43 protein-coding genes and 4 pseudogenes are annotated in these 51,679 nt (G+C 65.6%); 21 read left to right on the plus strand and 26 right to left on the minus strand.

The window, feature by feature from the left end; all coding sequences use genetic code 11:
• Positions 1-1,454, minus strand: a 1,454-nt coding sequence (locus tag GQS65_RS10915) for a sulfatase (RefSeq protein ID WP_158204684.1), incomplete at its 3' end; no start/stop codon positions are given.
• Positions 1,455-1,555: 101 nt separating this feature from the next.
• On the opposite strand from GQS65_RS10915, the gene GQS65_RS10920 reads away from it, so the two are divergent.
• The gene (locus GQS65_RS10920) at positions 1,556-2,647 is read left to right on the plus strand and encodes a GNAT family N-acetyltransferase (protein ID WP_158204685.1); all 1,092 of its coding nucleotides are present in this window, start codon (positions 1,556-1,558) and stop codon (positions 2,645-2,647) included.
• Positions 2,648-2,719: 72 nt separating this feature from the next.
• The gene (locus GQS65_RS10925) at positions 2,720-4,210 is read left to right on the plus strand and encodes an arylsulfatase (RefSeq protein ID WP_158204686.1); all 1,491 of its coding nucleotides are present in this window, start codon (positions 2,720-2,722) and stop codon (positions 4,208-4,210) included.
• A 44-nt stretch (positions 4,211-4,254) separates the two neighbouring features.
• Here GQS65_RS10925 and GQS65_RS10930 read toward each other — a convergent pair whose 3' ends face one another.
• Complete coding sequence (locus tag GQS65_RS10930; RefSeq protein WP_158204687.1) at positions 4,255-5,109, minus strand: PIG-L deacetylase family protein; 855 nt, start codon at positions 5,107-5,109, stop codon at positions 4,255-4,257.
• A gap of 127 nt (positions 5,110-5,236) precedes the next feature.
• Here GQS65_RS10930 and GQS65_RS10935 point away from each other — a divergent pair, with 127 nt between their 5' ends.
• Both GQS65_RS10935 and GQS65_RS10940 read left to right on the plus strand, forming a co-directional pair.
• A complete protein-coding gene (locus GQS65_RS10935; protein ID WP_158204688.1) occupies positions 5,237-6,484 on the plus strand; it encodes an MFS transporter in 1,248 nt (415 codons plus the stop codon).
• Between the two features lie 120 nt (positions 6,485-6,604).
• Entirely contained in the window at positions 6,605-7,843 is a 1,239-nt protein-coding gene (locus GQS65_RS10940; protein ID WP_158204689.1) for a C45 family autoproteolytic acyltransferase/hydolase, read from the plus strand.
• 43 nt (positions 7,844-7,886) lie between these two features.
• Here the strand turns inward: GQS65_RS10940 and GQS65_RS10945 are convergent, their stop codons facing one another.
• The 5 genes from GQS65_RS10945 to GQS65_RS10965 all read right to left on the minus strand — a co-directional run bounded on the left by GQS65_RS10945 (position 7,887) and on the right by GQS65_RS10965 (position 13,321).
• Positions 7,887-9,056 (minus strand): PrpF domain-containing protein, encoded by a 1,170-nt coding sequence (locus tag GQS65_RS10945; protein ID WP_158204690.1) that lies wholly within the window; start codon positions 9,054-9,056, stop codon positions 7,887-7,889.
• Positions 9,053-10,147 (minus strand): aryl-sulfate sulfotransferase, encoded by a 1,095-nt coding sequence (locus GQS65_RS10950; RefSeq protein WP_158204691.1) that lies wholly within the window; start codon positions 10,145-10,147, stop codon positions 9,053-9,055. The genes GQS65_RS10945 and GQS65_RS10950 overlap by 4 nt, the downstream gene beginning before the upstream one ends.
• A 180-nt stretch (positions 10,148-10,327) precedes the next feature.
• The gene (locus tag GQS65_RS10955) at positions 10,328-11,191 is read right to left on the minus strand and encodes an SDR family NAD(P)-dependent oxidoreductase (RefSeq protein WP_158204692.1); all 864 of its coding nucleotides are present in this window, start codon (positions 11,189-11,191) and stop codon (positions 10,328-10,330) included.
• A gap of 78 nt (positions 11,192-11,269) precedes the next feature.
• Positions 11,270-12,433 carry a mandelate racemase/muconate lactonizing enzyme family protein gene (locus GQS65_RS10960; RefSeq protein WP_158204693.1) on the minus strand — a complete coding sequence of 388 codons (1,164 nt, stop codon included), beginning with the start codon at positions 12,431-12,433 and terminating at the stop codon, positions 11,270-11,272.
• 87 nt (positions 12,434-12,520) lie between these two features.
• Entirely contained in the window at positions 12,521-13,321 is an 801-nt protein-coding gene (locus GQS65_RS10965) for a creatininase family protein (RefSeq protein WP_158204694.1), read from the minus strand.
• A gap of 115 nt (positions 13,322-13,436) precedes the next feature.
• On the opposite strand from GQS65_RS10965, the gene GQS65_RS10970 reads away from it, so the two are divergent.
• Complete coding sequence (locus tag GQS65_RS10970) at positions 13,437-14,615, plus strand: hypothetical protein (RefSeq protein ID WP_158204695.1); 1,179 nt, start codon at positions 13,437-13,439, stop codon at positions 14,613-14,615.
• 97 nt (positions 14,616-14,712) lie between these two features.
• On the opposite strand, the gene GQS65_RS10975 is transcribed toward GQS65_RS10970, so the two are convergent.
• The 3 genes from GQS65_RS10975 to GQS65_RS10985 all read right to left on the minus strand — a co-directional run bounded on the left by GQS65_RS10975 (position 14,713) and on the right by GQS65_RS10985 (position 19,920).
• Positions 14,713-16,626 carry an ABC transporter substrate-binding protein gene (locus GQS65_RS10975; protein WP_158204696.1) on the minus strand — a complete coding sequence of 638 codons (1,914 nt, stop codon included), beginning with the start codon at positions 16,624-16,626 and terminating at the stop codon, positions 14,713-14,715.
• A gap of 211 nt (positions 16,627-16,837) precedes the next feature.
• Positions 16,838-18,574 carry a glycoside hydrolase family 3 protein gene (locus tag GQS65_RS10980; RefSeq protein WP_158204697.1) on the minus strand — a complete coding sequence of 579 codons (1,737 nt, stop codon included), beginning with the start codon at positions 18,572-18,574 and terminating at the stop codon, positions 16,838-16,840.
• Complete coding sequence (locus GQS65_RS10985; protein ID WP_158204698.1) at positions 18,571-19,920, minus strand: aminotransferase class III-fold pyridoxal phosphate-dependent enzyme; 1,350 nt, start codon at positions 19,918-19,920, stop codon at positions 18,571-18,573. The genes GQS65_RS10980 and GQS65_RS10985 overlap by 4 nt, the downstream gene beginning before the upstream one ends.
• Positions 19,921-20,019: 99 nt before the next feature.
• Between GQS65_RS10985 and GQS65_RS10990 the strand changes: the two genes are divergently transcribed.
• Positions 20,020-20,886: a sugar phosphate isomerase/epimerase family protein gene (locus tag GQS65_RS10990; RefSeq protein ID WP_158204699.1), complete on the plus strand. Its 867-nt coding sequence runs from the start codon at positions 20,020-20,022 to the stop codon at positions 20,884-20,886.
• Positions 20,887-20,922: 36 nt separating this feature from the next.
• On the opposite strand, the gene GQS65_RS10995 is transcribed toward GQS65_RS10990, so the two are convergent.
• Positions 20,923-22,296 carry a sulfatase-like hydrolase/transferase gene (locus GQS65_RS10995; protein ID WP_158204700.1) on the minus strand — a complete coding sequence of 458 codons (1,374 nt, stop codon included), beginning with the start codon at positions 22,294-22,296 and terminating at the stop codon, positions 20,923-20,925.
• Positions 22,297-22,393: 97 nt separating this feature from the next.
• Here GQS65_RS10995 and GQS65_RS11000 point away from each other — a divergent pair, with 97 nt between their 5' ends.
• The 6 genes from GQS65_RS11000 to GQS65_RS11025 all read left to right on the plus strand — a co-directional run bounded on the left by GQS65_RS11000 (position 22,394) and on the right by GQS65_RS11025 (position 28,411).
• Positions 22,394-23,395: a carbon-nitrogen hydrolase family protein gene (locus GQS65_RS11000; protein ID WP_158204701.1), complete on the plus strand. Its 1,002-nt coding sequence runs from the start codon at positions 22,394-22,396 to the stop codon at positions 23,393-23,395.
• 63 nt (positions 23,396-23,458) lie between these two features.
• A complete protein-coding gene (locus tag GQS65_RS11005) occupies positions 23,459-24,469 on the plus strand; it encodes a Gfo/Idh/MocA family protein (protein ID WP_158204702.1) in 1,011 nt (336 codons plus the stop codon).
• Between the two features lie 105 nt (positions 24,470-24,574).
• On the plus strand, positions 24,575-26,167 hold the full coding sequence (locus GQS65_RS11010; protein WP_158204703.1) for a lipopolysaccharide biosynthesis protein: 1,593 nt from the start codon (positions 24,575-24,577) through the stop codon (positions 26,165-26,167).
• Positions 26,168-26,237: 70 nt separating this feature from the next.
• Complete coding sequence (locus GQS65_RS11015; protein ID WP_158204704.1) at positions 26,238-27,065, plus strand: fumarylacetoacetate hydrolase family protein; 828 nt, start codon at positions 26,238-26,240, stop codon at positions 27,063-27,065.
• A gap of 63 nt (positions 27,066-27,128) precedes the next feature.
• Positions 27,129-27,296, plus strand: coding sequence for a hypothetical protein (locus GQS65_RS11020; RefSeq protein ID WP_158204705.1), 168 nt, complete (start codon positions 27,129-27,131; stop codon positions 27,294-27,296).
• Positions 27,293-28,411 carry a Gfo/Idh/MocA family protein gene (locus tag GQS65_RS11025; RefSeq protein ID WP_158204706.1) on the plus strand — a complete coding sequence of 373 codons (1,119 nt, stop codon included), beginning with the start codon at positions 27,293-27,295 and terminating at the stop codon, positions 28,409-28,411. The genes GQS65_RS11020 and GQS65_RS11025 overlap by 4 nt, the downstream gene beginning before the upstream one ends.
• Before the next feature lie 24 nt (positions 28,412-28,435).
• Here GQS65_RS11025 and GQS65_RS11030 read toward each other — a convergent pair whose 3' ends face one another.
• Entirely contained in the window at positions 28,436-29,320 is an 885-nt protein-coding gene (locus tag GQS65_RS11030) for a Gfo/Idh/MocA family protein (RefSeq protein ID WP_199268452.1), read from the minus strand.
• A 155-nt stretch (positions 29,321-29,475) separates the two neighbouring features.
• On the opposite strand from GQS65_RS11030, the gene GQS65_RS11035 reads away from it, so the two are divergent.
• Entirely contained in the window at positions 29,476-30,210 is a 735-nt protein-coding gene (locus GQS65_RS11035; protein WP_368280072.1) for an IclR family transcriptional regulator domain-containing protein, read from the plus strand.
• Between the two features lie 356 nt (positions 30,211-30,566).
• On the opposite strand, the gene GQS65_RS11040 is transcribed toward GQS65_RS11035, so the two are convergent.
• Positions 30,567-32,012, minus strand: coding sequence for an enolase C-terminal domain-like protein (locus tag GQS65_RS11040; RefSeq protein WP_158204708.1), 1,446 nt, complete (start codon positions 32,010-32,012; stop codon positions 30,567-30,569).
• A 177-nt stretch (positions 32,013-32,189) separates the two neighbouring features.
• On the opposite strand from GQS65_RS11040, the gene GQS65_RS11045 reads away from it, so the two are divergent.
• From GQS65_RS11045 to rdfA, 3 genes and pseudogenes are all read left to right on the plus strand, one after another.
• Positions 32,190-32,624: a hypothetical protein gene (locus GQS65_RS11045; RefSeq protein WP_158204709.1), complete on the plus strand. Its 435-nt coding sequence runs from the start codon at positions 32,190-32,192 to the stop codon at positions 32,622-32,624.
• Between the two features lie 90 nt (positions 32,625-32,714).
• Positions 32,715-33,071 (plus strand): hypothetical protein, encoded by a 357-nt coding sequence (locus tag GQS65_RS11050; RefSeq protein ID WP_158204710.1) that lies wholly within the window; start codon positions 32,715-32,717, stop codon positions 33,069-33,071.
• A 353-nt stretch (positions 33,072-33,424) separates the two neighbouring features.
• Positions 33,425-34,075 (plus strand): annotated as a pseudogene (gene rdfA / locus GQS65_RS11055) (rod-determining factor RdfA).
• Between the two features lie 51 nt (positions 34,076-34,126).
• On the opposite strand, the pseudogene GQS65_RS11060 reads toward rdfA, so the two are convergent.
• The 9 genes and pseudogenes from GQS65_RS11060 to GQS65_RS11095 all read right to left on the minus strand — a co-directional run bounded on the left by GQS65_RS11060 (position 34,127) and on the right by GQS65_RS11095 (position 42,780).
• Positions 34,127-35,781: pseudogene (locus GQS65_RS11060) on the minus strand (archaea-specific SMC-related protein).
• A gap of 54 nt (positions 35,782-35,835) precedes the next feature.
• Positions 35,836-37,179: a glycerate kinase type-2 family protein gene (locus GQS65_RS11065; protein WP_158204711.1), complete on the minus strand. Its 1,344-nt coding sequence runs from the start codon at positions 37,177-37,179 to the stop codon at positions 35,836-35,838.
• Positions 37,180-37,487: 308 nt separating this feature from the next.
• Positions 37,488-37,787: pseudogene (locus tag GQS65_RS21660) on the minus strand (hypothetical protein).
• A 577-nt stretch (positions 37,788-38,364) separates the two neighbouring features.
• Positions 38,365-38,853 carry a hypothetical protein gene (locus tag GQS65_RS11070; RefSeq protein ID WP_158204712.1) on the minus strand — a complete coding sequence of 163 codons (489 nt, stop codon included), beginning with the start codon at positions 38,851-38,853 and terminating at the stop codon, positions 38,365-38,367.
• Positions 38,846-39,679, minus strand: coding sequence for a UPF0175 family protein (locus tag GQS65_RS11075; RefSeq protein ID WP_158204713.1), 834 nt, complete (start codon positions 39,677-39,679; stop codon positions 38,846-38,848). The genes GQS65_RS11070 and GQS65_RS11075 overlap by 8 nt, the downstream gene beginning before the upstream one ends.
• 331 nt (positions 39,680-40,010) lie before the next feature.
• Positions 40,011-40,790 (minus strand): hypothetical protein, encoded by a 780-nt coding sequence (locus GQS65_RS11080; RefSeq protein ID WP_158204714.1) that lies wholly within the window; start codon positions 40,788-40,790, stop codon positions 40,011-40,013.
• A gap of 540 nt (positions 40,791-41,330) precedes the next feature.
• A complete protein-coding gene (locus GQS65_RS11085; RefSeq protein WP_158204715.1) occupies positions 41,331-41,711 on the minus strand; it encodes an SWIM zinc finger family protein in 381 nt (126 codons plus the stop codon).
• A 255-nt stretch (positions 41,712-41,966) separates the two neighbouring features.
• Positions 41,967-42,208: pseudogene (locus GQS65_RS11090) on the minus strand (DUF7389 domain-containing protein).
• A gap of 80 nt (positions 42,209-42,288) precedes the next feature.
• On the minus strand, positions 42,289-42,780 hold the full coding sequence (locus GQS65_RS11095; RefSeq protein ID WP_158204716.1) for a hypothetical protein: 492 nt from the start codon (positions 42,778-42,780) through the stop codon (positions 42,289-42,291).
• Positions 42,781-43,060: 280 nt separating this feature from the next.
• On the opposite strand from GQS65_RS11095, the gene GQS65_RS22300 reads away from it, so the two are divergent.
• Complete coding sequence (locus GQS65_RS22300) at positions 43,061-43,195, plus strand: DUF7503 family protein (RefSeq protein ID WP_449271793.1); 135 nt, start codon at positions 43,061-43,063, stop codon at positions 43,193-43,195.
• A 16-nt stretch (positions 43,196-43,211) separates the two neighbouring features.
• Here the strand turns inward: GQS65_RS22300 and GQS65_RS11100 are convergent, their stop codons facing one another.
• The 4 genes from GQS65_RS11100 to GQS65_RS11115 form a co-directional block, all read right to left on the minus strand.
• Positions 43,212-45,254, minus strand: a complete 2,043-nt coding sequence (locus GQS65_RS11100) for a hypothetical protein (protein WP_158204717.1) — start codon at positions 45,252-45,254, stop codon at positions 43,212-43,214.
• An 82-nt stretch (positions 45,255-45,336) separates the two neighbouring features.
• Positions 45,337-46,278 (minus strand): DUF7504 family protein, encoded by a 942-nt coding sequence (locus GQS65_RS22305; RefSeq protein WP_449271794.1) that lies wholly within the window; start codon positions 46,276-46,278, stop codon positions 45,337-45,339.
• 177 nt (positions 46,279-46,455) lie between these two features.
• Positions 46,456-46,674: a hypothetical protein gene (locus GQS65_RS11110; RefSeq protein ID WP_158204719.1), complete on the minus strand. Its 219-nt coding sequence runs from the start codon at positions 46,672-46,674 to the stop codon at positions 46,456-46,458.
• A gap of 98 nt (positions 46,675-46,772) precedes the next feature.
• Positions 46,773-47,714, minus strand: a complete 942-nt coding sequence (locus GQS65_RS11115; protein ID WP_158204720.1) for a transcription initiation factor IIB — start codon at positions 47,712-47,714, stop codon at positions 46,773-46,775.
• A 305-nt stretch (positions 47,715-48,019) separates the two neighbouring features.
• On the opposite strand from GQS65_RS11115, the gene GQS65_RS11120 reads away from it, so the two are divergent.
• The 4 genes from GQS65_RS11120 to GQS65_RS11135 all read left to right on the plus strand — a co-directional run bounded on the left by GQS65_RS11120 (position 48,020) and on the right by GQS65_RS11135 (position 51,466).
• Positions 48,020-48,697 (plus strand): helix-turn-helix domain-containing protein, encoded by a 678-nt coding sequence (locus GQS65_RS11120; RefSeq protein ID WP_368280075.1) that lies wholly within the window; start codon positions 48,020-48,022, stop codon positions 48,695-48,697.
• A gap of 52 nt (positions 48,698-48,749) precedes the next feature.
• Positions 48,750-49,601: an aldo/keto reductase gene (locus tag GQS65_RS11125; protein ID WP_158204721.1), complete on the plus strand. Its 852-nt coding sequence runs from the start codon at positions 48,750-48,752 to the stop codon at positions 49,599-49,601.
• 138 nt (positions 49,602-49,739) lie between these two features.
• A complete protein-coding gene (locus tag GQS65_RS11130; protein ID WP_158204722.1) occupies positions 49,740-50,753 on the plus strand; it encodes an aldo/keto reductase in 1,014 nt (337 codons plus the stop codon).
• 35 nt (positions 50,754-50,788) lie between these two features.
• Positions 50,789-51,466 carry a flavodoxin gene (locus GQS65_RS11135; protein ID WP_233265111.1) on the plus strand — a complete coding sequence of 226 codons (678 nt, stop codon included), beginning with the start codon at positions 50,789-50,791 and terminating at the stop codon, positions 51,464-51,466.
• Positions 51,467-51,679: the final 213 nt, after the last annotated feature.

Consider the following 51,679-nt stretch of genomic DNA (forward strand, 5'->3'; position numbering starts at 1 on the left):
GCCACCGCTCCCCGAGTCGGTCGGCGAGCCACCGGTCCATCCGGCGCGCATCTCGGCGGCCGCTCCGGCCGCTCGGCGACGAGGTTCTCGCTCCCGTGGGGGTCCTCGCGGCGACGATGGAGGAGTTCGCGCCCGTCGTTCGGGAGGTCGGGGTCGTTGTACTGGCCGGGCCAGGAGAAGACGCCGGGGTGGAGCAGGCGGATGTACGTCCACTCGTCGGTGTAGAGCGCCCGACCGAACGTGTAGATGCCGTGGCCACAGACAAGGGAGTCGCGGCCGTCGAACGTCTCGCGAGTGTCAGCTTCGAGCGCGGCCGTGAACGGTCGGGCGTCCCACCCCGCCGGTACCGGTGCGCCGAACAGCTCACAGAGCGTCGCGACGAGGTCGAACTGGTAGATGAACCCGTCGACCGATGGGGAGAGCGCCCCGTCCGTGCCGGCCTCGGACCCCGATTGCGCCCCGTCGGTCTCGCGGTTCGTGGTATCGCCGTCGCCGTCGGTTACACCCGGCCACGAGACGACCAGCGGGACGCGTTGACACGCCTGGTCGGGGAAGGCGTGTTCGGCGTAGATGCCGTGGTCGCCGAACGCCTCGCCGTGGTCGGCCGTGACGACGACTGCCGTCTCCTCGCGGACGCCGGCCGCCGCCAGCGCGTCGAGCAGCGTCTCGACCTCGGCGTCGACCTTCCGAATCGCCGCGTCGTAGCCGTCGAGGAACCGCTCGACGTCCGCCCGGTCCTCGATGCGGTCGGGAAACGGCCACTCCGACTGGCCACGCTCCTCGGGCGGAACGTCGTAGGAGTTCGGGGTCGGCCAGCAGTCGGCCGTTCGCGGCCCGACCATCCCCTGCTGAGCGTCGATGGCGTCCTCGTCGGGCCACGGGGCGGCGTCCCCCGATTCTCGGACGGCGTCGACGTACTCCGTGATGCCCTCGTATGGATGGTGGACGTCCCAGTAGTTGACGTGGAGGAGCCAGTCGTCCTCGGTCGCGTGACTGCCGAGCCACCGCAACGCGGCGTCGGTCACGTCGCTCGCGGCCTCGTCGGCACGACTGCCGGTGTTGGCCGACGGCTGTAGGTGGTCCTGGAAGCCCGCCGTGAAGTGGTAGGCGAGATGCCGCTGCGAGAAACTCGTCACCGTCGCCGTCCGAACGCCGTGTTCGAACAGATGCCGGAACGCGAGTGGTCGGTCGGGGTCCTCTGCGTGCCCATCGCCGGGGTCGTCGTACTCCTGCCCCTCGCCGAAGTGCGTGACGACGCCGGTGTCGATGCCGTGGCGACCGGTCGCCAGCGCCGTCCGCGAGGGGAGACACGGCGAGTCCGAGACGAAACAGTTCTCGAATCGGACGCCGGCGGCGGCGATACGGTCGATGGTCGGCGAGGTGTCACGGGAGTAGCCGTAACAGCCGAGATGGTCCGGGCGCAGCGAGTCGATGTCGACGAGCAACACGCGCATACTCCCCCCTGTCGCCGAGGAGGGTTATAGCTTCCAGCGTCGCGCAGGGAGGGGGCCGACGTCACGAGCGGCGAGCGAGGGGTCGCCCCGCGAGGCTAAGTGTGTCGCCGAGAAACGGCCGAGGGATGCCCGACACCGACATCCGACCGGCCCGGACCGCCGAGGAGGTCGAACGCACGGCCGTCGCCGCCGGCCGAGCGTTCGACGACGTCCCCGAAGCGGAATTCCGCCGCCGCATCGTCGACGCACCTGCACTCCCCATCGAGAACACGCTGCTCGGGTTCGACGGCGACGAACTCGTGACCTCGCTCCAGCTCTACGAGCGCCAGTGCTGGCTCCACGGCGCTCCCGTCCCCGTCGCGGGCGTCGGGAACGTCCAGACCGCCCCTGACCGACGCGGCGAGGGCCACGCCAGCGCGCTGCTCGACCACGCCAGGACGGTCGCCGTCGAGAAGGGGTACCCGCTGGTCGCGCTCGTCGGCGACCCGACGTTCTACGCTCGTCTGGGGTGGCACCCGTTGGATACTGCTGCGACGCTTGTCGGCAACCCGGAGCCGGTTGCGGACGGCGAGGGGGGGACACGAGGGCGGTGGAAGCCGTTCGACGCGACAGACCCACACGCCGTCGACGCGCTCGCCGCCGTCCACCGGGCGGAACGACGCGGCGTCGACGGGGCGCTCAACCGCTACCCGGCGCTGTGGCACGACTGGGTGTTCGAGGTGCTCGTCGCCCCCACGGACGTTCTGTGGTACTACGAGGGCGAGGCCCGTACCGGCTATCTCGTTCGGAAGCGGTCTCACGACGAGGTCGTCTGCCTCGAAGCGGGGTACCGGGGTGAGGACCGCCGCTCGTTCCTGACGGCCGCGTGGAACCGACTGTGTGCCACGCCGACCGACGGCGACGAACGGGACGCGGACGCACCGACGGCGGCGGTGACGGACGATCCGTCGTCCGACCCGCCGGCCCGCGTTCGTTGGGACCCGCCGCTCGACACGCTGGCGGCGGTGCTCGACGACGCGGGCCACGACCGCCGGACGGAGACGGTACGCGAACGAACCGGCGAGACGCCGATGGTGTGGGCCGATGCCGACCTCCTCGCCGCGGCGACCGGCGGCGCGTTCGACGACGCCGCGACGGTCGCCGACCGGATGGTCGGTGCCGAACGGTGGTTCCCCGCGCTCGACAAGTTCTGACCGTCACAGGCCCCGCGTGGTCGGGTCGGGTAGCGGCCGTAGCTATTTCACGACGACCGCCGCACTCGTGGTATGGCCGACCGACCGAACGTCCTGTTCGTCACGACCGACCAGCACCGCGGGGACTGCCTCGGCGCCGACCCGCGCTGTCCGACCGACGCCGACGGCCGCCCGCTGCTCCACACACCGAACCTCGACAGCCTCGTCGGTGAGGGGGCGTTGTTCTCCAGCGCGTACACCCCCGTTCCGTCGTGTATCCCCGCCCGGCGCTGTCTGATGACGGGCCAGACACCCTACACGAACGACTGTACTGGCTGGAAGGCCGACGAACCCTGGCAGTTCGACCACACGCTCCCCGGCGAGCTCGCGGCCGCGGGCTACCAGACCATGCTGGCCGGCAAACTCCACTCCATTCCGAACCGCACCCATTTGGGATTCGAACGGATGGAACAGCACGAGGCGCTCAACGGCGTTCCCGACGACTACACCGCGTGGCTCGACGACCACGAAGAAGGAGTTGACGAACTCGCGCACGGACTGGGGCGCAACTCTTGGGACCCTCGCCCGTGGCATCTCCCCGAACGCTACCACCCCACGAACTGGACGACCGAGCGCGCGCTCGACTTCCTCGACGAGCGCGACCCGACCCGACCGTTCTTCCTCAACGTCTCGTACGTCCGGCCGCACACGCCGCTCGACCCGCCACAGCCATACTGGGACATGTACGCCGACCGCGACCTGCCGGCCCCGGCGATGGGCGACTGGGTCGAGGAACTGTACGGCGGGAAGCTGCCCGAGTATCCCGCCGTCGACGCGTGGCTCGCGGATCTCCCGCCGACGGTCGTCCACCGGGCGCGGGCGGGGTACTACGGACTCATCACGCAGATCGACCACCAGTTCAAGCGGATCGTCGACCGCCTGCGGGTCGCCGGTGAGTGGGAGAACACGGTCGTTCTGTTCTGCTCTGACCACGGCGAGATGCTCGGCGACCACTACCACTGGCGCAAGACCTACCCGTTCGAGGGGTCGGCCCGCGTCCCGTTCGTCCTCCGGTTTCCCGATGGGTGGCAGCCCGGACTCCCTCGCGGGCGGCTCGTCGACGCGCCAGTCGGCCTCGAAGACGTCATGCCGACGCTGCTCAACGTCGCCGGCGTCGACGTCCCCGACACTGTCGAGGGACGGTCGGTCCTCCCGCTGGTGGCGGCGGCCGACCCGGACACCGTCGCCGCGCCGGACGAGGGGTGGCGCGAGTTCTACCACGGCGAGAACACCCCCGGCTCCTACCACCCGGAGAACGCCCAGCAGTACGCCGTCGACGGTCGCTGGAAGTACGTCTACTTCCCCGTCACCGGCGACGACTTGTTGTTCGACCTCGAATCGGACCCCTTGGAGACGACTGACCTGAGCGACGACCCCGAGTTCGTCGACGAGTACGAGCGCTGTCGGTCGTGGCTGACCGATCGCCTCGCCGACCGGCCCGAAGGGTTCGTCGTCGACGGCGAGTTGACGACCGTCGACGACGAAACGCTCACGCCCGACGGCGTCTCGCTCGAATCGGACTAACGTCGGGAGACGGCCGGACGCGTCGTCCTGAACGGAGGGAACTACTACCCGCCGTTCGGGAGAAACGGGAACAGCGCGTCGCGGTTCGCCTCGGTGAGCGGGCCGCCGAACTCACAGTGTTCGAACGCCTCGGCGAACTCAACGCTCTCGCCGTGTGCCTCGCCGTACGTCTCGACGAGTTCGTCGCGGAACCGGTCGGCGAGGTCACGGTTACGCGGCGCGTACCGTTTCGGCAGCCACTCGCGGCGTTCCTCCTCGTCGTCGGGCACCTCGTCGAGCATGTCGATGTTGTACGGCAGCCACTCGTACATCTGTGAGGTGTGGTTGTGGAGCATGTCGAGTTTCGTCGCCATCGTCTCGTCGATGTCGACGACGACCGCCGGATCGAGGGGGTATGGTTTCTCGAACGAATCCGGCAGGTAACAGATGACGGGGTTGTACGTGAGGTGTGGCGTCTGCGGGCAGATGTTCGGCACGGTCACCATGTACGCGGCGTCCTGCACCAGCCGCGAGGTGTAGCGGTGGTCAGGGTGGTAGTCGTTCGGGCGATGGGTGAACACGAGGTCCGGTTCGACTACACGGATGAGTTCGATGACGTCACGTCGGTTGTCGACCGACGGTTCGAGTTCGCCCTCCGGGTTGTCGAAGGCAACGTACTCCGCACCGATGACGGCGGCCGAGTCGTCGGCCTCGGCGCGCCGACGCTGGCCGAGCGTCGCTCCACCCTGTTCGTGGTGGCCGGCCTCGCCATTGGTCATGCAAACGAACGTCACGTCGTGGCCCAACTCGCGGTATTTCGTCGCAGTCCCACCGAAGCGGACCTCACAGTCGTCGAAGTGCGCCCCGACGACGAGCACCGACAGCGGTGTCTCGGGGACGCGAACGTCGAATCGTGGCATATGGTCACGTGACTCGTCACGACACGGCGACAAAGCCCTTGCCATTCGACCGGTCGGCACCGGGACCGATGCGTGTCGGTGGCCGAACCCGGTATCGTTATCACGCGGTGTCGTGACCCGGCTATCGATGAGGTTGACCGGCGGACGCGCCCGTGCGGCGGCGAGTCAATACGACGTCCTCCTCGCCGTCTCGGGGCTGTGGTTTGTCGTGCAGTTCCTCCGATATCTTCTGCCGCCGCTGTTCCCGACCTTCCGGGTGGTCTTCGGCGTCGGCCCGACGGCGACGGGGGCGCTGTTCTCGGCGTTGATGGTCGGCTACGCCGCCGTCCAGTTCCCGGCCGGCACGGTCGCCGACCGGGTCGGTGGCCCGTCGGTTCTCGCTGCCGCGGGCGTGGCGTTCGGCGGGGCGGCCGTCCTCGCCGCCGCCGCCCCGACGTTCGCCGTCCTGTTCGTCGCCGCCGTCCTCGTCGGTGTGACGACGGGACCGCACAAGACCGTCGCCGTCCCGCTGCTGTCCCGGCGATACCCGGACCGGCCGGCCACCGCGCTCGGGGTCATGGACACCATCGGACAGGCGGGTGGGGCGGTCGCGCCGTTGGTGGTCGCGGCCAGCCTCTCGCTCGCGCTCGGCTGGCGGGCGGCGTTCGTCGTCGGTGCGGGCGTCGCCCTCGTGACGACGGTGGCGTTCGTCCGATGTGTCGGCAGTGACGGTGAACTGTCGCTCCGGTCGACGATCGAGACGACCACGGACGAGCAGTCGCTTGACAGCGAGGCGAGGGGGCGCGACACCGAGGACACCGACGCCCCGACCGGGTGGGCGGGCTACCGTGCCCCGTTCGCCGACCGGCGACTGGTCGGGTTTCTGCTCGTGACGATGCTGTTCTCGTTCGCGTGGAACGCTGTCTCGGCGTTCTTACCGCTGTATCTCGTCGACGCGAAGGGCGTGCCACCGGCAATGGCCGGCCTGCTCTACGGCGGCTTTTTCGCGGTGAGCGTCACGCAGGCGGCCGCCGGGCCGGTCGGGGACCGCGTCGGTCCCTTCCGAACGCTCGTCGTCCTCCTCGGGGTAGCCGTCGTAGCGACGGCCGTGCTCGTCACGACGACCGACACGGTCGTCTTGGTCGTCGTCGTCGTCGTCGCCGGCTTGGGATTCCACGGGTTCCGACCGGTCCGTGACGCTCATCTGATGACGCTCGTGCCGTCGTCGGGCGACGCGGGCGTCCTCGGCATCGTTCGCACGCTGATGCTCGGGGCGGGTGCGCTCTCGCCGGTGGCCGTCGGCTACGTCGCCTCGATCGCGTCCTACGACCTCGCGTTCGGCGGTGTCGTCGCCGTGCTCGCGGCGGCGGTTGGACTCGCACTGCTCACCCGGTGAACCCGAACCATCGTCACCCGGGCCGCCACGGTCGGCCTCGACTCCACGGACCGCCCCGACGGGCGCTGAGTATCGGTGCGGTGCGTACCGTTATCACGGTACCGTCCGTCGTCGTCGACGATGCCGAGTGAGCGTCACACCGAAGCCGACCGAGACGAGCAAGCCAGTCCGGGGACCGAGCGGTCCCGACTGCGACGGCTCGGTCCGGCGGTTCGACACAACCTCCGTGGCTTCCGGGCCGCCCTCGATTGCCGTGGTCTCAACCGCGAGCGAGTCTGCCGAATCGCTGCCGAGCGGGTGTCGGAGCTTCCGGCCACGACACGCACCGAACTCCAGGCGACGGCACGGGCTGCTGGAGTACCGTACCGTGACCTGCTCGCGTTCACCCTGTTCGACGAATCGGTCTCGCCCGACGGCTGTACGGTAGCGGCCGCGACCGGAGCCGCGACCGCTGGCGGCGGCACCGTCTTTTTCAAACAAAGCGACAAGGACGGCGCGGCGTCGTTCGAGGGGCAGGGCTACCACCGTCACCGGCAGGTGAACGTCGTCCGCACGGAACGTCCGACCGGGAGGAACCACGTGGTCGGCGTAACGGCGGCCGGGTCAACGGCGCTCAAGATGGGAATGAACGACCGCGGGGTCGCGGTCGGGAGCAACTTCGCCGCGACGGCGGCGTTCGACGCGGACGAGGCCGACCTCGATGCCCGGATGGCCGTGTCTCGGGGTGAGTACCTTCGACAGGGCCTGCTGCACGGCGACACGGCCGTCGAGGTGGCACAGCACGTCGCGGCGCGGCTGCTGGAGTCGCCGATGGCGTCGCCGGGTATCATCGAAGTGGCCGACGCCGACCGCGTCGTCGTTCTCGAAGGTGCTCAGACCAGCCTGGCGGGCGAGTGGACCGATGACGGCGTCGTCGTCCGAGCCAACGCGTTCGGCCTGCTCGACGACCGCTCGCCGCTCGTGTCCGAACTCGCGTCGAGCCGTCGCCGCGCCGACCGCGCCGAGACGCTGCTCGCCGCCGCCGACGGCGCGGTGGCCGTCGGAACGATGCGCGACCTCTCGGTCGACCACGCGAACGGTCCCGGCGACGACTCAATCTGCCGCCACGAGACCGACGACTACACCGACGCCGCCTCGCTCTCGGCGGCCGTCTTCGACATCGACGGCGAGCGCCCGGCGGCGAGCGACTGCTATCTCGCGCTCGGCACACCGTGTCACGCGTGGCGGAGCGACGAGGGCGACGGCTGGCTCCGACTCTCACCGACGGCCACCGCCGACGACGTCCCCGAACGGTTCCTGACGGGCGAAGCGTGGCTCGACTACTACTCAACGGCGGCGAACGACGGTCCCGTCGACTGAGACACGACTCGTGCCGCCCGGTGCTCCGGTGCCGTCCGTCCGGTCACGCCTTGGGGTCGTAGAGCCGCCCGTTCATGAGCACCCGTGCAGTCCTGTCGACGGTCGTGGCGGCTATCGCCTCGCCATCGCGGTTGACGCCGACACGGAGCGTCCCCTTCGGATGTGCGATGGTGACCGCGTCGGTCGCCCCCTCCGCGAGGAACTCGCTCGGTATCGTCCCGTCGAGCACCGCGGCGGCGGCGGTACACATCGCGCCGGTGACGGCGTAGGCGTGGTGAGCCGTCCCCATCGACAGGATACGCGCGAGCAGGTCGTACTCGTCGGGCGTGATTCGGTCGCCGTCGACCGTCTCGTAGGTGCGACGCTCCCCGACCACCGCCAGCTTCGGGACCCCCGGACTCTCCGCGGTCGCGTCGGCCGCGTCGGCGACGATCCCGAGGCGTTCACACGCGGCGCTTCGGATCCGCTCCAGTCGCGCCAAGAGGTCGGCGTCGGCGTCGATCTCCGTCGGTCGTTCGGCGGCTGTGCAACCGACGTCGCTCGCCCGAACGAACACACAGGGGTTCGACACGTCGACGAGCGAGACCTCGACCGCGCCGAAGTCGGGGACGTCGAGCACGTCGGTCCGGTGGCCGGTCGGAAAGAGGGCGTCGGTCATCGCCCCGGCGGGATCGAGAAACCGCGACCGGATGCGCGCGCCGGAGCGCGGGAGGCCCGCGACGTCGAACGTGCCGGCGTACTCGGGCTGCCCGCTCGGGCCGAGCGGTACCGACTGCTCGACGCGGGTGCCGGTGTTCGTGTTCTCCAGTCGGAGCGTGACGCGTCGCTCGTCCGCGCTCGCTTGCTCGTCGACCGCCTTCGGCGTCACGAGACCGCGCTCTAGCGCGAACGGGCCGACACCGAAGGTGAGGTTGCCGCAGTTGCCGCCCCAGTCGACGACCGGCCGCTCGATGCCGACCTGCGCGAACGTGTACTCGACGTCCGTCGCTCCCTCGCCCGCCGCGACGACCATCGCCTTGCTCGTCGTCGAGTGTGAGCCGCCGACGCCGTCGAGTTGCATCGGGTCCGGGCTGCCGAACAGCCGTGACAGGAGCGAACCACACCGCTTCCGGTCGTCGGGGAGGTCGTCGCGTTCGAAGTAGCCACCCTTACTCGTCCCGCCCCGGACGAGTGCGGCGGGGACGCCCGGTCGTCGGGAGTCGTCGGCCGTCATTCGCCCGCCGAGAGCAGCGGCGCGACGTACTCCGGGGGGTAGCGCGTCGCCCGGTAGACGCTTCCGAGGCTAGCCTCCTCATCGAACGGGCTGACGAAGTCCCAGACCACCTCGCCGTCGGGCGTCACCTCGAAGACGTGGCCCGACCCGCCCTCACAGACGAGGGTGTTCCCGTTCGGCAGGCGCTGTGCCCCCGAGATGTACTCGCTGAAAAAGGACTCCGTCGGGGAGCCGGTGAACGCCCACTCGATGGTCTCTGTCAGCGGGTCGAGTTCGAGGACGCGCGAGTAGCCCCGCCGCGTGCCGTTGTCGAACAGCAGGACGTTCCCGTTCGGCAGGACGTGAGGGAGGTGCTGGCCGTCCAGTTCGCCCGGCCCCCACGCCCAGACGATATCGCCCGTTTCGCGGTCGATGACGCCGATGACGTCGAGACTCCGGTACGAGAACACGACGTTCCCCGGCGCGAACCGAGGGTGGTCGACGCCCCGGTCCACTTCGGCCTCGTAGCTCTCGTTGTGTGGGATCACCTGCGCGGTGTTGTTGTGCGCCCAGTCGAACGGGTACTCCTCGTCGATGCGCTCGCGGACGTACCGCCACGCGTCGGCGTCGAGACACGCTTCGAGGTCGTCGAAGTGATCGCCCCCGCGCCACTCCCAGACGAGCTCCCCATCGGGGGTGACTTCGAGCAGATACGGGTCGCGCTTGAGCCCCGGCCCGATGGCGGGGATCATCCGGTCGGTGATGGTGTGGACGAGCAGGTTGTCGTTGGCCAGCACGCTCAGGTCGTGGTCGACACGGCAGTGGTAGTGCCGGACGACCTCGCTGTCGGGCGTCAGTTCGCGGACGCCCGCCTCGTCGATGGACGAACGGTCCCGCGTCGGATACAGCAGGTTGCCGTCGGGCAGGAGCTGACAGAACGACTGGAGTGCCGTCTCGACGGACCAGGTGTGGACCGGCTCGCCGGCCATATCGACGAGGTGTATCTTCCCGGTGCCGTCCGGGTTCGCCGACGGGTCCTCGTAGGACTCACAGAGGAGCGTGTACCCCTCGAAACACGTCTCGGGGCGGTGGACGGAGACGGCGTCGGTCATCGGCCGTCGCCTCGGAACGGCCGGTCGTGTCGGTCGTCGTTTCGGTCGGTACACGCACGGACCGCGATCGCTGTCGGGACTCGAACGGGTCGCATGAGACTCGATACCGGGAGGAGTGGTATCACGCTTTCGGCGCGCGACGGGTCACAGCTGCGCCCAGAGCTCGTCGGTCCGGTGGCGTCACTCGCGGGTCGGTGGGTCGTCGACGTCGTACACTCGCGTCTGGAGGCCCTGATCGAGACCCGCCGTGAGCCCGCCGTCGACGACGAGGTTCGCCCCCGTGACGAACGACGAGCGTTCGGAGGCCAGAAACAGCGTCGCCTCGGCGACCTCTTCGGGTCGGCCGAACCGACCCAGCGGGTACTGGTCGAGCCACTCCTCGCGGGCTGACCGGTCGCCCTCGTCGGTTTCGTTGCCGTGTCGTCCCTCCGACGCGCCCATCTCCGCTTCACGCGCCCCCGTCTCGATGGTACCCGGTGAGACGACGTTCGACCGAACGCCGTGACGGCCGTACTGGACCGCGAGCAGTCGGGAGAGCGAGAGGATGCCCCCTTTCGCGGCCGAGTAGCCGGTGAGACCGATGCCGGTCAGGGCGTTGACCGTCCCCATGAAGACGACCGCACCGCCCCCACCGTCGACCATCGCGGGCAGCGCCGCCTTCACCAGCCGGAACTGGCCGGTGAGGTTGACGTCGAGGTTCGCCTCGAAGGTGGTCTCGTCGATGCGGTGGAGGTTGTCGTCGTCGATCATCCCGCCCGCATTCGGGACGACGACGTCCACTCCCCCGAACGTGTCGACGGCGGTGTGGACGAGCGCCCGAACCTCGTCGGCTTCGGTCACGTCACAGGCGACACCGCGTATCCCGCCTGGGCCGACGGAGGCGAGGTCGGCCGCCACCGCCTCGATCTCCTCTCGCGAGCGCGAACAGATGATCTGGTTCGCCCCCGCCTCGGCGAACCGCTCGGCAATAGCTCGGCCGATGCCCGACGACGCACCTGTGACGATGGCCGTGTCGTCGGCTAACGGCAACTTCTGGTGATTCATGTGGACGCCGTAGAACGGTCGCCGAACGGGTATAACTGTTCGGTCGGTGCGAGGCCGGTGCGAGGCCGGCACGGACGGTCAGTCCGTGCGATACCGCTCGACGACGCCCATGTCGACGTCAACACCCAGCCCCGGCCCCTCGGGAACACGCATCGTCCCCGCCTCGACCTCGAACGGGTCGGTAATGACGTCGCGCTCCCAGCCGTAGTAGACGGTGTCGGGAGGGAGCGCGAACCCCGGAATCCCCGTCACGGCGTGGAGGACGGCGGCGGTCCGAACCCCGAGGTCGAACGCGCAGTGATGCGCCGTCGGTACGCCCGCGTCGTCGGCGACGGCCGCGACCTGCCGAAGCCCGGTGATACCTCCGGCCGGTGTGAGGTCCAGTACGGCGACGTCGACCGCACCCGCCTCGACGAGCGACCGGAGGTTGTGTGCGACGTACGTGTCCTCGTTCGGACCGATGGGCTGGCGTGTCCGGGTGGCGAGACGTGCCAGCGCACGGTGTGAGTCGACCCGAATCGGCTGCTCCATATACTGGAGGTAGACGCCTTCGTCCTCCAGCGCCGCTCCGACGCGCACCGCCTGGTCGAGCGTCCACCCCTGGTTCGGGTCCAGGCGGAACTCGAGCTCGCCGTTAGTCGCCTCGTGCATCGCCACGACGCGCTCGACGTCCTCGCGCCAGTCCCGACCGGCTTTCGTCTTCAGTACCGAGTAGCCGGCGTCCCGGACCTCGACGGCGCGCTCGGCCGACCGTTCGGGGTCGAGGATGCCGAGACAGTACGCCACCTCGCAGCGCTCGCTGGTTTCGGTCTCGTCGACGTGCTCGCGATGTCGGCGGGCGGTCTGCTCGGGCGCACCGTGCCCGCCGAGCAGCTCGTAGACGGGACGATCCAGCACCTTCCCGACGATGTCCCAACACGCGGTCTCGACGGGCGCGAAGAACGTATCGACGTTGGTGTACTCGATGAACAGCAGTCGTCGCAGACTCTCGGTCTCGAACGGAGAGTGCCCCTCGACGATGGGCGCGATACCCTCTTCGATGACCGACACCGTGGCGGCGGGCGAGAGGAACGCTCTGACCTCACCCCATCCCGAGACCCCCTCGTTGGTGTCGACGCGTACCAGCACGCGGTCCATCGCGGTCAGTTCGTTGTGGTTCGTGACGTACGGCGCGATGCCGCCCTCTTCGAACGGGACGAGCGGCACCCTGACGGGAATCGCCTCGACGGCGGTGATCTCCATACCCATCGGTCGACGAAGGGGAGCATAAACCTCGGGGCCACAATGCTGTGGCGAGTCGGCGTCGGAGGCCCCAGACCGGTCGACCGGTCAGCGGACCCGCTCGTGGGCCTCGCGAAGGACGAGTTCGAGTTCGTCACCGAGGCGTTCGAACAGTCGCTCGCCCTGTTCGGCGGTCGCCAGTTCGGGCGCGCCGATGGCCCCGCTGGCGGAGTACTCACGGAACTCCCGATACACGGTAAGCGGGCCGGCGTCGAACATGTCGTGCAGACCGTGGCTGTACTCGCTCTCCAGCTCCTCGGCTTCCATGCGGTCGGTGTCGACGAGTTCCGGCCGGAGATGCAGCATGAGCGCCGTCTCGAACTCCCCGGCGTGGGCCATCCCGCCGACGTCGCTCTCGCGGAGGTCGTCGATGAACGACGACGCGAGGTGGAAGTACGTCACTCCGAGGACCTCGACGTCGGGGTGGTCGACGCCGACCGTGCCGGTGACGCTCGACACCAGCGACGCGTTCCCACCGTGGCCGTTGCAGAACAGCAGGGCATCGAACCCGTTTTCGAGGGCTGTCTCGGCGACTCCTTCGAGCGCACCGAGCAGGTCCTCGTGGCCGAGCGACAGCGTCCCGCCGAGCGAGCGGTGGTGTGGGGAATGGCCGGTCCAGACCGGGGGCGTCACGAGCACCGGAAGGTCGTCGACGACGCGGGTAGCCCCGAGGTGCGCGACGGCGTCGACGAGTATCGTGTCCGTCGCCACCGGGAGGTGGTGACCGTGCTGTTCGACACTCCCGACGGGGACGACGAGTATCGACCCGTCTCGACCTGCGAGGTCGGTTATCTCGCTGTACGTCTTCCCGGCCCATTCGGTCGGCCTGCTCCCGAGCGGTTCGGTCATACGCTGGCGTCGGCGTGCTCCCTCTTGAGCGTTCGTGATGGCCCGTGGCCGCGTTCGACACGCTCGCGCCGTGGCGAGCAGGAGGATTTTAGTCGCGACCGCCGTACCCCTATCCATGCCCGCAGTGTGGACCTACCCGTGGAACCTCACGAGCGACGGACTCGCGGAGACGTGTGAGGGCCTCGCCGCCCGTGGCGTCGACGCCCTGACCCTCGCGAGCCACTACCACTCGATTCGCTCGCTCGACCCTCGCCACCCCGACGAGCTGTTCACCGCCTATCCGGGCGGGTGTTACTTCGACCCGGACCCGGGCCGGTTCGCCGACATGCCCATCGACCCCCTCCCTAACGAGGTGTCCGGGCTCGACGATCCGGTGGCCGAGACCGTCGAGGCGGCCGCCGACCACGGCCTCGGCGTGAACGCCTGGACAGTCTGTCTCCACAACTCGCGGTTGGGGGCGGCCAACCCGTCGTATCGCGTCGAGAGCGCGTTCGGCGACGCTCACGACCACGCTCTCTGCCCGTCGAACCCCGAGGTCCGCGAGTACTTCGCCGCCGTCGTCGAGGCGCTCGTCGACCGAGGTGTCGCGGAGGTCCACCTCGAATCGGTCGGGTTCGGGAGCCCGTTCCACGAACACGGCTGGCGGTGGGGCCACCCGAAGCGTCAGGCGCTCACGGGGACCACCGAGGAGGTCCTGCTGGCCCAGTGTTTCTGCGAGGGGTGTCGAACCGCCGCCACGGACCACCCCATCGATCTCGGCCGGGCACAGCGCGTCGTCCGGGATCTGGTCCGCGAGTGGCTCGCGGTCCCCGCTGCCGACGCCCCGCCGTTGGACGCGGTCGTCGCCGACGAACCGGTGCTCGACGACCTGTTCGCGTTCCGGAGCGCGGTCGTCGAGTCGTTCGTCGCTCGGCTGGCCGAAGCGGCGGGGTCAGTCCCGCTGTCGTACTACGTGATGGAGGGCCACCTCGGCGCGGACCCGACGGGGCTGTGGCCCGCCGGGGTTCGACCGGACCGCCTCGCCGACCACCTCGACCGGGCGATGGCGATCTGTTACGTCTCGGCCCCCGACCGAGCGCGCGACCGGATTCGCTCGCTCCGCGAGACGGTCGACGGTGACGTCACCGTCGACGCGGGCGTGACGCTCGACCCGAACGTCGTCCCGGACGAGGCGACGTTCGACTCGCTCGTCGAGGCGGTTCGGAGCGACGTCGACGGAGCGGTGTCGGTCTACCACCACGGCCTGATGACCGACACGCACCTCGACTGGCTCGCGAGCACGTTCGGCCGCTGACCACGGGCGACGCGGACGTCGCTCGACCGACGAGGACCAACCAGCCGTCGCTCTCGATGAGGTACTCGAAAAAAGCGGTGCGATATGGGTCGTCAGTTCACTTGCCGTCGACGATGCCGAGCTGGAAGATCATCGGGTGCGTCGGCCGTGCGGTGAGAGACTGCGCGCCTTCCGGCGGGTACTTGAATTTGCTCGGATTGATCAACGCGGTGTAGACGTTCTCCGCACAGGAGATTTTCGGCACCCACCAGTTGGTCGCCCAGGCGATCTCGTCGAGGAGTTCCTGTTTCTCCTCGTCGCTGGTGCTGTTCAGTGCGAGCGCACGAATCGTCTCGTGGGGGTTGACCTCGATGCGCTCGTCGCTGTCGGGCTGCCCGATCGGCGGCACCTCGAGCACCTCCTCTTCGTGGCTCATGCCGGGCAGGTAGTCGTTGAGCCCGTCGCCACCGCCGACGGCGCTCCGTGGGCGCTGGTACATGAACGTCTCGGTGTTCGCCGGGCCGGGGCCGGCCCCACCGAACGACCAGCCGGGGGTCATCTGGTAGCCACGCTCTGCGGGGTCGGCGCTGAAGAACTCCGAGCCGGACGCGGTCGCGGTCTGCGTCGCGATGCCGAACTGGTTGAGGTTCGACGTGGCGACGTCGGTGGCCTTGACGTAGGTGTTGACGCTCGACGCAGTTCTGAAGCGGATGCTGAACTGATCGCCGTCGGGCGTTATCCAGTTTCCACCCTCTTTAGAGAACCCGGCGGATTCGAGCAATTGGGTCGCTTTCTCGGTGCTCTGCTCGTACGGGTTCAGCTGGTCCATTACCTCCTGGCTGACGTACTGTTCTTCCTGACTGGCGTTCATGCCCGTCATCACGTCGTCTTTGACCGAATCCGGCGACGGCATGAGCTGCCGGCCGACCGCCTTTCGGTCGATGACGTGGGCGAGCGCCTGTCGCACTTCGGGGATCTTGAACCACTCCAGACCCGCGTTGTCGCCCGCGACCTCCTCGGACCAGAAGTTGAACCAGAGCCCCTGGCCGAACCCGGTTGAGTAGGCGACGACCCGATAGTCATCAGAGATCGGTGGATTCTCCCGGCTGAACGGGCCAATACCGTACCCGCCATCTACGTTTCCGGCTTTGGACTCCTGCAACACTTTGTTGCTGTCGGGGGCGAACTTGAAGTTCACCTGGTCGAGGTTCGGCGTCCCCCAGTCGGTGATGTCGTCGTCGGTCGCGTCGGAGTACTGCTGTTGGACCTCCTCGAAGGGGTAGTTCTGGTGAACCTCCAGCACCATCCGCTGGGGGTTCGAACTGACGTACTGCAGCGCACCGGGGTAGATCGGATCCTCCCAGCGGAAGTCGTTCAGCGCGTTTCGAGCCTCCTGAATCTCCGAATCGCCCGAAGCGCTCGTAAACTGGTCGTGGTACTCCTGGAACGTCGGTGGGTGCGCCCAGAGGAACTCATAGAGGATTTCGTCGGCTGCGAACTCCGGTGCCAGCGGGGCGTTCAGCTCGAACGTGAGTTCGTGTTCGCCCGTCGCCTCGATGTTCTCGGTCCACTCGTACTTCGCGGCGACGTTTCTGCCGCCTTCGGCCACGAACTGTTCGAGTTCGTACTGGAAGATCCAGTCGTCGGCGGTGACGCTCTTTCCGTCCTGCCACTGGTGGTTCTCGTTGAGCGAGACGGTGAGCGTCTGCCCGTCGACCGTCCAGTCTCTGGCACCGATGCCGAAGACAGTCCCGGTGGAGTCGACCGCGTTCGTCATCCACAGAAACATCGACGAGTGAATCGGCCAGTCGCCGAGTGCCTCCGACAGCCGGTTGAACTGCACGTCCTGCGGGTTCGCGTCGGTGTAGGTGTTGTACGTCCCGCCACCGCCGCTGGTTCCGGTGTTGGTCCCGTCGTTCGTACCGGTTCCATCACCCGTATCGGTGCCCCCTGGACCGTCCGTGTTGGTTCCCGAGTTGCCGCTACATCCAGCGAGTGCGACTGCCGTCCCCCCTGCCGTGAGTTCGAGCACTCGCCGCCGAGAGAGCGGACCGTCTGTTCGGGAACCGGAATCTGTGTTATCTTTTGCCATGACTCTGGCCTGCATACGGCCATGCTCTACGGATATATAAAGTTAATCGAATAATTTTACCGGTCAGTGTGACGATTCCGACTTCACACCGGTCGAACCGGCCGTAGAACGGCTACGGACACCGTACGACCGTTCGAACGGGACGGGCGGGTTATCGGTCGGTTCGGTGACCGACCGGGTACTCGCCAACCGTCACGGGGAGTCGACCGCCAGGGGTCGCGCCGAAAACCGCTTCGACGGCCGCTTCGAGGTGGGTCAGACCGGTCGGCGTGTCGCTGCCGTACGCGGCCACTCCCGCATCAGTCTCGCGGATCGCCAGGTCGTACGGGAGTTCCTGGGCGACGGTTGCGACCGGCACGGACGACACGGCGAGTCGCTCGACCAGACGAAGCTGTCCGTCCGAGCGCCGCGGTCTCCCGCGCCCGGAGTGTGTCACGACCACGACACGGTCGACGTCGTCCGCGAGCGTCCCCGCCGCCGCGACCTCCGACTCTCCCGGGTCGCGCGAGGCCGCACGCCACGTGACGACGTCACCGTTGGCCCGGTCCCGAACCGCCTCCGCCACCCGCGTCACGGCGTCGGTGACGCCCGCGACGAGCGTCGTCGCGGCCGCGTCGGGGTCGAACGGCAGAACGCCGTCGTCGTGGACGACGGTCACGCCCTCCCTCGCGATGCGCGCGGCAGTTTCGCGGTGTGCCGGGGCACCGACGGTCGCCGTCGCGGCGAGCGGGTCGCGTCGCCGGCCGGCCGGCTTCCCCTGGCGGTCGAGCAGTCCGACGCGACGCTTCGCGTCCAGAACCCGCCGAAGAGCCGCTTCGACGCGCTCGGCAGGGAGGTCACCTGACCAGATCGCCTCGGCGATCGCCTCGACCGTTCGGACCTGCTCCTCGAAGGCGTTCTCGCCCTTCGAGACGGCGATCAGGACGTCGGCCCCCGCCGCGATGGCACGGACGGCAGCCTCCTCGCGGCCCCAGCCGTCCTTGACGCCCGCCATGTCCATCGAGTCAGTGACGATCAGTCCGTCGTACCCCAACTCCTCGCGGAGCAGCCCGGTCAGCACGGCCGGTGAGAGCGTGGCGGGGCGCTCGTCGTCGAGCGCCTCGGTGACGACGTGTGCGGTCATGATACTGTCGACGCCCGCCTCGATGGCTCGCTCGAACGGTGGGAGGTGAACCTCGTCGAGCGTCTCCCGGTCGGCGTCGACGACCGGCAGGCCGCTGTGTGAGTCGACGGTCGTGTCGCCGTGTCCGGGGAAGTGCTTGGCCGTCGCGAGCACGCGGTCGTCGGCCCCACCACCGCGGTAGCCCTCGACGGCGGCCGTGACGAACGCCCCCACTCGCTCCGGCCGTTCGCCGAACGACCGGACGCCGATGACGGGGTTCTCGGGCGTGGTGTTCACGTCGGCGACCGGCGCGAAGTTCCAGTGAACGCCCATCGCTCGCAGTTCGCGGGCGGTGACGGCCGCGGCGGTTCGGGCGTTCGCCGGATCGCCGGTCGCTCCAAGCGCCATCGCCGTGGGGAACGCGGTTCCACCCTGACTCCCGTCGCGTGCGGTCGGTGGGAGGTCGCCGGTCTGCAGGGGCATGCTGCTGGCCGACCCGTCGGCGAAGTCGCCGGTGACGAGCAGTGGTAGGCCCGCACTCGACGCCGCGGCGTACTCCTGAAGACGGTTCGTGAACGCCGCCATGTACGCCGGGTTGTTCGGCGTGCGGACGATGGCCGCTCCGACGCCGTACTCGGCGAAAATTCGGCGCTGCTCGGATTCGCTCAGGAACTGCGGGAGCGACACGACGAGTTGGCCGGCGAGTTCGCGGGGCGAGAGCTCGTCGACGAGACGGTCGACGGCGTCCCCGCTGCCGGTGTCCTCCGTGGTCTCGCGGTCGCTCATCGGTCGCCACCCGCTTCGCCCGTCCGCTCCCGAAGCGTCGCACCGACCGGCTCGCCCCGCAATCGGTCGGTCACCGCCCCGTCTTCGATGGCGGCCGCGAGGACCCCGAGGGCCTCGTCGTAGACGGTGAGCGTTCGCGCTACGTCCGCGTCGGTGTGGGAGTAGTTCGGGAGGTGTGTCCCCGCGAACAGCACGCCGCGGTCGAGACACTCCTGTAAAAAGAGGCTCTTGCAGTGTCGTGCGGACGCGCCGCCGGCGCTCTCGAACGAGACGGCCGACCGTGGAGCGTAGCCGCGAGCGGTCGTCACCTTGCCCAACCCGTGGGCCGCCGCGCGCTCGGTGTAGCCGTCGCGGAGTGCCTCCCCTTGCTCGTGGAGGTGCTCGACGACCGGCACCTCCCTCAGAACCGAGAGCGTCGCGTTTGCGGCCGCGAGTGAGACGGCGTCGCCAGCGTACGTCGACGAGAAGAAGAACCCCTCGCCGTCGATGGTTCGCATCACGTCCGCGCGACCGGCGAGCGCGGCGAGCGGATAGCCGTTGGCCATCGCCTTCGCGAAACACGCGAGGTCCGGCTGGACGCCGAAGAACTCCCCCGCCCCGCCGAGCGCGAACCGGAAGCCCGTGAGCACCTCATCGTAGACGAGTAGCGCGTCGTGTTCGTCGCACAGTTCGCGCAGTCGGGTGAGAAACTCGTCTTCGGGCGGGTCGAGGTTGACCGGTGTCGTGACGACCGCCGCGACGTCGTCGGGGTGGTCGTCGAAGATGGCCTCGACACGCTCGATGTCGTTGTAGTCGAAGGGCTCGGTCAGGCCGCCGACCGCCGCAGGGATCCCTGCGTCCATCGCGGTCGCCGCCATCCAGACGTCGCCCCACCCGTGATAGCCCTGCGTGGCGACGACGTCCCGGCCGGTGTGCGCGCGGGCGAGTTTCGCGGCCGCCGTCGTCACGTCGTTGCCGTTCTTGGCGAACCGGACCATCTCCGCACACGGCACCACGTCGACGATTCGCTCGGCGACCTCGACCTGCAACGGATGTGGGAGCGAGAACAGCGAGCCGTCGCCGACCTGCGCCTCGACCGCCTCCGTGACGGCCGGGTAGTCGTGGCCGAGCACGATCGGTCCCAGCGAACTCACGTGGTCGATATACTCGTTGCCGTCGACGTCCCAGACGTGACTTCCCTGGCCGCGTTCGAGATGGGTCGGCGCGACACCTTGCACCCACCGCGTCGGTCCCTTGCTGTTCGTCTGTGCTGCCCCCGGAATCACCTGCCGTGCCCGGTCGAGCAGTGCGCGAGAGCGGTCGAGGGATCGGTCAGTGTCGACCGACCCGGTCGAGTCCTGCGACATTGCCACCGGGTGAGAGGCGGCCGGGGTTAAGTGTTCGTGACGTGGTGACTGCCCACACGGACGGAACGCTTTAGCGCCCCCTCACCGTCGGTGGCGACGATGACGATGCAACCGGCCCTATACAGCAGAGTGCTCGGCAACCACACGGTCGAGGACGCCATCTCGACTGCCGCCAGCCTGGGCTATCCGGGGTTCGATCTGATGGCACGCGCACCGCACCTGCCACCCGACGCCGACGACGCGACCGTCGACTCGCTCAAGCGAGCGCTCGACGACCAAGACCTCGGACTCGCCTGCGTGACGACGTACACCGGGGGCTACGTCGGTCGAACCGACGAGGAGTGCGAAGCCGACCTCGCCGCGCTCGAACCGTACCTCGAGTTCGCGGACGCGCTGGGCTGTGACCTGCTTCGCCACGGTCCGAACGGGCCGCCGCCGTACGAGGCGACCGACGACGAGTTCGAGCAGGCCGCTCGCTGGATGCGTCGGGCTGCGGACCTCGCCGCGGAGTACGACAAGCGACTCGGCATCGAGATCCACGCCGGAAAGCTCTGTGAGACGACCGACTCGACGCTCGACCTGCTGGCGCGCATCGACCGCGAGAACGTCGGCGCGCTCCACGACGCGGGCAACCTCTACATCGCCGACGCCCCCTACGGCGCGGAGAGCATCGACGCGCTCGGCGACCGCCTGTTTCACGTCCACGTCAAGGACCTCGAACGGGTCGATGACACCTCACATCCCGATATCTCGACGATCGGGACCCGGCACGGCGACGAACCGTTCCGCTCGACGCTGCTCGGCGAGGGGGCCGTCGAGTTCGACCGCGTGTTCGATGCCCTCGCCGACGCGGGCTACGACGGGTACGTCACCGCCGAGCGACCGCCACTGGCGGACACTTCGGGCGAGGCGGTGGCCGAACACGAACTGGCGGCGCTGAACCGACTCATCGAGCGGGTAGAGTGAGGCGAATCGTCCCGACCATCGGGCGCCCGAGCCGGGTCAGTACTCCCGGTAACCCGGATTCTCGAAGGGGAGTATCTCCGGGCGGTCCTCGCCCGCCGCGACCATTCGGTTGGCGAGCCGTTCCAGCAGTTCGTCCGCCACCTCGCGGTACTCGGGACGACCGACGAGATTGATTCGCTCGGCGGGGTCCGCGCGCAGGTCGTAGAGGTACCGTTCGACGTAGGTGTCGCTCGACGGCTCGTCCATTCCCCCCTGCCAGCCGTCGATGGCGGGTGCGGCGATCGCGTACGTCCAGCGGTCGGTTCTGATGGCCCGGCCGATCTCGGACTCGCTGATCTGGACGAACGCCTCGTCGCGCCAGTCGTCGGCCCCGTCGCCGCCTGGGTCGTCGGTAGTTCGGAGCAGCGACAGGAGGCTCCGGCCCTGCATCGCGTCGGGCACGTCGATGGCGGCCGCGTCGAGCAACGTCGGTGCGACATCGACCAGTTCGACCGGGTCCTCGACCACTCCACCGTTGTCGAACCCCGGTCCGCTCATCACGAACGGGACGCGGATCGACGCCTCGTGGGCGCTGCGTTTGTACTCGCCGGGGCGCGTGCGGAAGTGACAGCCGTGGTCGCTCGTAAACAGGACGACGGTGTCCTCGCGCTCGTCCAGTCGGTCGAGCGTCTTGAGCAGTCGGTCGAGGTTCTCGTCGATGCGCCGGCAGATGCCGTAGTAGTCGGGCAGTTCGGCGTACCAGTCGCCCGGTCGTTCGCGGAGGTCCGGGGGAACCCACGGGGCGTCGTCGCGCTCGGCGTACCCCTCGGGGGCGACGAACGTCTCCATGTCGTTCTGGTGATGCGGTTCGAGATACGAGAGAAAGCAGAAGAAGGGGTCGTCGCTCGTGCTGACGGTTTCGAGTGTCTCGACGGCGTGGTCGGTGTAGGCGTCGACGCGGTAGCGGTCCTCGAAGGTGACGCGCTCGCCGTCGGCGTCGAACAGGTGGCCCTCGTACGGGTGTGAGGTGAACTCCGGAACGTCGGCGGCGACCCAATGGTCGTAGCCGCCACGCTCGCCGGGCGGGACGGGGTCGTCCTGTGTCCCCGCGAGGTGCCACTTGCCGACGTAGGCGGTCTCGTAGCCCGCCCCGTCGAACTGCCGGGCGAGTAGGTGGTCGGCGTCGTGGGGGAGCGGGACGCCGTTCTTCCAGCAGCCGTTCGTCGTCGCGTACTGACCGGTCTGCAGACAGGCCCGCGAGGGACCACAGAGCGGCTGGCTGGCGACGGCGTGTTCGACACGCGTGCCGCGGTCGGCCATCGCGTCGAGCGTCGGGGTCAGGTCCATCGGGCTGTCGTACGCACCGACCGTGTCGTGGCGCTGCTGGTCGGTCAGCACGACGAGGACGTTGGGTCGTTCGCTAGCTGTCATGCCACGAGCGTGGCCACGGGACCGTATAAATCCCGTCGCCAGGTCGCTCGTTCCCACCGGCGACAGAGCTTTGTCGCCGCTCACCGACCGCCCGACCATGCGCCCCACGCGCGTCCTCTCGATAGCGCTCCACAACCCGACCGACAGCGACGACCCCGCAGAGCGGGTTCGCATCAACCTCGACAACATTACCGCGCTGCTGGAGCGCGCGGCGACGTTCGACCCGGACTTCGTCTGTCTGCCCGAGGCGGCGCTCCAGCACGCCTCGAACCACCTGCTCGATGACGTTGCCCAGCCGATACCGGGACCGGCGACCGAGGTCATCGGCGAACACGCCCGCGCGCTCGACAGCTACGTCCTCCTGCCGATGTACGAGCGCGACGGCGACAGCTTCTACAATGCGACGGCGCTCGTCGACCCGAGCGGGGAGGTGATCGGAACCTATCGAAAACTCGCCCCGACGCTCGGCGAGATGGCGGCGGGTATCACCCCTGGCGAGGAGGTTCCGGTCTGGGACACGCCGTTCGGTCGCGTCGGAATCCTCATCTGCTGGGACGCCCGATACGCCGAGGTCGGCACGGAGCTCGGCGCGAAGGGGGCGAACCTCGTCTTCTTCCCGACCCACGGCACCACCCACAACCAGCTGCGGACGTGGGCGCAGTACCACGGCTACCACGTCGTCTCCTGTGACAAGAACGACGCGAAGGTGTACACGCCACGCCGCGAGGTCACCGCCGAAGTCGGTGACAACTGGAAGAACCCCGAGGTCGAGGACATCGACCTCCACGGCGGCCGCGCGTGGCTCTCCTTTGCCGAACTCAACACCGACATGAAATCGTACGCGAAGGCTTCCGACACCGTCTGGACCTGGGGCAAGGAGGTCCAGCGCAAGTACGGCGGCAGCGTCGTCCTCGACGTCGCCCCCGGCGACGGCGTGTTCGTCCTCGAATCCATCGACGAGGACGTCTCGCTGGCCGACATCGAGGCGGACCTGGAGATGGAGACCACTCGCGGCTACGAGGACCGGACACGGGCGCGCATCCACGAGACCATCGAGGACTCCCCGTTGCGGCGACTCGACGAATGGCCCGACGTATGACGGTTGCGAGGAGAGCGGGCGAGCGAGCGGGGAGTTAAGAGGCCCGGCGCGGAACGCCGGAGTATGTGTACGAACGCGAACACGAGCGACGACACCCTGCGCGCCGCCATCGTCGGCGCGGGGCGTGTCGCCGAGCGACACGCCCGAAGCATCGATGACGACCCGCGTGCAGCGGTCACGGCGGTCTGTGACACCGATCACGAGAACGCGGCGGCCGTGGCCGACCCGCGAGACGCCGCGGTCTACACCGACTACGGGGCGCTGTTCGAGACCAAGGAGGTCGACGTCTGCTATCTGCTGACGCCGCCGTTCGTCCGGGCTGGCCCGGCCGTCGCGGCGGCCGAACACGGTATCGACCTGTTCGTCGAGAAGCCGGCGGCCGTTCGCCTCGACGAGGCCCACGAGGTGCTTCGAGCGGTCGAGGCGAACGGCATCGTCACCCACAGCGGCTACGACCTCCGGTACGCTCGCACGGTCGAGGCGGCCCACGAGCTCGTCGGCGACCGGACGCTCGGACTGGTCGACGCCCGCCAGTGGGCCGGCCTCCCGCCGGAGGGCTGGAAGTGGAAGCGCGAGACCGCGACGAGCTACCCCGTCCACATCGCCACCCACGCCTACGACATCGTCCGGTCGTTCGCGGGGGAGGTCGAGCGCGTCGCCGCCGTCGGCGACCACCAAATCGCCCCCGACGACTTAGAGTACGAGGACGCCGGATCGGCGTCGCTCCACCACCGCGACGGCACCGTCGGGCACGTCTCGCACGTCGCCTTCCGCCACGCCGGGAACACGCTCGACCTGCTCGGCGAGGGCTTTCACCTCCACGTCCACCGCAACGACAACGTCCTCACCGGCGAGGTCGACGGCGAGCCCGTCGAGGTACGCGGGGCCGATACGTTCCACGACCGCGAGCGGTGGGGTAAGATGACGCGGACGTTCCTCGACGCGGTCGAGACGCGCGACACGAGCGCGATCCGCTCGGACTACGCCGACGCGACCCGGACGCTCGAACTGACGGTCGCGGCGACCGAGGCGATGCGCGGGGACGGGGTGGTCGACCTCTCAAGCCGTCGGTGACCGCGCGTCCGGCGAACGTTCGACGGCGACGGCTACCGTTGCCGTCACCAGCAGGTTGAAACGACTCGCTGTTCCACAGCGAGCAATCGACGGTGCCCCAACGACGTGTCCGCTGACTCGACGAACGACTCTGCCGGTCACCCGAGTGACGACACGGCCGAGTCCGACCTGCTGCTCGGGGCGCTCCGGTCAGTCGCCCACGGCGCAGTCGTCGCTATCGTCGGCATCGGCCTGCAGAAACTGCTGCTGTTCGCGACCACCCTGTTGCTCACCAACGGGCTCGGTGTCGGTGTCTACGGCGTCTACGCCTTCGCCAACCGGCTCGTCACCTCGCTCGGGAGCTTCGCACTGCTGGGTGCGGAGGTGGCGCTGTTACGGTACATCCCGGAGGCCGACGGCGACCCCGCACGACGCGACCGCGTGTTCGGACTCGCGGTCGGCACCGTCGTTCTCGCCGGTCTCGGGGTCGCGGTCGTGCTGTACGTCCTCGCGCCCTGGCTCGGTAGACGGACCATCGACCACCCGCTGTTCGTCCCCGTCTTTCGGACGCTCGTCCTCGCGCTCCCGCTGCTCGGCCTCGTTCGGTTGACGGGGGACCTCCTGCGAAGCCTCGAGCTGATCGTCGACCAGACCGTCGTCGTCCGGGTCGCGCTTCCGGGGCTCCAGCTCTGTGCGGTCGCGCTCGCACTCGTCGTCGGGTTCGACGTCGTCGGACTAGCCGGAGCGCTCGTCGGAGCCGCGGCGCTCACGCTGGTGGTCGCGGTCGCGCTGGCCGCTCGCCACACGACCGTCCGACCCGCCGGCGGACAGTCCGTCGACGAGGTCGCACGCTTCGCCAACTACGCCGGCCCCGTCACGCTGGGGAAGGTCGGTGGAATCCTCCGCAACCGCGTTGACGTCCTTCTCGTCGGGGCGTTGCTGTCGGCGACAGCCGCGGGCATCTACAACGTCGCGCTGTTCCTGACGGGGTTCGTCTCGCTGTCGCTACTCGCGTTCAACCAACTGTTCCCACCGGTCGCCGCGAAGCTGTACGCTACCGACCGGCGCGAGGAACTCGATGCCCTCTACAGTGTGGCGACACGCTGGATATTCACCGGCGGGGTCGCCGTCGCGGTCGTCGAGTTCGTCTTTCGAAGCGAACTGCTGGCGCTGTTCGGAACCGCGTACACCGACGGTCGCGTCGTGCTGAGCGTCTTCGTCGTCGGCCAGGTTGTCAACTGTAGCGTCGGATCGGCCGGGTGGCTGCTCCAGATGACCGACCACCAGTATCTCAACGCGGCGAACAACTGGCTGCTCGCAGTGCTCAACGTCGGCGTCAGCTACCTGCTCGTGCTGGAGGTCGGCCTCGTCGGTGCGGCCGTCGGCACGGCGGGGTCGCTCGCGCTCGTCAACCTCCTCAGAGTCGCCGAGCTGTGGTATCTCGAAGGCCTCCAGCCCTACACGCGGCGGTTCGTCTTCCCGCTCGCGGCCGGGGGGGGTTACGGCCGCCGCGATGGCGGCGCTGAAGTGGGTGGTTGCCGGACGCCTGCTTCTCGTCGTGGGGGTCCCGGCAGGCCTCCTTACGTTCGCGGTCGTGCTGTGGGCGCTCGGTATCGAGGACCGCGACCGGCGGCTGTTCGCGGCACTCGCCACACAGTACCGACGGGCCGCGACCGACGACGAGTGACGGCCAGACGACGCGGCCGGTGCCGACCGTGACGGCAGCGACCGGTCACGATGGTGTCGACGACCCTGGTAGTTATAGGCACGCACGTCAAGACACGGACGAATGCACGTTTGCCAATTCAGCCACGCGACGGGCGACGGCTCCAGTCTCGGCGTCGTCGACGACGGCCAGGTGACGACTATCGACGCCGATGCGAGCAGTCTCGACGCCGCGCTCGTCGACCACGACTGGTCGTCGTTGCGGACGGCGGCGACCGGGTCGTCGTTCCCCGTCGACGACGTGACGCTACACGCGCCCGTCGACCGGCCGAGGAACCTCCTCGGCGTCGGGCTCAACTACGCCGGGCACGCCGAGGAGGGAGGGTACGACGTTCCCGAGGAGCCGGTGTTCTTCGCGAAGTCGCCGTCGAGCATCACCGACCCCGACGGGGCCGTGACGAAACACGACCTCGTCACCGACCTCCACTATGAGGGAGAGTTCGGGTTCGTCGTCGGCGAGACGGCCCGACGGGTCGATGCGGCCGACGCGCTCGACCACGTCTTCGGCTTCGTCGCGGGCAACGACGTGACCGCCCGCGACATGCAGCTCCGCGACCTCAATGCCGCCAACCCGTGGTACCGCTCGAAGAGCATGGACACGTTCACGCCGCTCGGCCCGTGGGTAACGCCCGTCGGGGAGGATGTCGACCCCGCGAGCGTGGCCATCGAGACGCGGCTGAACGACGAGGTCGTCCAGTCGTCGAACACCGACGACCTCGTGTTCGACGTTCCCACCGTGCTCGCATACATCACCGACCACGTCACGCTCCATCCGGGCGACATCGTCCTGACGGGTACACCCTCCGGTGTCGGGAGCATGGAAGCGGGCGACGAGGTGGTCGTCGAAATCGAGGGCGTCGGTGCCCTCCGCAACGAGGTGCGTACCCCGTGAATACGGCGTTCGGCGTCTCCCTCGCCGAGAACCGACGGGAGCTGCGCAGACGAGGTGAAACCGATGGGTGACCGCGTCGTCGACACACCCCAGTCGGACGTCGAGCGAGTGCGCGTCCACGGGAATCTCGGGGGCGAACGGGGGTCGTCGTGGGTGCAGTTCTCCGGCCGACCCCGGCCACCGACGTGTCTCGACCGTCTCGGCAAAGAGGTCGTCCCGGAGTTCACATGACGACGCCCACGACCCGAGTCGGGTACGTCGGACTCGACCACCATCACTGCCGGCCGTATCTCCGGAGTCTCGCCGAGACCGCCGCGACGGTGACCGCTGCGTGCGAGCCGTCGACGACGTTCGACTCGACGAGCGTCGAGGGACTGGGTGACGTTCCGGTCTACGACGACCCGGTCGAGCTGCTCGACGCCGAGGACATCGACGCGCTCTGGGTGACGCTGTCGAACGACGCGACGCCGGCGGTCGTCGAGGCGGCCCTCGACCGCGACGTCGACGTGTTCACCGAGAAGCCAGCTGCACGAACCGCGACCGACCTGGAGCCGTTGCTCGCGGCGGAGGCCGACAGCGACGCGACGGTTTGCGTCTCGTACCCATGGCGGGCGCACCCGCTCGCGGACGAACTCCGTCGGCGAATCGACGCCGGGGAGCTCGGCGACCTCCGCTCGTTCGACGCGCGGTTTTTCGCCTCGAAGGTCGCTCACCGGGACGCCGGCCACTACCTGTTCGACCGGGCGGCGAGTCGTGGGGGCATCCTCCAGTGGCTCGGCATCCACTGGCTCGACCTCTTCGGCTGGCTGTTCGAGGACCCGGTGACACGGGTCAGCGCGACGACCACGTACGGTACCACCGCCGCCGACGTCGAGGACGGCGGTACCGTCGTGTTCGAGACTCGCTCCGGGGCGATAGGGTCGCTCCGGGCGGGCTACTACCTCGGGCCGGACCGCTATGACACCCACGTCGGCGTCGTCGGCACCGACGCGACGGCGTCGTGGGACCCCATCGGCAGCGAGTTCGGGTTCGATGGCGAGGCGGCACTCGTCGTCGAACGGACGGACGGGACAGACGATACCCCTCGACGGACGGTTACCCACGAGTACACACCGACGCCGGGCTATGGCGGGGAGTGGGGCCTGGCCTTCATCGAACGGTTCCTCGACGCGCGTCGCAGTGGGGGCGAGGTGCCCGTCGACCTCTCGGACGCGCTGGCCGTCCTCCGCCTCCTCGACGCCGTATACGACGCCGCCGAGAGCGGCCGGTGGGTCGCCGTCGATGGAGTCTCCGACCACACCGCTCCCGCCTCGACACCGTTGGACGCGCGGAGAGACACGATGTAACCGGGCGGCGCGATTCGGCCCGTGTCAGTAGTACGGTTCGTAGTCGGCGAGGAACGCACCACCGTCGATGCGGACGTCGTCGAGGGGGTCGTCTCGCGTGCGCTCGGTACCGTCGTCGAGCACGGCGGCGAGTGCGAGGAGGAGTCGCCCCCCGTTGAGCAGTCGGTCGGTGTCGTCGACGGTGCCACGAACCGAGTCGAGAAACCGGTCGAGAAACCGCTTGTACATGGTGTCGTACCCGTCGCTCCCCTCGACGGCTCGTGTGCGTGTCCGGTCGCTGACGTCGAGAAACCCGAACGTCGCGCCGTCAGCGGGGCCGTCGAGACGGAGGGTCGCGACGGTTCCGCCGTCGAACACGACGTTCACGACGCTCCCAGGGCCGTCGATAGGGCGGACCGCGCGCCAGTCGCTGCCGGCGAGCAGTCGGGCGGTGTCGACGAGATGGCAACCGTAGTAGAACGGGTCGTCGTAGCCGGCGCAGTAGAGCGTCCGTCCCGGCCGGTCGGTCGGAAACACGGCGAGTTCGGGGTGGAACGGGAGCGCCGAGCCCCCCGACAGCGGCGTCCCCTCGGCGGCTCGCTCGATGGCGTCGACGTCCTCGACTCGGCCGGCGAGCGGTTTGTCGACGAACGTCGGCACGCCGGCGTCGAGAAACGGCACCGCGAGCCGCCGGTGGGTGTCCCAGTCGGCGGTGAGGACCATCGCGGCGTCGACCGTCTCGACCATCGCGGCGGGGTCGTCGTAGGCGGTCGCGCCGTAATCGGCACGGAACGCGTCGCGATACGCCCGGTCCCTGACCGCACCGCCGTCCCAGACGGCCGCGACGGTCGCGTCGTCACCCGCCGCCAAGTGGTCCGCGAACGCGGCGGAGTGACTCGTATCGAGTCCGACGATGCCGATATGTATCACGACTGGACCAGTCGGACCCGGCCAGCATGAACGTTGTCCCACGGTCTGACCGTCGGTGGTTCGGCGATGGCCGACAGATGTTCACGAGAGGTGAACTTAAGAGCCTGCGCCACCCAGTGCCGGTATGTCCGCACCAAAAAAAGACCATCGACGCGGTGCAACGAACGCTGCGGATTCTGGAGACGCTTCGCGAGACGGGCGGGGCAGGAGTGACGACCGTCGCGAAGGAGACCGGGTACTCGAAGGCCACGGTCCACAACCATCTCGCGACGCTGGAACACGAGGAGTACGTCGTGAGAACCGGTGACGGAACGTACGAACTCGGCTTCCGGTTCCTCGACCTCGCACACCACGCCCGCCGTCGTATCGGTATTTACGACCTGGTCCGCCGGGAGGTCGACAAGCTGGCAGCGGAGAGCGGCGAGATGGCCCTCTATACGGTCGAAGAGCACGGCTGGGGAGTGTGCATCTACCGCGAACTCGGCGAGAACGCCGTACAGACGCCACTGTACGTCGGGTACCGTTCGGCACTCCACCACACAGCCGTGGGGAAAGCCATCCTCGCATACCTTCCTCGAAGTCGGGTCGAAGCCATCATCAAACGGCGGGGGCTCACCGTCCAGACCGAGGACACCATCACCGACCCGGACCAGCTGTTCGACGAACTCGACGCCATCCGCGACCGGGGGTTCGCCTTCAACCGAGAGGAGACGATTCCGGGGCTGGTCGGGGTCGGAGCTCCCATCATCGGCCAAGGTGGGACCGTCGAGGGGGCGATTAGTATCATCGGCCCGGCCAGCCGGATGGACGAGGAGCGCTTCTACGGGGAGATACCGGACATGATAACCCGAAGCGTCAACATCATCGAAATCAACGCGACCTCGATCTGAACCGGCCGCAAGCGGACGACGTCCTCCCGAGCGGGTTCGTTCTCTGCCGAGGGGCTCGGAATCCAAGCTGTTTTGCAGTGTTAAATCGTTGTGGTTCTATAACCACCACAGGTCACGTCGGTTCGGCCAAAGTGAACGGTGTGTTCGTCGTGTCGGTGAGTAACAGACGTAGTACTGTGAAGACTGAGGCCACTTCACGGCCGAACGACCCGTTACCAATCGCCACTAACGGGCGTTTCGACGTGAACGTGTGTTTCTTACGGGTGAACAGGTAATCAAGGGGCCCGTCCGGTCAGCCGAGGCGCAGCGGCAAGCGAGGAGCGTCGCTGGAGAGACCGAGGGCCGAAGCAGCCCGTTCAGGCCCGCACCGAGGCCGGGTCCCACTCGTCGAGTGGGACGAACGCCTCGTCGTCGAACGGTGGCGTGACTCGTCGACCGAACGGCGCGTCGGTGACCGAACCGAACGCGATGCGACCCTCCTCGACGGCGAGTGCCGTGAACCCGTCGTCGTGTCGGCGGTAGAGGTCGCCGTGTTCCGAACCGACCGCTCCTTGGAGTGACTCGGGGAACATACTTAGCCCCCGGTAGTAGTGGTGGCCGTTGCGCTCGACGTCGTCGGCACCGATGGTGGCCATCACGGCGAGGTCCTCGACGAGTTCGACCGGCCCGAGCGTGGTCAGGTCTTCGCCGCTGATAACGAACTCGCCGTCGGCGTGCTGACGGCGGTATTCGACGAGACAACGGTTCGCGACGCCGACGAACACGCCCTTGCAGTTCTTGTGACTCGTGCCCGCGTACCCGCAGTCGAGTGCGCGGCCGAGGCTGTCGGGGCGGGCGTCGGACTCGTCGATGATGACCGGTGGGCCCTCCCAGTCGGTCAGGACGCGACGAGCTTCGTCGGTGAACGCTTCGTCGCGAGAGAGGGGTTGCTCGACGTATCGGAGCCGGTCGAAAAAGCCGTCGAGACCGGGCGCGTCGACGAGCGTCGCCCACTGCTCGGCGAACGTCCCGGCGCTCCCGTACTGTTCGTTTGCGTCGAGGGTGAACGCGTAGTCGTCGAGTCGGTCCTCGACGACCGCGCGGATTTCGCGCAGTCGTGTCGCGTCGCGGTCGACGTCGGCCGAGAGCTTGATTTTGAAGTGATCGATGCCGTCGCGCTCGATGTAGTCGGCGAGCGTCTGTGGAAGCCCGTCGTCGAGTCGGTCGCCGGCCGCGAGATCGGCGTCGACCAGCGGGTCGTCCAGCCCGACCGTGTGCCGAAGCGCGGTAGATCGGCACGGGTCGTCGGGGAGCAGGTCTGCGGGCGTTTCTCCGGCGAGGTCGTCGTAGATGAGACCGGGGTCGAACCCGAGCGTCCCATCACGGACGGCGGCGGCGAACGTCGTCTCGTTCGCGCGACAGACCGCGTCGACGACCGCCTGTTCGACGAGGCTCACTCCGTAGTTCCAGAACAGCGGCGGGTAGTCGGTGTCGGCCGCCCACTCGCGTTGGTGGTCGTACAGTGCCTGCCAGAAGCCGAACGCGGTGTTGGCCTCGACGTCGAGGGCCGCCTCCCACGCGGTACCGAACACGTCCAGCAGTGACTCGATACCCTCGACGAGGGAGAGGTCGGGGTCTTTCAGGAACCACATCGGGGCGAGTCCGGCCTGTGCGATGCCGTCGGTCGCCCGGCCGTCCACGTCAACAGAGAGCTCGAGGAAGAGGTGCGCTCCCTCGTCCACGACGACGTTGCCGAAGTGAAACGGCATCCGCTTCCGGAGATTGACGACGTACTGGTCCGCCGACTCGACACGAATGGTCATATCACACCACTGCTGGCGCTCACACATAAGCGTACGTCACACGGCCATCGACGCCTCGTTTCGTCGACTACCACGGACCGGGGGGGCAGGTGGACGGAGGAGTCGAACCGCTGGAACGGCTCGTTGTGGTCGTTGAGCCAGTAGCTATTCGGCGCTTGCTCCCGTCGAACGCGACGTATGGAGCACCTCACGGACGTCGTCGTCGAGCGGTTCGCGACGAACCCGCTGGTCACTCCCGAGAGCGACGACCGGATCGGGGCGAACGTCGACGGGCCGTCGGTCGTCGGGATTCCCGACTGGGTTGCGGACCCCCTCGGGCGGTACTACTGCTACTTCGCACATCACGAGAGTACGCATCAGACTCGCGTACGCGGACGACCCGCGCGGCCCGTGGCGGGTCTACACGCCCGGCATGCTGCCCCTCGACGCGGCCCGGTTCGCGGATCACGTCGCCTCGCCGGACGTGCACGTCAACCACGACGAACGGCGATTCAGGCTCTACTTCTACGGCTGCCCGGCGGCAAGCAGGAGACAGACGTGGCAGTGTCCGACGACGGCCTGGAGTTCGCTCCACTCGACCGCATCCTCGGCGAGACGTACTTTCAGGGGTAGGAACACGACGGCACCCACTACGCGCTCGCGAACGACAGCCACCTGTGGCATGGGCGTCACCCCCTCGAACCGTTTGAGTAGTGCCAGGAGTTGTTCCCGACGAACCGCCACTACGGGCTCCAGCGGCTCGACGACGACCTGCTCAGGGTGTTGTTGACGCGGCGGTTCGACCGGCCCGAGCGGGTCATGGTCGTGATACTCGACCTCTCGAACCCGGACGACGAGTGGCGCGCGAACCCACACTCGCCGGAGACCGTTCTCTGGTCTGACCGCGACTACGGGGGTGGCGACCTGCCGCTTGAAACGTCGGGGGACGGGGCGGCGTACGAACCGATGCGGGCACTGCGCGATTCGGCGGTGGTTGAGGGGAACGGCCGAACGTACCCCTACTACGCCGTCGCGGGCGAGCAGGGCATGGCCGGCGCGGAGATATACGAGCGTCGCTAGCGAGACGGGAGCGCCGAGCATCGAGAGGGACGACTCGCACTCCTTCCCGCTTCCGAATCCGTTCGGGAGGGGGTGTTCCCCTACATCGCGGAGTGCGCCGGAATCAATTCATCACTGGTGAACGATCTGATGTCGTATGTTAGCACTCGATTTCGGTTCTTCCGACAGGAGCCAATCAGTCCGGCTACGTCCTCCGTTCAGGCGCGTCGTCTGTCGATTCTGCTGGCGGACGTCGCCGATCGGAGTCGGGTCGACGACCGAGGGGTCCGGCCCAGCTGTTCCTCAGGAGTGAACACGCCGGTGAGGCGGGACCACATCACCGATACTACGGAGAGCATACGCAGGGTGTACGAATGACCGACGAAAGCCACCATCTGACCGGTGATAGACCGATCGACGACGGACGGCCGTCGAGTAAGGTCGCACGGCTCATCGACGAGTACGACCTCGGAGCGGCGTTCGGAGCAGATCTCGAAGCCCGGTGGACTGCCGACGGTGACGACCGGATGAGCCTTCGTGACCTCGCGGACCTGTTCAATCGGCACTTGCTCGCCGCCGCCACGGACGAGGCAGGTTAGACCACGGTCGACGGCGAAGTCGAGAACCTCTACCGACTGTTGACCGACGACGACGTGAGTAGCGGGGTGCGAACCGAAGCACATACACGCCTCGAACGGCCCGGCATCGACATCGACGCGCTCGGACGCGACTTCGTGACCTACCAAGCGATCCGGTCGTACCTGAAGAACGACCGGGAGGCGAGGTACGACCCGACTCCCGCCGACCGGGTGGAGACCGTCGAGCGGACGATTCGACGACTCCAGGCACGGACACGGTCGGTCACCGAACACAGCCTCGACCAGCTACAGGATACCGGTCGACTCGAGTTGGGGTCGTTCCGCCTCTTCGTGGAGATCGACGTGCTCTGTGAGGACTGTGGTGCGCAGTTCGGTGTCGTCGAACTGTTGGAGCGGGGCGGCTGTGCGTGCGGCCGAAAAGAATAACAAACGTAGTTTTGTTATAGAGTCGGTGCTGGGATTCGACGTCGCCTTCGGTTAGAGCTCGGTGATACGAGTGTAGTCGTCGTCCAGCGCTTGCGCGTCCTCTTCGAGGAGGGCGACGACGAGATACGGTGCGTAGTCGGCGACGTACTCGACGAGATCGGCGAGGCGGTCGGCATCGATCGCTTCCAGCGAGTCGAGGAGAACGAACGGGAGCGTCTCGTGAGCTTCGTGGACGAGGTAGCCGGCCAGCGCGAACACGAGACCCGTCACCTCACGCTCGCTCTCCGAGAGGTGGCCGACGGTGTCTTCGTAGGTGCTCCCCGACGCGGTTGACCGGACGACGTGGAGCTCAAACGCTCGCTTGTCCACCTTGCGACGGCCCTCGCGGACGGTTCGCTCAACTCGCTCGATCCAGATGCGTTCGAGATTGTCATACCCCAAGATGTCGAGGACCGCATCCATGTGATCGTTGAACTCCTCGATGGCCCGCTCCTCGATGCGGTCGATACGGGTTCGAAGTTCGGTCAACTGCTCGGAAAGCTCCTCACGCTGTGCGGTGAGCTGATCGACCGTCGCCAACCGGTCCTCGATGGCTCGGACGCGGTCGGTGGTGTCATCGCCGCCAGTTTCTCGCGGCGTGCGTCACGCAACTGAGCAAGGGTCTGCTCGATGCGCTCGGCGGCGACCTCGGAACCACAGGTCCAACAGACGACCGACCCGTCGTCGACCAGCTGGTCGGTCACTGAGCCCTCCGACGACACCCCGCCGTCGAGGGCGTCGCCGACCGTCCCCTCCACACCCTCCAGCAGCTCTTCGTTGAACGATATGACGTTCTGCAGGTCGCTCACCTGCGTTTCGAGCCGCTCCTTCCGGTCACGGAGCTGCGCGAGCGCCGTCTCCAGGTCTTCCGAGTCCTCGTCCTCCGGGTCGGGGAGGTCGTCGAGCGTCTCTTCGAGGTCGCTGTGCTCGGCGGTCAGCGAGTCGAGGCTCCCCCGTTGCAGGTCGATCTCCGAACGGACCTCCTCAACGTCGTCCCGACGCTCGCGGAGTTCGTCGAGGTGGGCCTCGAGTTCGGCCTTCTCGTCTCGTTCGTCCTCAACGGTCGTGTCGTGGGCCTCGATGGCCGACTCCTTGGCATCGAGGGCAGCACGTGCTTCCTCGATTTCGGATTCGAGGCTCCCTCGACGCTGTTCGAGAGCGGGAAGCTCGTCTTTCAGCGCGTCTATTTCGTCGAGTTCGTCGTCGATGCGGTCGCGTTCGGCTTCCAGGTGTTCGATGTCCGCCTGGATGGCTTCAGTGTCGACCGGCCGCATAATGAGGCCACGGAGGTCGGCTCCTCGCTCGACGGCACGCCGTGCGTCGTTGGATTCGAGGAGGAACGCGAACAGATCGGCGACCGTCGGGTCGTCGAGGTACGGGTCACCGCCGACGACGACATCACCGTTCTGTCTGGTGAGCGTTCTCGTATAGCGTTCGTCGCCGATTAGGAGCTCGACCGACCCGTCGGACGAATCGCCTTTGAGCGACGCCGCGTCGTCGCTCCCCAGTGCCAGCATGAGTCCCTTGAGAAACGATGTCCGATTGGTCGCGTTCCGACCGGCGAGAACCGTCACACCTGGGTCGAACGAAACCTCAGTGTCGTCAATTCCCCCGATGTTAGTCGCGCGGACGACGACCGACCCGTCGGTCACGCTTTCTGTACTCATACCAGCATTCGGAGCGGCGTCCATTTAGTAATACTGTTTTCGACGCCGTTCGCCCTATTCGTCGACGGAGCAGTCCCCGTCGGCGGCTTCGACGACGATAGCACGGAAGTCGTTGACGTTGGTGCCTGTCGGCCCCGTCGAGACGAGCGCCGATGCCTCGCTCAGGGCGGACAACGCGTCGTTGTTCGCCAGCGCCGCCCGGCTGGTCTGCAGGTCAGAGAGCGTTCCCGGACCCACGAGCCCACCGGCAGCGTCGGTGCTTCCGTCGTTTCCGTCGGTGTCGGCCGCGAGAAACGCGACCCGGCCCGTGACGGGCGCCGTCGTCTCGGCTAACTCGATTCCCACCGCCAGCGCACACTCCAAGTTCGGTCCCCCCTCACCGGTCCCCTGGACCGTCACGGTCGTCTCCCCACCCGACAGCACGACCGCTGGCGGCGTGACCGGGTCGCCTGTCGTTACGAGCTCCTCGGCGATGGCCGCCTGCGTGGACGCCGCTTCGCGAGCCTCGCCTCGAACGCTACCAGAGAGGACCAGCGGCTCGTACCCCCGGTCGCGCGCGACGGCTGCAGCCGCGTCCAAGCCCGTCCGCCCCGTCACCAGCACGTGCGTCTGGGCGGTCTCGAACGCCGGGGCGTCGGCCGTCGGCGTCTCGGGGCGGTCACCGGTTGCTCCCGCCGACAGAACGGCCTGCACGCTCGACGGCACTGCGAGGTCGTAGCGGTCGAGAACGTCGAGCGCGTCTCCGTACGTCGATGCGTCCGGAGCCGTCGGGCCGCTCCCGATGACGCTGGGGTCGTCGCCAACGACGTCGCTGAACACGATGCCGACGAGCGTCGCCGGACTGGCAGCCCGCGCCAGCCACCCGCCTTTGACCAGCGAGAGGTGCTTCCGAACGACGTTTATTTCGGTGACTGTCGCACCGCTCCGAAGTAACAGGTCGGTCGTCTCCCGGAGCGCGTCGAGGTCGACGTCCGGCGGCGGTGCGACGAGGAGCGCGCTCGCACCGCCCGTGATCACCGCGAGGACGAGCGTCTCCTCGTCGGCCGCGGACACCAGCTCGTGAATCCGTCGACCGGCGTCGAGTCCCGCCTCGTTCGGGACGGGATGTTCCCCGATGACGTACTCGATGCGGTCGCTCTCACCTCCGATAGACCCGACGACCAGCCCGCGACTGAGGCGGTCGCCGAGACGGTCGGCCAGCGCGTCGGCGACTCCTGGTGTCGCCTTCCCACTCCCGACCACGACGATTTCATCGTACTCCGAGAGGTCATAGCGGCTCTCATCGACTGATAATACGTCCCCATCCATCGAGAGACACTCAGCGACGACGTTTACCGGGAGGGTTTCGGCCACCGCTGCCTGGAAACACTCCACTGCAGTTTCTTGAGGTGAACCCATGGCAACGTCGGCCCGAACGTCTAGGTGAGATAGCACGTCACGTGTCATTTGGCCACACGACACAGTACTAGAGCATAAGAACGTCGAAGGAGTCACAAAAAGGGGGACTGGGCTATCGGAAGGCTCTGGAACGGTGGCGTGCGTTTGAGAGTGTCCACTATATAAAGCAGATGTAGCAGCAGCTGTATGTCTCTATTTTTATGTTTTAGTATATAAACCTTGTTATCTCGTTCGACGGTCGCCCCATCAGGGGTTTTCGACCACGCGAGGACATCACCATCCTCGAAGTCGAATTTGAATGGCACGATTTACTCCATCGACCCCTCGGGCGACGCTGATTGGTCGTTCGCTCTTCCCGTTTCGACGGCCTGAAGTCGCTCGTCGAGGTCGTCGAGCCGCGCTCCTGTTCGAGTGCAAACGGCGATTATCACCGGGAACAATGGCGTCTCGTGGTTGAGATGGCCCCCCGCATCGGCGTACTCGCGAGCGTAGGTGAACAGCCGGTCGAATCACGGTTGGTCTCGGCGACGGAGAGCCCGCCGGTAGTCGCCCCAGCGCTCTTCGATAGCCCGCAGGACATCGCGGAACGTCGCGTTGGTACGACCCATCAGTCCAGCACCGCCTGTCGGAGTCGGACCCGTGCGTGCTGGCGTTCGTCGACGATACGCGCCCAGAACGCGAGCGTTGTCTGGACGTAGCTTTGCTCACGGTAGACGAGTGTCTCGAACCCGTCACCGACGAACCGAGGGCCTCCGCGCGCTGGCTACTTCTGGTTTGCTCCAGCAGAACGAGAACGACCTCTACGATCTCTCGAACATCGGTCGGGAGTTCCTCGTTGACGACCTGGACACCGACGAGGTCGAGGCCCTGGACCCGTCGGCAGACTCCTAATCGCCGGTCGGACTGTGCAACTGGAGTGACCATCCTGCCTGATAGACGGAGGGAGCGCCATATGAGCGGCGGGGAGGGCGTGCCAGATGAGCCAGAAAGCGTGACACACCAACGCCGACGTGAACTACACCGGGTGAGCCAGTCGATTCATCCTGGCAGGTGGGTTCGCCAGAAGTGATGCCAGAATGCGGTTCGGAGTCTAACCAATGCGTTGTACTGAATCGCGGCAGTCTTGGTTAGGGAATTGGGATGGGAATCCGCCCCGACCCAGCGTCGACGGTGATGCGTCATACCTCAGATCGAGTCGGGTTTCTCGGCGTCTCGCACGTCGGCTACGACCTCTTCGTTCAGTCCCAAATCGTCAGCATACTCGGGGAGACCGATGTCCAATTGCGACTTTGAGAGACCACAGCCATAGAACGTACTGAGGAGATACTGCGTCTCCCACTGGAAGTCGACGCCCCGGCGTTCAGCTGCGTCGTGCATAGCGCGGTCGTTCGTGACGACACAGCAGTTGGTCGCCTCCGCCAAGATGATACACGCCCAATCAGCGACTGCAAGGCGCATCGGTGCTTCGACCTCGACGGTTTCGAGATTTACCGATTGGAGCGTCAGCCACTCCGGTTGGGTCGTATCATGGTATGCTGAAAACTCATCCCACACCCGCGTTGGTGCGTACAGGTCGTGCGTGGGGTCCCAGAACAAGAGCGCTTCAAGCCAGTCAACAGCAAAGAACGACGAGATGACATTCGTATCTAAGACGAATCCCGCCGGCTCACTCATTCACGAGCCCGACACCATCGTTGTGCAGCTCATCGACCGACGACGGCCCGCTTCGCAGTTCAACGTCGTAGGCGTCAAGCGACTCCTCAAACTCGAATCGGGAAGTATCAGCCAACTCAGCCCCCCTCCCGAGTGAGATTGGCATATTGGAATATACCGCTACAGCACCGAATTCGAGTACTGCCCGGCGGATAGTGGCATACTCGGCGCTAGCCGGGTCCGGAAAGTTAGATTCGCCGTCCAGTCCTTCATCGATGTAGTATATTGCGACACCGACATCTCGGGTGAGTGCCCGAATATCGCTCTCGTCCGGTTCGTCCTGCTCAAGAAGGGTCTGGAGTCGGATTAAGAAGGCGAGAATCGACGAGATAATCTGGCGTTTGCGTTCATCAGATAGGCCATCGCTGTCGAGCTCTCTCACTCCTGCCTGGACTCCAAGCACTCCTGCGACCAAGACAACGAGAGTCTCGGCGCTTCGCTTGCGATTGACGTGGCTGAACAGCCTTTCCAGCATGTCCTCGAACATCGAATCGAACAGTAGCAACACGCGGTCACCATCGACATTCGGGGCGAGCGCTTGCAGCGCTTCGATGTCACCAACTGCCTCGGCAAACCGGTCTTCGAACACCTCTATTGAGGTGGTGAAACGCTCGTGTTCGTCCATCGAGAGAATCTCCTGAGAGATTTCTCGTACGGCCACTTCGGGGTCCTCGAATATGAGGCCGAAGAACAGGTTGAGCTTCTTGAATTCGTTTTGAATCGGGCCGAGTGGTCCTTGTGGGCCACCGAACTGGTCCGGCGAGCCGCCTGGGTCGATACGAGACATACGTGAGTGGTGGTGTGGAGCGGTTGGTGTTTCGGGACAGCTCAGCTTCTTGTACCACAATATTCGCTGTCGGGGTTGATACTCCTTTGGTTCGTCTGAGTCAACGAGCTATGGCAAGTACAACCGTCGGGTGGCCATCCACTCAGACAGGGGTTTGAGCCGCTCAACCCTGCCGGAGAGTAGGTCGCTGTTCAGTCATCCCTGAGTAACGATTGCACCAGACGGTTGGGCATCAGCGACGAAGAGTGGGCAAATCGTTGCCACTCCCGAATATCCAGATTCCGAACACCGTGGAAACAATCGCAGTGTAGCGGAGGGAATCGTCAGCCTGTTAGATGCCGGTGTACCGACGAAGGCTGATGTCGCCACCGTGGTAGTCGACGTACAGGGTGTGTTCCAGCGAGATATGCGTGTCGCTGAAGTAGTCTCCTCCCTCGAGACGGAGGGTGACTGGGATACGCCCCGAGTCGCCGTCGTTCGTGTAGAATTTGAACTCTCCAGAGTGCTTTGCTTCGCTTCGATCCCCGGAGCCCGACCCTCGGTAGTACGACCACGTTCGGTATCGGTCGCTGTTATCGAGGTCGCCGATATCGAGTGCTGCTTGCACCAAATTGTTGGCATCGGAGACCGCCCCGGCGAATGGTAGCTGCTCGACCATCGTCATGAAGAATTCTCTGTAGAATTCGTCGACGTCGCTCCGTCCTGCTGGGTACATCCCGATGTCCTGCCGGTCGAAATTGAACTCGACCATCGGTTCATACCGAGCATCGATTTCCATGTATTGGTCACTGACAGTCAGCCCCGGAGATTTCTCTCCGTTGTGTAGAAGGCCGCCGACCGCTGTGAATCGGATTCTATGTTCGTGATCAGCGCCGTAGTCGACGTCGTAGCCATTGTAGTGGGCATACTCGAGTCCGAACGTGACCCCCAGGTCCGTGAATCCATCAGAGCCATCCAAAGCGATACTCGTCCTGTCTCCCTCTTGGTAGTTGTACGCCGCAGCCGTTCCAGAAGCGATCAAGGGGATACCAACAGCGGAGGCTCCGATTCCCTTCAGCAATCTCCGCCGTGTGCTACTCGACTTTCGCTTGTCACCGTTTCTTCCATCCATGTCTGGATGCTAACGGCTTGTCTTGTAGATTTAAATGTTTTTTCTAGATAAAAAATTCAATCACAAATTCATATATGTGTTAATACAAACGCTCCAATGTGGCTGGGGAAGCAGGCACAGGAGGAATCATTCTCCCTTCTGATGACCGTTCAGCTGAGGCGAGCAGCAAGCTGGTTAGACTGAACGGCTTCGTGAGTTCTCCAAGGCGAACGAACGCGGTGGGTGTAACTCAAAAACTGGATAGGGGGACTGTAGAGTGATTGGCGAGGTATGTGCAGATGTCCTCCCTCCGCCACTCAAGAGGTGACAAGAGGCTTTCTGTCGCCCGAATCGTCAGGTCGGTGTAGTAGCCTGGGTCATATTCACAGCTTGAAGCCTCGTTGACGAGACGAACACGTTCTCGTCCATGTCGGTCGTCGTTGACAACGACCTAACCAATCGATTGACCAGGATCGTCACGATACCAGCCGTGATGAGTGCCGGCTCAGCGGGGCCGAGTCGCTGTTCGGGGGCAGCCCGCCGAATTCGCTCGCGGACCGCTCAGTCACCGGCCCTCACCTCCCCGCTGTTGTGTCGGGGGACACCACCGTGTCCGCTGTTCTCGCGCGCGTCCTCAACCCCGAGGTGGTCGACGAGCAGCGGGTCAACAGCGTCAAGGTTTACCCACGCGGGGATTTGTTCGTCACCACGCCACAGCGCCACGCGCCGGGCATGCTTGCACCCGCCCTCGGGGTCGTTGTACTGGGCGTCCGGGCACGTGCAGGCCCTCGTCTCGGCATCGACGGTGTACTCGCGTCCTTCCTCGCTGTACACCCAGTACAGCCCTGGCGCGAACTCGTACACCGCCAGTAACTCGCTCAACGCCCGGCAGTCTCGCGGGGCGGTCATCGCCAGCGGCGACGCCGAGCTGTCGACGCTCATCGCCGCTCCCCACACTGGCAGTGCGTTTGGACGTCCACCCGGCGGAGTGCCTCAACCCTACACCCCGAGCAATGATAGTAGCACACTCCCGTCGACTGCCTATAGCGGTCATATTCAGGGATCGGGCCAGTGATACTCGCTTCCCGATTCGACTCTCGGTCGCTTGTTAACTCGGTCATCACACGCGAGAATGATCATGAACACCCCCGCACCTCTCAGGGGGTGATACACGCCACCAGAGCCGCGAGGGCAGATTTACTCCTCGATAGGTTGGATGGCCCGAACGTCGTCGGCGAGCGCACGGACGTACGCTCGGAGGTCGTCCATGTCCTCGCGCGCCTCGTCGAGGGTGGTCGACTTCACCTTCGCCGTGATGGTGTCCTGATCGCGCGCGTTCCAGTCCCCCGCTTCAACTTCACCGTGAGCGAGACACCCACGTCGGTTCGTTCGATACGGTCGGTCAGCTGTGCGTCTGGCTGCGTTGGTTCCTCAGTCATAGTGCGAGGATGCCTTCCAGCACCCTCACCGCCCGTGGGTGCGACAGACACCACCGAGCGGTCACACCCCAACCACCTACTCAGAAGAGGACGTCGGCGGGGACGATCCACAGCGGGCCTTTTCCTTCGGCGTCGAGAATCCGGTCGAGGGCCTCGCGATGGCGAATCCCCTGGCCGTACTCGTCGTACAGATAGACCGACGGCCCGCGATACGCGCCGAGCGTTCGGCAGGCATGGCGGACCATGGCGTCACCCATCAGCTCCTCGTCAGAACACTCGGCCAGCGCCTCCTGGACACGCCCGAGCGTCCGGTGGAACTCCCGTTCGGTCGCTTCCCACCCGCTGTCGAGGAGCCGTTGCCCAGCGGGCGAGTCGATTCGAGCGACCGTCGGCCGGTCGCCCCACCGGGCTGGTCCGGCCACGCTTGACGAGTCGTCGAAGGTCACGTAGTAGTCGAACACTGGGGCCTCAGAGATGTCACGGCCAGTCAGTCCGTCGAAGACGCTCTGTGCTCTACTCAGTGCCTGCTCTGCAGTCGGTGCGCTCACGAGCGCGTAGATGAGTTGGTGCATCTTGGTTTCCGCCGACGCTCGACCCACACACAATCGACCATGTCTCTTCGTCCGACTCGCGTCGGCGCTCATCGCCGACGCCGATAGACACCAGCACAGTATCATCGTATCTCATCTCCACCCTGCGACCACCCCCCGATTGAAGCGACACACGACCCCGTGATCAGGGCCAAATACCTACTGCCACGAGAGTTGCTACAGAACCTGAGAGTATTTTCCATTTAATTACTGTCCTATTTATTTAGAAAAATTTACATTCAGACGCGCGAACGTGTCGTGTATGTCCGATGGACACTCGGTCAAATCGTACATCGCACAGCATCCAAAACTCATGGGCATGGCCTTCGCCGCCGTGCTTTTCGGTAGTCAGGTCGGCGCGGCCGCCGCTGAAGGCTGCACCCACGTCGGCCCGTAACGCTTCGGGAACGCGATTACAAGAACGGAACGTCTTCTGCGGCAACCACATCGCTCCAGTAGAGCGTCCCCTCGAACCGGACCGGGACTGAACTCGCCCGCTGCAGCAGGTGGCGGAGGTCATCAGAGTCAGCCTCAATCGAGGCGATATGCCCGGAGTTCAGATAGAACGTCTCGTTCGACCCCAGATACGGTGTATACGTCGCCCCCAGCGGTGCCTGGCGGGACGGATAGCCGTGGTAGTGCAGCTGAAAGGTCTCTCCGTCCCGTTCGACGTCGTAGCGGAGGGCCGTTCCGTCGCTGGTCGCCGTGACGGCCGTATTCCCGTCACCGACAATCACGTACTGGCGGCCGGTCGTCGTCTCCGACCCGATCACGTCAAGGGCACCACCGAGTGAGAACCCCGCGTTCAACAACCGGGCGATCTGCCGACCGACGGTCGTCGCTGGGGCGTTCGCCACGGTCGACAGTGTGACGACCCCACCGACCGCACCGGCGTCAACGAGCGCTCGCCCTTGCCCGTACGACCGGCATGCGTTGAGGATGAACGCACGCATCCCTACGTTCGAGAGCGTTCCCGCGTCTAGGAATCCGTCCCCACACTGAAGGCCGTCCTCGGTGACGTGGCCGATGTAGTGGAGGAGGTCGTGCTCTGACCGAAGGAGGTCACGAGTCTCCGAAACCGTCTGCTCTTCGTGGATTGTGACGTCCATCTCGATGAACTCACGAAGCCCGTAAATGTCACTCACCGACCGCTCAGAGCGCATCTCCGGGGCGTTTGCGATGACCTGCACAGAGACCGGGCCATCACCGACCGGGTCGAGGCGGCGTTCACACGCTGCCGCCGTGGGCTTCGACGCCCCGATAGGGACACCCTCACCGATCCACGCGTGCTCAATGCTCTCGACAGGCGGTGGACTGACGATGTGGGGCTGTGCCGCCTCGCTCGATTGAAACTCCTGGACGGTTGTCGACGGTTCGGCGCGGGTGAACTCACTGAGAGCACTGACGGCATCCCTATCGATCGTCGTCGACGACGGCGACGACCGAGGAACGCGGATGTGTGCGAGGTCGTAGGCGGCGAACGGGAGGAACGCAGCGTGTCGTGCCTTCGGTTGGACATCTGCCGTGAGCTTCCATCCCGGTCGAACGTCGGCGATGTCGTCCCATGGAACGGAGAGGTACGTGTTGACCTGCGTGGCGAGGTCGGCGTCGTAGAGCCTCGAAAAGTCGAAACCGACCCGACGTTCGATGACCGAACGTTCATACAGATCGAGCGGGTAGAGCCCTTCAGTTCGCGTTACGCAGTCGAGGGTGAACAACTGTTCGAGCGTCCGGCGGACGGTCTCCTCGTAGTCATCTGTTTTCGTAAGCGAGTGTTCGACACCATCGGCAACGAGCAGAGGTGTGTCACCAGGTACGACTGTGGCGTTGAGGTAGTACGCCAGCGATACAATTGGATAGATGTGGTCGAGCGTCGGAGGAACCTCGATGTGGACAGGCGTGTCTGTCCGCTCTAAGCCACTGGGAGCTTCGAACGAATCTCCATCAACTGTGATGAGCGGCGGGCATCCACGAAGTGACGGCCACGACCGTTCCGGAGAGTTCGTCTTGAGCGCCGATCCCAGACACGAGATCGCCCGCATGATATCGCGTGGCTGTTCGGTCGTCTGAATCGTTGCTTCGGGATGGCGTTGGAACGACCGGACACCGAGGGCCGCCGAATCGCTATCGAACTGGATGACACGCTCGCCACCGTCGACGAACGTTTCGATGGAGCCGTCGACACGAAGATAGCAGATAATCCCGAGTGAAAGGATCTGAACCAAGTATTCGCCATCTACGACCTGCGCGGACGCTTCGTTGACTGCCTCTGCAACCGACGCCCCCGTAGTAGTCATGATGAAAACGCCAGCACTTTTCGGCGCGCGAAGCTCGTCAACAGTGATGCGAGCGGCCGTATCCACTGGAAATCGGAATCCCTCAGTCGAAACGGAGGCTGGCGGAGACTCGAGAGTGGTGTCGAACGTAATTCTGAGTCCTTCGATCGGGTCGGTCACCAGAAGGTGGCCGTCGTCAGTCTGACCGATCGAGGGACTCGTTTCCGTCATCGATGTCTACTATCCGTTGGTGAGGCCATCGTCATTCCTCCATCGGCAGCCACCCGGTTCGTTCGCCGTAATTGAGCAACGTCCAGCGGTGTTCCGGACCACTGTCGTCGGTGTGCCTGAGTTCGATATGGATGTCGACGACACGAAGGAGCGCGTCGGTCGCCTCGCTATTAGCCGACAGACCGAGATGGAAATGAGCCATGCCCCGAGAGCGGACCGTCTCGTCACCGATGACGCGAACGAACCGCCGAGTGGATGCAATGCCGTCGTCGTCGAGGAGCGGCCGGAGCGTCGCAACCCCGACCCGGAGTTCCGCAGGGTCGGGCGAGCGCCCGGCACGGTGTTGGGCGATGGCGTCGACGAGATGGCGTCTGAACGGTCGGGTTCGGGTGGCTGGTGAGGAAGCCTGTGTCGAGACGCTAGCGCCACTGCTGCGCGTCTCAGTCTGTCGAATCAGGTCGAGACCGGAGCTGCCGGGCGAACAGCCCTCCGGAAGGTGTTCGACAACCGCATCGTGACCGAGGTCCGTCACCCCAAAGACCCGATGGCGGTCCGGGGCTCGGCCGAACAACGACCGGGATTCGTGTGCTCGAACAGCAGTCTCGACGTCACCCGTTACGAGGAGTCGACAGCCGGATTGCTTCAGCTCGGCCAGGACCTCCCGGAACCGATGCGGATCGTCTCCAATGCGACGATCAGCGCCCGACCGTGCTGTCATTAGATAATCACTCATGACAAACGACGATAAATCACTCGGTTTTATTTCTCGATAGTAGACAGGTTCGTCGGTTGAGGACTCCGGGGCGGCGGCTATCTGAACACAAGTAGGGCGGGGTGGGCTGTTGATGATGGGACGGTGGCACGTGAGTGCCCGTGTTTCAGTGGCTACTGTCGCGATATCGGTGGATAAGCGAGAATCACGAGTATTCGGGAATTCAGGGTCACGGACATGCATACTAGCAGCAACGAGCATCCAGAACGACGCGTTACCCCACGTTTTCACCGAGTACTGACTCGTGGGGTAACCAAGCGATACTGTGAGTTCCGGTCGACAACAGTCATAGCAGAGACGAGCTATCAAGCGTCGACAACACGTGTAGTGTGTATCGGGTGTCAGCGGCCCCGATGGTCCCCCGCTTCTCGCCGTGGTTCAGGTTGGTGTCACGTACAGTTCGTCATTGACAGCGTAGAGATAGCCCTTCGACAGTAGCTCGTCGAGGAGGGTGTCAGCGTCAGCCGGGTCGATTCCGTCGTCGGTGAGCACCGTCGTGGCCTCCTCACGAGAGAGCCCCTCATTTCGCTCGACGGGCTCTCGGAGGGTGTCGAGGGCATCGGTCGCAGAAGAACTCAACTGTGTCCGGTCGGGCATGATCATACCGCGTTACACCCAGTAGCGGGTCTCCGACCATTAACCCACGGCAGACACGCGACTGACCACACCGGCCGACGAAATCACAAGACTAGCACTCAGACGATGTCGACCTCGATGTGTTCGCGCAACTCCGTCCAGCGCGCTCTGACCGTGGCCGTCGACACGTCCGCCGCTGCCGCTAACTCGGCCTGCGTTACGCCCTCGACACGCGCCTCGGCGACCAGATACAGCGCCGCGGCGGCCACCCCAGCGGGATGCTTCCCGTTGGTCAATCCCCGTTCTTGGGCTCGTTCGGTGACGTGCGCCGCCTGTCGGCGCGTCCCATCTGAGAGTCCGACCGTCGACGCGAGTCCGGGGATGTACGCACTCGGTGGCACGGGCACCGAGGGCAAGGAGAGCTCGCGATTCAGCACCGAGTAGGCGTTCTCGACTCGCTCCTGAGACACGCGAGCGAGTGTTGCGACGTCACCACAGGTTCGGGGCAACCCGTTCGTCCGACAGATGGCGTAGACCGCGCCGGTGGCCATCGCTTCGACCGACCGCCCCGGAAGGAGGTTCTCGTTCTGGGCTCGCCGGAACAGCGCGCACGCTTGCTCGACGATGGCGTCTGTGAGCCCCATCCCGCCCGCGATTCGTCGTACCTCACCCAGGCCATGTGCCAAATTTCGCTCGGCCGTCGACTGCCACATCGCCCGGGAGTGCTCCCGACGAAGCCGCGAGAGCTGCCGGCGTTTCCGCCCCGAGAGCGCGTTCCCGCGCCCGTCGCGCTTCCGTCCAATCTCCGTCGACAACCCCCGGTCGTGCCGTCGCTCGGTGAGTGGGGCACCCGTTCGTTCACGCTCCGCAGAATCGAACGGCCGCCACTCCGGCCCCCGGTCGATGTGCTGCTCGTCGAGGATGAGGCCACAGTCTTCGCACACCGTCTCTTGCGTGGTCGTCCGCACCACGCCATCACACTCCGGACACCGCTTCGTCTGGTGAGTAGTCGCCTCTCGATGCTCGTCGAAGCCCGTCTCGTAGATCTCTCGAATCGACATAGTTGACCTCGCGAGGCACTGTTCAGAACGCCCCGCACCCTTCAGGGGGCGATACACCCCACTGGCGGGCGCGGTGAGCGGTGCAGTTCGAGCTGGTGACTAAATCAACTGAAAATCGCCACTGACGAGGCTGAACGTCGTTTGCCGGTTTTGTTAGACGCAGAGCGTGGGTCTATCACTGAGGGTTTGGTCACTCAAGGAATGCCCAGAGCATTCTCTTGTGCCTATCCACCGGCTGTCCCCAAAGAATCATCTCTACCAAAATATCCTGGGTGTTAACTACCAACGAAGCATAGCCATCCCCCATGACGATTACTACTGAGTTTCGCCTCAGTTCTCCGTCTCTCCCGCTCGTGAGCCTCACTGAGGCACTTCCGCCTGACAACGTCGAGTGCGTTCATGGGCTCTGTTTCGAACAGGACGCCCGAATGTTCATCGTCAAAATCGATTCTGGGCTCGAGATAGCAGAAGCAGACCTGGAGGCTCTGGACGAGGTTTCAGCGGCGACAACGATCGGCTACGCGGGTGAGCAAACAGTCCACAACCTCACCGTCGAACTCGACGACTCGATCTCGCAGGTGTTCAACACGGGCAGTTCTGTCGCAGCAAAACTCGAACCGACCATCGTCACACCGGACGGGTGGTACGAGAAGAAGGTGTACAAAGACCGTGATTCGTTCGCCGAATCTCGGACCCGCTGTGAGAACCACGGTATCTCGCTGGACCTCATCTCCATGACCACCACGTCCTCCGCATCGGACGACGCGTTCCCATTTGGATTGACCGAACGGCAGTACGAGGCGTTGACGCTCGCGCTCTCTCGTGGCTACTACGAGAGCCCACGTCAGACCTCAACTGAGGACCTCGCTGCGGAGCTCGGTATCTCACAGCCCTCGCTATCGAGACTCCTCAGGCGGGGTGAGCGCCAGCTTCTCTCGTCCGCTCTCCAGTCACAGGAGCACTTAAACACGGTTTCCAGTTAGCGCCGTCACTATCTGCCCGTAGTCCCTCGTCTCTGGTAGACAGCGAACTCCCATGAAATCAGTCGAACTCAACAACGGCGTCGAGATGCCCATCCTCGGCTTTGGAACGTACCAAATCGAGGACCACGAAGCGTGTGAGCGAAGCGTCACTGAAGCACTCCGCACAGGGTATCGTCTCATCGATACTGCGGCGGCGTACGGGAACGAGGAGGCAGTCGGGAGGGCGATCGAAACGAGCGACGTGCCGAGAGACGAGGTGTTCGTCACGTCGAAACTCTGGGTACAGGACGCTGGCTACGAGAGCACCAAAGACGCGTTCGAACGGTCGCTAGACCGATTGGGCCTGGACTACCTGGACCTATATCTGATTCATCAGCCCTACGGCGACGTCCACTGCTCGTGGCAGGCGATGGAGGACCTCTACGAGGAGGGCAAGATCAGAGCGATCGGGGTCAGCAACTTCCATCCCGACCGCGTGATGGACCTGATGGTCCACAACGACGTCGTCCCCGCCGTCAATCAGATCGAGACCCACCCCTTCTACCAGCGAACCGACGACGCGGCGTTCCTCGAAGACCACGGCATTCGACACGAGTCGTGGGGGCCGTTCGCCGAAGGACAGAACGACATCTTCGAACACGACGTGTTGACCACGATTGGAGACCGATACGGCAAATCCGCCGCGCAGGTGGTGCTTCGATGGCTCGTTCAGCGCGAGATCGTCGCCATCCCGAAGTCGGTCCACGACGAGCGAATCACCGAGAACTTCGACGTATTCGACTTCGAACTCACCGCCGAGGAGATGGAGACGATTGCGGGACTGAACGAAGGCGAAAGTCTGTTCTTCGACCACCGAGACCCCGACATGGTAAAACGACTGGGAGAAGCCGAGCGCGAGACGTAATCCTCGAGTTCTGAAGCTACCCTCCGGGCCAGAATCCTACGTGGTTATGGTACGCACCAGCTCCGACCCTACTTAAACACGGTATCCCGTTAGCATCGTACCCAAGCGGTTCACACCCTTGTTCAGACTAGAGCGACGATGGAATACACGACACTCGGTTCGACCGGCATGGAGGTCAGCCGTCTCTGTCTCGGCGGGATGAGCTTCGGTGTGAGCGACCTCCACGACTGGACACTCAACGAGGCGGGGTCGCGCGAGATTATCGAACGCGCGATCGACCTCGGCATCACCTTCTTCGACACGGCGAATGCGTACTCGAACGGTGAGTCCGAGGAGATCATTGGTGACGTTCTCGGAGAGTACGAGCGCGACGAGCAGGTCGTTGCGACGAAATGCTACTTCCCTACGAACCTCTTCTCCGGCGAGGACGAACCCCATCCGAACGCGTCCGGGCTCTCACGGAAGACCATCGAGCAAGAACTGGAGAGTTCGCTGGACCGACTGGAGATGGACACTATCGACCTCTATCAGATCCACCGGTGGGACTACGACACACCCATCGAACAGACGCTCCGCGCACTCGACGACGTAGTCCGCCGCGGAAACGTGCGATACATCGGCGCATCTTCGATGTGGACCCACCAGTTCGCCGAGGCGCTCTACACCAGCGAACACCGTGGCCTCGAACGGTTCGTTACGATGCAAGACCACTACAACCTCGTCTACCGCGAAAGTGAACGCGAAATGTTCCCTTTCTGTGAGAAGGAGGATATCGGCGTCATCCCGTGGAGCCCGCTCGCCCAAGGGTATCTCACTCGCCCATACAACGAGCTGACGGCGACGACTCGCGGTGAGGAGCTGACCGACACGCACGAGGAGTATCGGATGGGTGGTGGCCCAGCCGTCAACGGGCGGGTCGAGGACCTCGCAGCGGAGAAGGGCGTGACGATGGCACAACTCTCACTGGCGTGGCTGCTCCACCAGGACGTCGTTGATGCACCGATCATCGGCACCACGAGTGTCGAACACCTCGATCAAGCCGTCGAAGCACTCGATATCGACTTATCTGATTCAGACCTTGAATATTTGGAAGAGCCATACGAGCCCCTGCCGATTGCCGGGACTCCGGTTCCTGGGTCGGAAGCCAATTAGAGTCACCCCGATGCAGGATGCCACATAGATTTCAGATGAGACAGAACACGCTGTTCGACTCAGAGGCGGCAGATACTGATGGAACAAGCCGGCGTAGGTTGCTCGAGGCAGGCGTCTTGGCCGGAGGCGGGTTCCTCGCGGGATGCTTGCACGGGGGCACCTCTGAGACGGACGAGCAGAATGACTCTTCCCAAACTGCGGATGAGAGTCGCGTATTGATCGTATTCTTCTCTCGTACGGAGAACACCCAGGCTGTCGCTGAGATCATTCAGCAGGAAGTGGGTGGAGACCTGTTCGAGGTCCATCCAGCAGAACCGTATCCCGTAGAGTATGACACGCTCGTCGCCCAGGTAGACGAAGAAAACGAGGCCGGCTATACACCGCCCCTCCAGTGCAGAGCTGAGGACATCCAGTCGTATGACACCGTGTTTATCGGCTTTCCAACGTGGGATATGCAACTGCCGCCACCGATGAAGACCTTTCTGAGGGAGCACGACCTGAGCGAGAAAGCTGTGGTCCCATTCAATACGAATGGAGGGTATGGTACTGGGAGTAGCTTTCAGACGATTGAAGATCGCTGTCCCGATGCTGACGTACTGGAGGGATTCTCCACGAGAGGCGGATTGGAGAGAGATGGGATCTACCTCGCAATCAAGGGGGAACGGAGAGGCAAGGTCAAAGCAGAAGTGGCCGACTGGTTGCAAAATATTTAGGCTGCACCGGACGGAGTATGCCGGGAGTGTGAGTAAGAGCCAGTCGAGGAGGTTCGTAGTGAAGCCGCCGACGAATTGTCGGGGGTTGAAGACTGACCCGGCTGATACACACGCGGCACGGGTCTAACAGCTGAGTCACTCGATTCCGGTCCGAAAATAACCCAACTCACAGTTTGCCGGTATTGTTAGATAGAGAGCGTGGGTCTAACACAA

Origin of the sequence: Halomarina oriensis (assembly GCF_009791395.1) — an archaeon.
GTDB lineage: Archaea > Halobacteriota > Halobacteria > Halobacteriales > Haloarculaceae > Halomarina > Halomarina oriensis.

What these genes read in the sequence shown, in the direction of transcription:
- GQS65_RS10925 (WP_158204686.1), top strand. Translation starts at nt 2,720, where the DNA reads ATGGCCGACCGACCGAACGTCCTGTTCGTCACGACCGACCAGCACCGC.
- GQS65_RS10930 (WP_158204687.1), bottom strand. Translation starts at nt 5,109, where the DNA reads ATGCCACGATTCGACGTTCGCGTCCCCGAGACACCGCTGTCGGTGCTC.
- GQS65_RS10935 (WP_158204688.1), top strand. Translation starts at nt 5,237, where the DNA reads ATGAGGTTGACCGGCGGACGCGCCCGTGCGGCGGCGAGTCAATACGAC.
- GQS65_RS10940 (WP_158204689.1), top strand. Translation starts at nt 6,605, where the DNA reads ATGCCGAGTGAGCGTCACACCGAAGCCGACCGAGACGAGCAAGCCAGT.
- GQS65_RS10945 (WP_158204690.1), bottom strand. Translation starts at nt 9,056, where the DNA reads ATGACGGCCGACGACTCCCGACGACCGGGCGTCCCCGCCGCACTCGTC.
- GQS65_RS10950 (WP_158204691.1), bottom strand. Translation starts at nt 10,147, where the DNA reads ATGACCGACGCCGTCTCCGTCCACCGCCCCGAGACGTGTTTCGAGGGG.
- GQS65_RS10955 (WP_158204692.1), bottom strand. Translation starts at nt 11,191, where the DNA reads ATGAATCACCAGAAGTTGCCGTTAGCCGACGACACGGCCATCGTCACA.
- GQS65_RS10960 (WP_158204693.1), bottom strand. Translation starts at nt 12,433, where the DNA reads ATGGAGATCACCGCCGTCGAGGCGATTCCCGTCAGGGTGCCGCTCGTC.
- GQS65_RS10965 (WP_158204694.1), bottom strand. Translation starts at nt 13,321, where the DNA reads ATGACCGAACCGCTCGGGAGCAGGCCGACCGAATGGGCCGGGAAGACG.
- GQS65_RS10970 (WP_158204695.1), top strand. Translation starts at nt 13,437, where the DNA reads ATGCCCGCAGTGTGGACCTACCCGTGGAACCTCACGAGCGACGGACTC.
- GQS65_RS10980 (WP_158204697.1), bottom strand. Translation starts at nt 18,574, where the DNA reads ATGAGCGACCGCGAGACCACGGAGGACACCGGCAGCGGGGACGCCGTC.
- GQS65_RS10985 (WP_158204698.1), bottom strand. Translation starts at nt 19,920, where the DNA reads ATGTCGCAGGACTCGACCGGGTCGGTCGACACTGACCGATCCCTCGAC.
- GQS65_RS10990 (WP_158204699.1), top strand. Translation starts at nt 20,020, where the DNA reads ATGACGATGCAACCGGCCCTATACAGCAGAGTGCTCGGCAACCACACG.
- GQS65_RS10995 (WP_158204700.1), bottom strand. Translation starts at nt 22,296, where the DNA reads ATGACAGCTAGCGAACGACCCAACGTCCTCGTCGTGCTGACCGACCAG.
- GQS65_RS11000 (WP_158204701.1), top strand. Translation starts at nt 22,394, where the DNA reads ATGCGCCCCACGCGCGTCCTCTCGATAGCGCTCCACAACCCGACCGAC.
- GQS65_RS11005 (WP_158204702.1), top strand. Translation starts at nt 23,459, where the DNA reads ATGTGTACGAACGCGAACACGAGCGACGACACCCTGCGCGCCGCCATC.
- GQS65_RS11015 (WP_158204704.1), top strand. Translation starts at nt 26,238, where the DNA reads ATGCACGTTTGCCAATTCAGCCACGCGACGGGCGACGGCTCCAGTCTC.
- GQS65_RS11020 (WP_158204705.1), top strand. Translation starts at nt 27,129, where the DNA reads ATGGGTGACCGCGTCGTCGACACACCCCAGTCGGACGTCGAGCGAGTG.
- GQS65_RS11025 (WP_158204706.1), top strand. Translation starts at nt 27,293, where the DNA reads ATGACGACGCCCACGACCCGAGTCGGGTACGTCGGACTCGACCACCAT.
- GQS65_RS11040 (WP_158204708.1), bottom strand. Translation starts at nt 32,012, where the DNA reads ATGACCATTCGTGTCGAGTCGGCGGACCAGTACGTCGTCAATCTCCGG.
- GQS65_RS11045 (WP_158204709.1), top strand. Translation starts at nt 32,190, where the DNA reads ATGGAGCACCTCACGGACGTCGTCGTCGAGCGGTTCGCGACGAACCCG.
- GQS65_RS11065 (WP_158204711.1), bottom strand. Translation starts at nt 37,179, where the DNA reads ATGGGTTCACCTCAAGAAACTGCAGTGGAGTGTTTCCAGGCAGCGGTG.
- GQS65_RS11070 (WP_158204712.1), bottom strand. Translation starts at nt 38,853, where the DNA reads ATGAGTGAGCCGGCGGGATTCGTCTTAGATACGAATGTCATCTCGTCG.
- GQS65_RS11075 (WP_158204713.1), bottom strand. Translation starts at nt 39,679, where the DNA reads ATGTCTCGTATCGACCCAGGCGGCTCGCCGGACCAGTTCGGTGGCCCA.
- GQS65_RS11080 (WP_158204714.1), bottom strand. Translation starts at nt 40,790, where the DNA reads ATGGATGGAAGAAACGGTGACAAGCGAAAGTCGAGTAGCACACGGCGG.
- GQS65_RS11085 (WP_158204715.1), bottom strand. Translation starts at nt 41,711, where the DNA reads ATGAGCGTCGACAGCTCGGCGTCGCCGCTGGCGATGACCGCCCCGCGA.
- GQS65_RS11095 (WP_158204716.1), bottom strand. Translation starts at nt 42,780, where the DNA reads ATGCACCAACTCATCTACGCGCTCGTGAGCGCACCGACTGCAGAGCAG.
- GQS65_RS22300 (WP_449271793.1), top strand. Translation starts at nt 43,061, where the DNA reads ATGTCCGATGGACACTCGGTCAAATCGTACATCGCACAGCATCCAAAA.
- GQS65_RS22305 (WP_449271794.1), bottom strand. Translation starts at nt 46,278, where the DNA reads ATGCTCGTTGCTGCTAGTATGCATGTCCGTGACCCTGAATTCCCGAAT.
- GQS65_RS11110 (WP_158204719.1), bottom strand. Translation starts at nt 46,674, where the DNA reads ATGCCCGACCGGACACAGTTGAGTTCTTCTGCGACCGATGCCCTCGAC.
- GQS65_RS11115 (WP_158204720.1), bottom strand. Translation starts at nt 47,714, where the DNA reads ATGTCGATTCGAGAGATCTACGAGACGGGCTTCGACGAGCATCGAGAG.
- GQS65_RS11120 (WP_368280075.1), top strand. Translation starts at nt 48,020, where the DNA reads ATGACGATTACTACTGAGTTTCGCCTCAGTTCTCCGTCTCTCCCGCTC.
- GQS65_RS11125 (WP_158204721.1), top strand. Translation starts at nt 48,750, where the DNA reads ATGAAATCAGTCGAACTCAACAACGGCGTCGAGATGCCCATCCTCGGC.
- GQS65_RS11130 (WP_158204722.1), top strand. Translation starts at nt 49,740, where the DNA reads ATGGAATACACGACACTCGGTTCGACCGGCATGGAGGTCAGCCGTCTC.
- GQS65_RS11135 (WP_233265111.1), top strand. Translation starts at nt 50,789, where the DNA reads ATGAGACAGAACACGCTGTTCGACTCAGAGGCGGCAGATACTGATGGA.